This window comes from candidate division WOR-3 bacterium (assembly GCA_016934535.1).
Taxonomy (GTDB): Bacteria; SDB-A; SDB-A; order SDB-A; family SDB-A; genus JAFGIG01.
In genome coordinates, this window is record JAFGSQ010000015.1 from 1 (window position 1) to 57,671 (window position 57,671).

Consider the following 57,671-nt stretch of genomic DNA (forward strand, 5'->3'; position numbering starts at 1 on the left):
AAAATTATGAAAGCCGGTGTAGCTCAGCTGGTAGAGCAGCGCATTCGTAATGCGCGGGTAGGCGGTTCGAATCCGCCCATCGGCTTTGTATTTATGTTTCTCCTTTTGGTTTTGTCGGCACTGAACCCTGTTAGAGGCTCCGTACCCGGGGTCGAATTCGGAATACTCGATGAGTCTGTCATGGCAAATTCCGACGGATCCGCGTCTCCCGGTGAAAAAGTATTGCTGCTGTTCTCAATTCACGACCCGAACTTTCCCTGTGACAGTGTCCTTCCTCTTCCCGGGCAAGGGTATACGACGCACAATTTCAGATTTGACAGGTTAAGACAAAGAGGAAATTTGGAATTTTCGGTGCTGTCTGAATTGGTTCCGGACACTTCTGTCAGGATAAGAATAATAGCTTTCGGGAACAGGAAACAAGACACTTTGATTTTCAAAGTTCCGGTAGTATTTCCGGTTGACAGCATAAAAACAGAAACCGCGCCGAAAACAGTTTTGATAAAGCTTTATCATCAATCTTTCATTGAGCATAAATTTCAAAGGATAGTGCGAATCAGGAGGTTTCCGGACCTCTGGGACACTTCCGTTCTTGCATCATATTTTGACACTAACGCGCTTTTTGCAAGGTTTGAGAACATTGAACCCGGTCTTTATTCCGTCGAAATTATTTTAAATGCTTACTCATCCACAACGAATCTAAAAAATCCGGTCTCCTTCTTTTTTGTGTCAAACGGACACAAATACGATTATGTCCTGCTGACCGACATAGGCGATCAGCAGTCCGGGATGGGGAATTCTATGGAGCTTTCTCTGCTGATAAATGAATCCTCCGAACTCGGTTGCCGGCAGAGTGAAAACACCTTGGGAAACGCCGTCATTCTTCCTTTTTCCTTTGCCACAGAAGATGTATGGAAGAAACTTTGCGAACCCGCAGCGATTCTTTTCGTGAAAGCCGGTGAAAATGCCGTCATGACGAACGAATTGTCTTCCAGAATAAGCGATTTTGCCGAAATGCGCCCGGTTATCCTTCTTGGATCTACGACTTTGAAAGCGTTCGTATCGGAAGATCTCAATTCGTTCAGGGAATTCCCTTTTTTATCGTCTGATTTGACCGAAAACCTCGGCGTCAGCGGCAATTTGTGCGGTGTGTTAGATTTGAAAGAATACTTTTCCGCCAGTTTGGTGCTTACATGCGAAGCTAATGAAACTTTGCTGTGCGCAACTGATGTTCCAATAGTCGTAAAATCCGGTAATTATTACATCGTTTTTCCTCAATATCATACTTGTACCGACTTGTATCCTTCGATAGTCGACAATATCCTGGCGTATCTTTCATCCGGGAATCATCAGTTAGTTACGATTTTGGATTCAATGCCGGTTGAGATAAAAAACGTTTATCCGAATCCTGTCGGGGCATCGGGAGCATCTTTTCTACTGGAGGCTCGCAGTTCCGGAACCATCAAACTTTTCATAGCAGATGTCACGGGAAGAGAAGTTACTACTGTCTTTGAAGGACGAATAGAACCGGGACAACACATCTATTTCTGGAACGCCAGGGACAGGTCCGGTTCTCCTCTTCCAAAAGGTCTTTATTTCGCCACCGGAGTTTTTACGTCAGGCGGCGAAATATTCCAGACAACTCATAAAATCACATTGTTCTAAATGAGCGAAAGACTGCCACTTTGGCTCAGGAAAAAAGGCCTTCTTTCTGAACCAGCCATGATGACATCACGGATAATCGGGGAAAAAAAATTGAACACAGTTTGCAGGGAAGCGAAATGTCCAAACAGGCACGAATGCTATTCACAAAAAACAGCAACTTTTATGATATTGGGAAGAACATGCACGAGAAAATGTGCTTTCTGTGGGGTGGACAAAGGCGCAGGGGAAGAACCGGATAATTCTGAACCGTATCGAGTGGCTCAGGCGGCAAATGCTCTCGCTATCGATTATTCGGTCGTGACTTCGGTTACGAGAGACGATTTGCCAGACGGAGGGTCGTGTTTGTTCGCACAAACAGTCTCAGAACTGAGAAAGACGGTAGAAAACTGCAAAGTTGAAGTATTGATACCGGATTTCATGGGATCCGGTGAATGTTTAGACAATATTTATTCGGTTTCTCCGGACGTAATAAACCATAATATAGAGACGGTCCCTTCCCTCTACGAAAAGATTAGACCGCTTGCAGACTATAAACGTTCCCTTAAAATTCTCAGGGATGCAAAAAATTCCGGTTTTATAACAAAAACCGGTCTCATAGTCGGTCTTGGCGAGACATTGGAAGAGATAAAAGCAGTTTTTGAAGAACTTGCTTCTTCGAAAATAGATATTTTAACAGTAGGTCAATACATGAGACCTTCCTATAAAAATATTCCCGTCAGCCGTTATCTTGACCCTGATGAATTCGTTTTAATGGAACAATTGGCCGTAAAAATGGGGATAAATGTAGTTGTGTCAGGCCCTTTGGTAAGAAGTTCATACAGAGCGAAAGAGTGTTTTGAGAAAACCCGAAATATCTGACATCGCCTTGTCTAGCATGATTTCAATGCCGGGAGATCTGTTCGCTTTTCTCGAAGCAGTTTCCATGACTGGTTTCCGAAAAATTGAAATAAGAGTTGAATTGACTCATTGGGACTACGACGACATCGGGATTATTAATAAAGTTGAAAATTTCTGCCGTAAAAAAAGCATAGATGTTGTTTCGCTTCACTCACCCATGTCCGCTTTGATAAGTTCTCCCGACGAATACGAAAGAGTCAAATCGCTGAGAGAAATTGAAAAAACAGTTTTAATCGCGAACAGGCTCGGTGCATCTTTTGTTGTCGTCCACGCAGACACTTTAAACTCTTTTGACAGAAATTCAAAAACCGAAGCGCTGAATAAATCGCTTGAAGAGCTTTCGGAATTTTCGTCGAGATGGGGAGCGTGCCCTCTCATTGAGAATCTGATGCCTCCCAGACTGGCCAGTGAACCTGGAGAGATTCTATCCTATCTGGATATAATGAAACAGGGAAGCGGAATATGTCTCGATTTAGGTCATCTCAGGATTTCAGGGGTGGACTTTAATTCTCTGTCAAAGAATTTTCTTTCCTGCGTCAAATCAGTTCATTTGAACGACAACGACGGACTAAGAGACCGGCATTACCTTCCGGGAAGTGGAGACGCACCCGGACACTCGAAAGAGGACATCGTGAATTTTCTGGACGCAGAAATCGAATGTGTCGTCGAGGCGTCAAAAAGCGTAAATTCGGAGCTGAGTTTGGAAGATTTGCTGTTATTTGTCGAAAAGAGAATTGGCGGACTGATCGCCTGAAAAAATTTTGTCTTTCATCCTTTCCTGCTCAACAATTATTAGTTCGTTTTCCGTTATACCGCCGGGGTATGATTTTGAAAAGCACGCGTCGCAAAAATTTTCAGACGAGATGATTTCAGGATTGATCTCGGAAATCCCTCTTCTCAGGCCGTCTACTGAAAGGTAAAATAATTTATCAGCGCCAATGAATTTACAGACTTCTTCCACCGATTTTTCGTTTGCAATCAGTTCTCCTTTTGTCTGCATGTCTATTCCGTAAATGCACGGATATCTTATGGGCGGGGAAGTTGAAGCGAAGATTATTTCGGCGGCCTGAGCCTCCCTGACGAGGGATATAATTTTTCTTGAAGTCACGCCGCGGACAATGCTGTCATCTACCAGAATTATCCTTTTGCCTTTGATCTCGGATTTTATCGGATTGAGCTTGTGCCTGAGCGAATAATCTCTCTTGACTGAATCGGGCATTATGAAAGTGCGCCAGATGTATCTGTTTTTTATCAATCCTTCCTTGAAAGGTATTTGCATATTTTCAGCAATGGCGAGTGCTGCAGTCCTGGCGGTGTCGGGAACCGGTATTACCGCGTCTGCTGTGACATTTTCGGTCAGCATCTGTGATGCCAGTTCTGCACCGATTCTGTACCTCGCTTCGTAAACCGAAACGCCTTCAATTACAGAATCAGGACGAGCGAAATAAACCCATTCGAAAATGCATGGCCTGTATTCTTTATGTAAAAGCGTTTTTCTGGCTATTTCCCTTGTCATCTCTGCCACCCATATTATTTCTCCCGGTTTTACCTCGTCTATGAAGTCGAACTCCAGAACGTCTGAGACGACTGTTTCCGAAGAAAACAGAACGTCTCCGCCTTTTTTTGCAAAAAACAGAGGTTTAATGCCATGCGGATCTTTGAATGCGAACATGCCCATGTTGGCTATATAACCTACAACGGAATATCCGCCCTTTACTTTTTCCATGACCTCTTTCGCAGAATCAAAAACAGCCTGACTGCTGAATTTCGGGTGCTTTTTCAGCGATTCGGCAAACACGTTGAGTATTATCTCAACGTCGGACGATGTGTTTACGTGTATCCTGGAAGATTTCAGGTTTTCCTTCAAATCTTTATAGTTGGCTACGTTGCCGTTGTGAACCATGACAATACCGTAAGGGGAATTGATATAAAGAGGCTGGGCATCTTCATTCGATCCGGATCCTATTGTAGGATAACGGACGTGACCCAATCCGATATTACCTGTCAGTCTCTTTATGTTTTTTTCCTTGAAAACGTCTCTGACAAGAGCGTTGCCTTTTTTGATGTGGAATATTTTCCCGTCATATGTTACCGCTCCGGCCGCATCCTGGCCTCTGTGCTGAATTGCTAACAAAGCGTCAATGATCCGCGTTATGCAGTCGTCTTTTGCCATCAGTCCTACTACGCCGCACATATTATTTTAAAATTTCCCCTTTCCTGATTCTTGAGCCGTTGACAAAATCCGTTCCCGTCATTTCTTTTTTAGACGGAGGTTTCACTCTCTTTATAACCAGTGATCCGGCTATTGTTTTGATTACGAGAGGTTTTACGCTGATAACAGACGAAACAGGCGCGTTTTCGGAGAGACAGTCTCTTTCGTTCGCCAGATCGGTTTCGAGGAGCTGTATGCATTTGTCCCTGAAAAAAAAACAGGCAGTGGGCTTGGGGTGAAGAGCCCTGCATTTGTCTACTATGCTTTTAGCTGTCATTTCCCAATGCACTTTACGGTCGTCTTCCGTCACTGCTTTTGCCCATGAGGCTTGATCTTCATCCTGTGGTTTCGCATTTTCAAGATAGAATTCAAGGTTACCGAAAACTTCTTTAACCATAAAGGAGGCTAAAACAGCGAGACGTAACTTAAGCGTGAGATCATCGTCTGTGTCTTCTAACGGCGTTTTTCGCTGAAGAATTATGTCTCCGGAATCAATCTTGCCGCTGAGCTTGTGCAGAGTAACACCTGTCTCGGTTTCTCCGTTCATAATCGCTCTCGCAACTGGCGCCATTCCTCTGTATTTGGGCAGAAGTGACGGGTGAACATTGATGCCGCCGAATTTCGGTATTTCAGCTATCGCAGCAGGTATCTTTTTACCGAAAGAAGCGACGAGAAATACATCGGGGTATTCATTTCCGGCGAATTCCAAGGCTTCCTGACTTTCGAGATTGTCGCATTCCAAACAGGGGAGGCCTTCCTTCCGCGCCCATTCGGCGAGTTGAGATGAGTTTGTGGATAGCCCTCGTCCGGCTTTTCGTCTTCCAATTGTAAAAACCGAATCAACTACATTTTTCGATTTTCGCGCGAATGCGCAGCTGAATTCGTCCGATCCGAAAAGCATCGTTTTCAAGAGGTCTTCTCTTCCTCCGTTTGATTTAATATTTTCACTATGGAGCCTCTTTCAACGTCGACGTCGGTTTTTTCGGCGATTTTAAGCACGACGATGTTCCCCTTGATGGTCTTGACTATCCCGTAAAATCCTCCGGTTGTGAGGACTTTGTCGTCCTTTTGAAGATTTTCGAGCAATTTCTGATGCTGTTTTCTTTTTTTGCTTTCCGGATAAATGAGGAGGAAATAGAAAATGACGAAAATAAGAATGAAAGGAAGGAAAGAAATCAAAGTGCCGAGAGGATTTGAGCTTTGATTCTGACCTGATGAAGCGGTTTCCTGAGAACAGCTCTGCGCTAAATGCAACAATCTCAAAATAATCAATCCGACCTCCTGAAGTTTACATGATGTTCGAAAAATATACCGGTCATTAATGAAGAATTTTCATTTATCAACCGCAGAAAGCAATGTTATCATGTATGCGTTATTCAATCAACACGGCATTATATAAATTAATTCACTCATGAACTGAGGAGAAGAAATGAAGGTTTCGCAGGCTGTATTATTATTTTGTCTTTGCGTTTCGTTCTCATGCACTTTCCGCGGATCGGACGAGGATCTAAGAGAGCCGGGAAATTTGGCCGGTTCTTACATGGCTTATGGCGAGGATTACGAGATCGAGACATTTTTAGCAGAGATGGAAAAGGATGTTTTCAAGGTCAGCCAGGGAGAAGGCATCGCCGGGATGGGATTGAAAGAAGGGGAACTCTTGTTTCTGGCTGTCAGGGGCGACAGCAGTTTCGCGGCTGGAATTTATCTGATCGGCAGAAAATCAGTCGACGGAATCTGGACGTCCGGAAATTCGATCATTTATTCGGAAAGGCTTTCGAAATCGGGATTTCCCGATGAAGATCAGAAATATTTTGAAAGCGACAACGAAATCGAAAGCGCGGTTTATAAACTGACAATACCTTCGAACGAAGATTCTGTAGAAACTCTGATGCTAATCGAACCGACTGGGAAAAACACGTTCGACGTCCTGCTGGAAAGCGAAAATTCTGTCGTTACAGGCGTCGGTATTTCTGCAGAGAAATATTTATGCATCTGTTATTTTGACTCCATTCTTGATACCTGGGGAATTGTGTTTTTTGAAATTACAACAGGAGATACTATGAGGGGGAAAATCTCTTTGTACGGAGAATGGAAACCCTCGTCAGTATACGGAGAAAAACTGACTGTAGAATGAAAGACCTGTTGTGATCGGTCAGTATTTGCGGTGCCGATGTTGCCAGGGGCGGCAATTTCCTTTCACATCAGATGATACGCAATAATAAAACCTGCGACGACTACACTGACCATGCTCATCAGTTTTATGAGAATGTTCAGGCTCGGTCCCGCTGTGTCTTTGAAAGGGTCTCCGACCGTGTCACCGACGACAGCGGCTTTGTGAGCGTCAGAACCCTTGCCGCCTAGATTTCCTTCTTCGATATATTTTTTGGCGTTGTCCCAGGCGCCTCCGGAATTCGCCATAAAGATAGCGAGTGTGAATCCGGTAATAAGACTGCCGACCAGAAGACCTATGACTCCGGCGACACCGAGAACGAGGCCTGTCGCGATGGGAGTTATTATGGCGAGAAGCGAAGGAAAAATCATTTCCCTCTGGGCGCCTTTTGTGGAGATTTGGACACAGGAAGCGTAGTCCGGGTTTTCAGTGCCTTCGAGTATGCCTTTTTTCTCGCTGAACTGCTTTCTGACCTCCTTGACCATGGACTGCGCGGCTCTTCCTACAGCCTTCATAGTCAGGGCTGAGAAAACGAATGGAAGCATAGCGCCAAGAAAGGCTCCGACCAGCACTATCGGGTTCATGAGATTGACACCGAAGTAATTCATGAAATCACAAAACGTTGCCGAGACCGTCTGAACTGATCCCTGCCCCATCTCCAGGATGGTGTGACCGGCTCTGAGCAGTGAAACCCTGATTTCTTCGACGTATGCGGCTATGAGCGCCAATGCAGTCAAAGCCGCAGAGCCTATGGCAAAGCCTTTTCCGGTCGCGGCTGTCGTGTTTCCGAGGGCGTCGAGAATGTTTGTCCTGTTTCTTACCTCCGGCGGGAGACCGCTCATTTGAGCGTTTCCTCCTGCGTTGTCGGCTATCGGTCCGTAAGCATCCGTGGCGAGGGTTATTCCGAGGGTTGAAAGCATTCCAACAGCTGCAAATCCAATACCGTAGAGACCGAAAGCTGCTGATTGGAAACCTCCCGAAAGCCAGTACGAAAAAAGCGTCGCAGCGGAAACGGAGATTACCGGGACGAAAGTGGAAAGCATCCCGGTCCCTATCCCTTCGATTATAAGTGTTGCGGATCCGGTGGTCGCTTGTCTTGCTATGTTCTGAGTCGGTTTGTAATCCGAAGAGGTGAAATATTCTGTAGATTTGCCGATTATTATTCCTGTGAGAAGGCCTGAAATCATGGAGCCCCATACGCCCGGCCATTTGCCTATTATATTTCCGAGGAATCCTGAGGTGAAATCAGTCGTCAGGACAGGTTTGAGGACAAAGTAACAGACAATTAGGGAAAACAACGCAATCAAAACCGAACTTGTGTTTACTCCGAGGCCAAGCGAATTGAGCAGCTGTTTCTGGGTGGCGCCTTCTTTTGTTTTGACGGCGTAGATACCTATGACTGAAAGAAAAGCTCCTATCCCGGCAATTATCATCGGAGCGATGACGAGAAGGAACTGTCCGTGACCGAGGCTCGCTCCAGCCGCCGCTCCCAATGCTGCGGTCGCCAGAATGCTTCCGCAGTAACTTTCGTACAGGTCGGCTCCCATCCCCGCTACGTCTCCGACGTTGTCTCCGACATTGTCTGCGATGACCGCAGGATTCCTCGGATCGTCTTCCGGTATGTTCTGTTCGATTTTCCCGACGAGATCTGCTCCGACGTCTGCGGCTTTTGTGAATATTCCACCGCCTACTCTCGCGAAAAGCGCTTGAGAAGAGGCTCCTATTCCGAAGCTGAGCATTGTTACTGTTATCTCATTGAGGTCAGTTATACCGACTAACAGCCTGAGAACTATAAACCATAATGATATATCGAGCAGTCCAAGTCCGACAACAGTAAGACCCATTACCGCGCCTGAGCGGAAAGCCACTTTTAGGGCGCCGTCCAGGTTTTCTCTGGCTTTGTTTGCGGTTCTCGAACTCGCGAGAGTGGCTGTGTTCATTCCGATAAAACCCGCCAATCCCGAAAAAAATCCTCCCGAAAGAAAAGCGAAGGGAACCCAGAGTGACTGGACTTTCAGTACGAACGCCAGAAACATGAAAAAAATGAACGCAAAGAAGAAAAAAACGGCCACTATTTTATATTGCTGTCTCATATACGCTAGGGCTCCGACTCTGACATGATTGGCGATGTCGCGCATAGTTTGATTGCCGGGATCTGTCTTCATTATCCTTTTGTAGAAAACGAAAGCGAAAATAAGAGCCGTCACGGCTCCTACGGGAGCTATCCAGAACAGGTTATCAACAGGTTTTTCAAAAGCTATCAGCGCATAAGTAACGAGCAATGCACTCATCGAATTCACCTCCGTTCAGATTCAAACGCAGTTAGATGTTCCTTTGCCCCTTCAGCGAGGATGACTATGTCCGAACAGGAATCACCGTGTCCGCCGGAGGCAATTATTTCACAATGAAGGTTGTACAAAATTTTAATGGCATCCGTTTCTGTTATTATTTTTGCGCCCCTTACAGGAAAAAGACGCGCTTTTATTCCTTCGCACATGTCTATTTCTCCGCCGTTCAGGGCTTCGCAAGCCCGGTCGACAGACGGGATGAGTTTTCTAGAACTGACAGGCATTATCAGATTGACTGATCTTGCTATTACCTGCCCGTAAATTCTTCCTATTGTGCCTCCGAGATCTCCCCCGACGAGAATTCCGGCATTCCCTTTGCTGTCTATCGCGTTGGCGCCTTTCAGAAAAACGTCTCTCGATGTCATCTCGGGAAGCACGTCGAGGTAATTTCTGTCTGATTTTTCACCTTTGAATAAAATCAGTGGTTTCAATCTTTTTTCCACGGGAGTTACAGAGAGCGTGTGGTTCTCTATGATGCCGGCCGAATAATTCACCGGGTCGTAGGATTCCCCGGTGATTCTTGAGGCAATAAAGGAATTGGTTGTTCCGTTTCCGATAACCAGGAAGCCCTCTTCAAGAGCTCTTTTGGTTTCAGTCAAAGCGAGAACGGCTTTTGAAATCAGTCTCGTAGACCTTTCGGGGGATAAAACAAAAACACCTTTCACACTACCTGCCTTTTGATGAGCGGGTTGATTCTCGTTAAAATTTCGTAGTTTATCGTTCCGCATAAAGACGCGATGGTTTCTGCGGATATGATTTCAGAACCCTGTCTGCCGAGGAGAACTGCTTCGTCCTCAAGTTTCACCCCTTCTATGCCGGTGACGTCGATAATGACGACGTTCATGCAGACTCTGCCCCTAACAGGGGCTCTTTTTCCCCTGACGAGAACCCAGCCGATGTTGGAAAGTGATCTGTCATATCCATCGTAGTATCCAACAGGCAGATAAGCGAGTTTTGTTCTCGAGGCGGTCTTGTATGTGCATCCGTATCCGACAAAACTGCCCGCAGGAACCGTCTTTATCTGCGAAATAAGGGTTTTCCAGCGCATTACCGGCTTGAGATCGAGTGATTTTCCCGACATTTTCGCCGACAGCAAGGTTTCTTTTGAAGGCCATATACCGTATAGAGAAATGCCGATTCTGGCAAGATCGTTGTATGTTTTCGGGAAAAGAATAGCGGCGGCAGAACAAGCCGTGTGAAGCTGAACCCGGCCCCTGATTATTTTCCTGATTTTTCTCGTCAATTCCCCGAAAACTTTGATCTGGCTTATGGCAAACTCGTGTTCTGTCGTGTCTTCGATGTTGGCAAAATGCGTCGAAAGACCTTTCACTTCCATTCCGCCGAGGGAAACTGATAGACTTGCGGCTTTGAGGGCTTTTTCATCCGTAAAGCCCTGCCTGTTCGTTCCGGTTTCAAGTTTAAGATGAATTTTCGATTGCTTGCCCAGCCTCACGGCCGCGCGTGAAACGGCTCTAATGGTCTCTGAATTGAAGACGGTCATTTCGATATCATTTTCGACGGCTTCAGGAATATCTTTTAGCGCTACGTAACCTAGACAGATTATTCGGGATTCCGGGGAAATTTTTCGGGCGAGAATCGCTTCCTCTAAAAAAGACACGCAGAAAGTTTTGACATTTCGCCTTACGCAGATTTCCATCACTTCTTTGAAGCCGTGGCCGTAAGCGTTCGATTTAATGACGGGGGCAAACTCGGTTTTTTCACCGAGCAGATTCCTGAATATCGATACGTTGTTGGACAGATTCTTTTCGCTTATTTCAACCTTACTTAGGGAGCTTGCTTTCATTGAATCCTTCCGGTTCGGTGTGAATTAGTACTTCTCTTACGGACGGAACCGAGTCTTTAATTAAATCCTTCAGTTTGTGGCTTATCCTGTGAGACAGATAAAGCGAAATGTTCGGGTCCATTCTCACGTGCATGTCGATCCAGAATTCCTGCCCAAGAGTCCTCACTTTCGGAGTCTCGACGGATTTGATTTCGGGTATCCGGGAAGCAATTTCCTTTATCGATTTCAGAAGGCTGTCCGGAGGCGATTTGTCCATCAGGTCGTCGAAGCCTTTTACAGTTATGTCGATCCCGATTTTTCCTATTATAAGAAGTATGACTATGGATCCCAGCATGTCAGCGTAGCCTTTGGTTTGAGGCAAAATGAAACTTAGCGAGATTGAAACAAAAGCGACCATTGAAGAATAAGCGTCTGATCTATGGTGCCAAGCGTTAGCCTTGAGAGTCAGGCTTTTTTCCTGAACGGCGCATTTTAGGGATTTCCTGTATAGAAATTCTTTAACGGGTATAGTCGCGAGCGCCCAAAAAATCAGCAATATTTTTATGAGAGGAGAAAGCACAACGGGATTTCCTGAAAAAAAATCGCGAAAAGTTTCAAAAACCATCAAGACGACAGCTATTATGAGTATCACGCCTACGACGAATGATGAAAAATTCTCTATCCTTCTGTGTCCGTAAGGATGAGAAGAGTCTTCGGGTTTTTTTGAGAATTTCAGCGTGAAAATAGTTATGAAATCGGTTATAAGGTCGGAAAGCGAATGAAAACCGTCGCTCGTCAGTGTCATGTTGGATGCGTATATCCCGAAGAATATCTTGCCCGTGGCCAACACGAGATTTGAAATTACAGATGTAACCATTATTGAGGAACTGTTCATCACGGAATTATAGAATCTAACATTTTTCATAGCAAGTTGACTTTCACCGAATAATAAATAAAATAGACCTTATGAAAAACATAAAAAACATTACTATAACGATTCTGGCCGTCCTGGTCGTTCTCGAAGCATCCATGATCTTTTTTCAGTACAGGAAAACGACGCACTCGGTCGAAAGAGCAGCCTATTTTGAAGGCAAAAGAGACAGTTTGAATTATGTGATATCGGGTTTTGTCGGTTCATTTTCAAATCTTGAATATCTTGTTGAGAATCTCGAACTTGAAAATCAATCTCTAAAGACTGACGAATATTACATGATTATAAATTTAAGCCGACAGCATTTCTGGATAAAAAAACGGGACAAGATCATCTGGGAAGGTTCGTGTGCTACGGGAGTCGGAGAAGTCACCAGAGCAGGGGAAAAATTCAGTTTTCACACTCCCGTCGGCGAAAGGAGAATACTCGCCAAAAAAACGGAACCCTACTGGATTAGACCTAATTGGTTCTGGAAAGAGCAGGGACTTGCCGTGCCTCACGACAGCGAGTGGATAGTGATACCCGACACTTTGAATTTTCAGCAGTCAATAGTGTTTTACGACAGCCTGCCGGAAGAGGAAAAACTCATGGTAAGAGCCGTTCCCGGGGCTCTTGGAAATTACGCTCTCAATCTCGGCGACGGAATTTTAATTCACAAAGGACAAATAGGCAGGGGAGTCTATTCTCACGGGTGTATTAGACTTAAGGAAGATGACCTCGAAGTCGCAGACAGCCTTCTGCCGATAGGCGCATCGGTTTTCATTTTTTAATCTTTGCTTGATTCAAAAGATTTATTCGACAGGAGCATGAAATACAGGCCCTTTTAAGGACGAGTAGGCAGTTTTTTCTCCCGGCGCTGTCCGGAGTCTTATTGTTTCTCAGTTTTCCGCCCGCTGGTTTGGGTTTATTGATGCTTGTAGCCATGGTTCCTCTGTTGATATCAGTTTACGGGAAAAAAAATCATTCGTTCCTGAAAGGATTTTTGACAGGACTGATATTTTATTCTCTTCTTCTTTCCTGGATAACCGAACTTTCAATAACCGGCCACGTTAAAATATTTCTTTACGTTGGTTACATTGTATTATGTTTTTATCTTTCAATTTATACAGGTCTTTATGCATATTTTTTGTCGAGAGCAAAAAATCCCTTTCATTTCGTTCTTTTGTCGTCTTTTCTTTGGACTGCTTTCGAATTCATCCGGTCGCAGACTTCTCAGGTCGGATTCCCGTGGGGGATGACGGCTTATTCTCTCGCGAGAAATCCTCTGCTGATACAGATCACTTCTGTAGGCGGAATTTATCTTCTGGTGATGTGGCTGGCCTCTGTAAATTCTCTCACCGCAATGATTTTTTTGAAAAAAAAATATGCTTCCCTGTTTTTCACTCTGATTTTGCTTGTCAATCTTGTATTCGGAACTCTTTCAATGAAAAATCATGACGGCGAAGAAGACTGGATACTGGTCTCCGTCATTCAACCCAACGTGTCTCAGGATCTGAAAGGGAGTGAAGACGAAAAGGCCAGGATGCGTAGGACGGAAATCATCATGGATTTTGTTTCCCGTTCTTTTAACCTGTTCGACGGAGACATCGTCATAATGCCAGAGACGAGTTGGCCCTGGCCTGTTAAGTCTATATGTCCGGCTATGTTTCCGAATTCAATGCCCCTCTCAGATTCAGCGAAAACCTACGGAAAAGCCGTTTTGGTAGGGGCTCAGGACTTGGTCGGATTCAGAGACTATTACAGACCGACGAATTCTGTTTTTTTGATCGACGGTCGGGGTAGTGTCATAGCAAGACACGATAAAATATATCTGGTCCCGTTCGGCGAGCATCTGCCTTTTGACGACGTCTTTCCTTTCATCACCTCTCTCAATTTAGGTCAGAGTGATTATCTGCCGGGAAAAAATGAACTTCTTCCCTGCATTGACGGAGTCTGTTTTGGAGCAGGCATTTGCTACGAGTCGGCTTTTGAGGATTACTACAGAGGTCTCGTTGAAAAAGGCGCGAACTTCATAGTAAATGTCACTGACGACCAATGGTTCGGCCACTCGGCTGGTCCCAGACAGCACGCCGACATGTTCATATTGAGAGCAGTCGAAAACAGAATGTGGGGAGTTAGATGCGCCAACAAAGGAGTATCTTATATTGTCGATCCTCAAGGAAGAATAATCGCTTCAACCGAACCGGACACTCCTGACATCCTTTTCGGCAGAGTCGGAGTCAGAACAGTGAAGAGTCCTTATACAGCAGTTGTAGGCGGCAAAGTAGGAATTATTTCAGTATTATGTTCTTTTGTCTACGCCATTGTTTTTTTAATAAAAAAAAGGAGATATAAATGTATGAAGTCGTAATAATCGGAGGAGGGCCGGGAGGGTATGTTGCGGCACTCGAAAGCGCTCGAAAGGGTCTCAAGACTGCTCTCGTTGAAGAAAAAAAGGTCGGCGGAGTCTGTCTGAACGTCGGATGCATACCGACAAAAGCGATGCTTTACTGCTCTTCAGTTCTAACATCGGCCTCGGGCGGAAAAAGATACGGCCTCGCGGCGGAAAACATCTCCTTTGACGAGAACGCCGCAGACAGACACAGATCGCTCACTGTTTCAAAACTCGTTAAAGGAATAGAAAATCTCCTGGCCAATAGAGGCGTAGACATCATCAGGGACACCGCTGTTTCTGTATCAAAAGGAAAAACTGTGTGCAAAAACAATGTTCTGGAATCGGAAAATATAATCATCGCGACCGGTTCCAGATCCGCCGATATCCCTCCTGCGAGATTTGACGGAGAAAAAATAATTAGTTCAGACCAGGCAGTCACGGAACAGAGATCGCCAGAGAGCATTCTGGTAGTTGGCGCTGGTGTTATAGGAGTCGAGATGGCGACTTACTGGTCATCTATAGGCAAGCGCGTAGTGCTCGTTGAAATGCTCGGTTCGATTCTGCCTCTGCTGAAAGATGACAGAGTCAGCGCTGTCATAGCCGAATCCTTGAAAAAGAAAAAAGCCGTCGTTTTGACCGGAAAATCGCTGGAGAAATGCGAAATTCAAGGGAACATGGTGAAAAGTTTTTTGAGCGGCGGAGATGTAGTTGAGACTGAAAAAGTTTTGATTGCGACAGGGAGAAAACCTGATTCGGTGATAGCTGACCCGCTGGTTTTTAAAAGGGACTCACGCGGACATATACTGACTGATGATTTGTGCAGAACGAACATCGATGGAATATGGGCAATAGGAGATGTCGCCGGTGAACCGTATTTGGCGCACAAGGCTTCGCACGAAGCCGAAGTCGCCGTTTCAGCCATGCTCGGAGAAAAAACTGAAAAGAAGAATTTAGCCGCCGTGCCGTCCTGTGTTTTTTCAGATCCCGAAGTCGCCTCGGTCGGACTCAATCCCCGTGAAGCAGAAGAAAGGGGCATAACTTGTATATGGGGAGAATTTCCTTTTTCAGCCAACGGAAAGGCCGTATCATCAGGTATGATAGAGGGTTTTGCCCGAATTGTCGCCAGAAAGGAGGATCACGCTGTTATGGGAGGACAAATTGCAGGAGCCTCTGCGGACCTGCTCATTGGAGAAATATCGCTCGCCGTCAGACTTGGCCTCAGGTTGGAGGACTTGGCTCGTACGGTTCACGTCCATCCTTCTCTGTGCGAAGTGATCCCGGAAGCTGCAAGGGTCGCGCTCGGTGAACCCCTTCACAGGTGAATTTTTCCTGCCGATTCAGCTCGCGTGGGAAACGGATCTTTTTTCGACAAGGCTTCTTAGAAAGGGGGAAAGATATACTTCTTCGAGGGAATAATGAGCGCCGAGGTTTTTTATGAATATTGCGACGAGAGACTGCGGACTGTATATTCGGTTTAAAACAATGACAGGTTTGTCATGAACTCTGCAAAAACCGCCTTCACCGCTTATCCTGTCGTATATGACTTCGACACCGAGCTTGACGGCGATTTCATGGAGGTCTTCAAGGGCCTTGGACCACTTTCTCGTGTTCACTTCGGTTTTTACACTCATAATTCTGTAATTTTACTATTGATATGCTTTTTTGTCAATATGTTGTGTAGTGAAACTCTTGTTGCAGAACAGATTGTTATCAACGAAGTAATGGCTAACCCGAGGGGAAGCGAATCCGTTCAGGGTTCTCCGGGCGACAGGAACGAGTTCATAGAGCTTTTCAACGACTCATCTGATCCTTATGACATCTCAAAACTTCTGATCAGCGACGGTGACGCGACCGATGTCATAATTGCCTGGAACGACACCTCTTTAATGGCACAGAATGTGATTTGGGGCTCTACAATTCTTCAACCCGGAAATTTTGCAGTGATTCTCGATCCCGAATACACGGATTCCGGAGATCAGACGTTTTATCAGCCGTACAGATTTGGCGACGGAACTCTTATTGTGACAGTTGGCAACACGACACTTGGCAACGGGTTGGCTACTTCAGACCCTGTTTTGCTTCTCGATAGCTCGTTGATTGTCATATCAACATACGGAACGCCCTGGGACAGTCTCGACTCGGTTCCTTTCGACCCAGGAGACGGAGTTTCTTCGGAAAGAATTAATCCTTCGGTGGAAGATTCGGATAGGGCATGGCGCCCTTCCGCCGATTCCTGTACTCCTGGAAAAATCAACAGTGTTTACTGCGGTAATTTAGTTATAGATCCTGAGTTTATGAGATTTTCTGGAACGACTCCGGGTGAACCGTGCACTTTGACTGTTCGTCTTGAAAATCTCGGCTCTGACACTGTTGGCGGGTTTTCCGTTGTTGCATTCCGGACTAAATACATTTTTTATTCAGACAGTTTGATCTTTTCAGGAGAAACGGCTTACAGTAGAGACCTTTTTCCCGGGTACGCGGATTCAGTAGCATTGGTATGGCTTGATCCTCCAGCCGGATTGTTTACTTTGTTTGTCAGGGCATTGGATGCAGAAGCTTCAAAACTTGTCAGATTTGGCCATGTTCCCGGCCAGTTGATAATATCTGAAGTCATGTTCGCCCCTGATTGTTCGGGTGAATGGATCGAACTCCGTAACAGGTACGACAGGTCTTGCTCTGTTCAGTGCCTTCTCCTGAGCGGAAAAGATACGGCTTTTGCGGAAATTATTGTGGATCAGTACGGATATTTAGTCCTTTGTGAAGATTCGGCGTCCTTCAGGACGCAATACACGGCTTTTCAGGGTTTGCTGTTCCAGCCGAAGATATGGCCGGTTTTAGGCAATTTTGACGATTCAATCCTGGTTTTAGAGCCCTTGGGAACAAAAATTGACGCTTTAAAGTACTCTTTTACGTCTTGGGAAAGAGGTTTCAGCCTTGAAAGAGTTTGCGACGAAATTTCTTCTGACGATCCAGGCAATTGGGCGAGATGCGTTTCACCGGCCAAAGCGACCCCGGGCGCGAAAAATTCCGTTCAGTCAGTTTTACCTGATCTTGAAGGTGCGATATCGGTCACGCCCAATCCGTTCTCTCCTGACGGTGACATGGTGGACGAAAACTGCATAATCGCAGTCTCACTAGGGACTTATCCGGAAAATATGAAACTGAAAATTTTTGACATATCCGGTAGTGTTTTGAGAACTTTCGAAAGTTTTATACCTGAAATGACCCAGTATTTTATCTGGGACGGCAGGGACGACTCGGGAAATAATTTGCCGCCCGGTATTTATGTTCTGCTTTTGAACGCTAAACTTGCTGACGGCAGATCGTTTTCATCCAAATGCACAGTGGTTATCGCCGAAAAACTATGACGAAAGCTTGAGCTCGACGGCGAAGACCGTGCCGTAATCAGGTTTTGAGCTTTCCACGTATATTCTTCCTTCGTGCATGGTTTCTATGATTCTTTTAGAAAGCGTCAATCCCATTCCCCAGCCGTATTTTTTTGACGTGTAGCCCAGGTCGAATACTTTTGCAGATTGTTTTTTAGTCATACCCTTTCCGTTGTCCGATATTCTGAGAACGGCTTTGCGTTTCTTGTCGTCCGTGCCCAGAGATATCGAAATTTCTCCGGTGTCTTTGTTCATTGCGTCGAGGGAATTTTTTATTATGTTCTCGATTACCCAGGAAAGAAGCTCTGCATCGCCTGTCACCGGGCAGTTCCCGACAGGATCGTAGGTGAGATTTACATTGTGTCCGAGGGTAGGCAGTCTTTTGGAAAAATATTCCACCGAATTCCTTACTATCTCGTCGAGGTTTATTGACATCATTGTGGGAGACGTCCCTATGCGGCTGAATCTCTTGATTATGTTGTTCATCCTCAAAAGGTCGCGCTGAATGCTGTCCAAACCTTCCTCCAGTGTGGAAGGATCTGCCCTGAAAAATTCTATCCATCCCATGATTGAAGAAAAGGGCGTCGCGAGTTGATGGGCGGTCTCTTTGGCCATTATCATCCAGACATTGTCCCTTTCCCAGTTTCTGGCGATTCTCAGGGATATCAAAAGTGTAAAAAGCAAAGCTATCAGCAGTCCCGTCTGTATCAGCGGCAGAAGGTTTATTGTTTTTAAAAAAGGCGGATTGCCGTAATGGAGGTAAGCCGCAGTCAGTCGGATTTCGCCGACTTCGACGTAAATCGGTATCGGTTCGTTTATTTTGTCCATTTTTTCGTAGATTTCAACTATCTCGAGTATGACGGGATTGTCCGTCGCGAAAATGTCTGTGGTGTCAAGTTCTTCGCTCGACACTGCGTCCGGATATATACCTATGTTCCTCCACGCTCTAGGTTTACCATCCGGTTCCGTTATGACTACAGGGATGGGTATCGAAGCTATGATCCTTTTTCCTTCGAGGAATATCTTTTCGTTGGAAGGATCCTGAGCGACCTGAGTCGTAAAAAATGTCATGAGTGAAGCGTATCCCTGAGCGACTACTTCTTCTGATTTTTTTATGTCGTTTATGACTTTCTGGGTCATCACGTAAGAGAGTATTCCGACGCCTGATATGGTTAAAAGGGTTACAAAAAGAACAAATTTGAGCCAGGGGTGTCTGAGATCGAATAAGTTGAAATTGCCGAGTGATCTCATCGAAGACTGAATTATTTTTTTTATTCTGTGCATGTGTTGTTCATTTGTTAAAAAATTTATTATACAACGAATCCGTGTTCTTTATAAGAGCGCGAATCAGTCATGGACCGAGAATTCTTTTCAGTTCCAGAAATCTTTGGTCTTCGGGCCATTTAACCGAAGCTTTCATGAGTTCTCGCTTCGCCTCCTGAACGTCACCGATCGCCAGAAGCAGGTTGATTGACGCTTCGTATTTATCAGGTGAGTCACTCATCAGTCTCACCGCTTGGGCGGCTTCTTCGAATTCTCCCGTCAGAATGCAAAGGTGTGCTCTGAGGTAATAAATGTCGTCTTTGTCAGATCCCAGAGCGAGTGCTTTTTCCAGGTCAACAGAAATTTCTTTCGCTTCTTCCCTTGTTATGTCGGCGCCCAGGCAGATCATGCGGATTTTTGCCCTGTTGAGCCGGTATTGCCAGAAAGAATAATTGGCGTTGAGCGAATCGAGAACCGGTAAAAGACGGGGAATATCTTGAGTGGAAAAAAAGAAATTCATCTGGTTTTCCCAGATGACTCTTTGGTGATTCTGAGACGCCGGTTCCGGGTCATAAATTATTCTGTAAGCTGTTTCGGGAGATTTATCGTCACCGTTAAAAAGGAAATAACAACTTTTAGGAGTGAAAACCGAAGAAAGGGATTTTGTTTTTGAAGAAGGGAAATATACAAGAGGAAGCGATTTTTCCAGACAGTAATTCATCAGCGCCCCTGCGTCGCAAAGATGACCGGAAATTTCACCAAGAGATTCAATGTACCATTTCTCATCGAGGAGATCAGAAAAAATTAATGTCAGGTCTGTCCTTTCTCCTTGAGTAATTTTCGCGTTGAGAAGGAGAAAATACTCGTTGGTGTTTTCGCAGTACACGACAGAATTTTCCGGGATTTTTTCAAGCATAAAATTCATGTAAGAATGCGCTCCGGATGAGTTTCTTCTCTCGAGCGGAGGGTGATGGATTAAAAAATTAAAAATTGCTGTTATTATCAGGAAAAAGCCGGCGAACCGTCTGAATTTAACAAGATCGTCTGAATGTGACGCAGTGTATGAAGCGAAAAAGTACAGAGGGATCAGATAAGCTTCAAAATCCGGACCTCTCCCTGCGTTTAGTGCGAAAACAAGAAACGCGAGAAAGAGAACCGGAATCGTCAGGGCACAGGCGCCGTTCTTTTTTAAAATTGAAATAAAACCTGCCGCCCAGAGAATGATTCCGGCGAAAGCTGAATTGAAGAGAAGATTTTTCGAAACAGTGACGACGGTTGTGAACAGGTTCTTTTGCGCCAGAAAACCTGAAAAGAAATCACCTCTGAATTCTTTCATAGTAAGCATGCCGTAAAAATTTTTGAAGTTCTCAGGATTTCCCCAGTCAAGAGGGGGGCCGGCCTGGCTTCTGAAAAAAATAAATAAGTAAATTGAGAAACCCATAGAGAACAGAAAAATGTTTAGAAATAAAAAACGGACGTTTTTATCCTTGAAAAAGCAAAATGCCGCCGTTACGGGAAATATAATTGCGATAAGTATGCTGGCTCCCGAAAAAAGACCCAGAATGTAGCTGTAAAGAGCGAATTGCTTTCTGCTGCCGAAAACCAGAGGGAAAAAGCAAAGCCCGGCCGCGAAAAGACAGTACGTTTCTGCAACTGTGGAATAATGGAAAACGGGCATTGAAAAGCCGAAAATCAACGGAGCGCCAATGCTTGAAAGAAAAGATCTGCCGGAACGGGCCAAAAGAAACGAATAAACAAAAAGAGACAGAGATGAATATAAAACGCTTGCAAGCACCACGGATCTTGAAGGGGAAGTGAACGATCCGAAGATAATGACCGAAATCCTTCCCATGATTGAATAAAGAGGATGTCCGGGGGAGTGAGTTATGGAAAGGGTTCTGGCGACAATGTCCATCTGGGGGGAGTCTTCCCAGAACAAACCCGGACACGAGAAGAAAAAATACGCGGAAACAGAAATAGCAAAAACAGCAAGAGGAGGAATTAACTCCAGAAAAAATCTTTTTTTACCCATTCAGCCTTTCATCATGTGAAACACGAATTTAACGTCAGATAAAAAAGAACCGGAGCTGAAAGCGTGACCGCGTCTAATTATGTTGAAAATTTTTTTCGGGTTGAGATAAAATTTTAGGTAAGCTTTTTTGAGCAGTTTTTCAAGTTCCCCTCCGGAAAAACCAGGCAGTTGAAGATTGGTGTTCTCGTAAAGGCCTTTCTCAGGTTCTCCGCTTAAAAAACCCATTTTCGAATACAATTCGTTTATTCTTGTTCCTTTATACGGCTGGAGTATGAAAAATTTGGCAAAATGAGCCTTCGACGAAATGGAATGTAATACGTTTTTTTCGACGGTTTCTTTGGTTTCTCCTGGTAGACCGAAAACGTAAAAAACCCACGTGGTCAGACCATTCTTCGAGGAAAGATATATCGCCTCTTCGTATTTTTGCATGCTGACCGTCTTTCCTATTGTCCTGTATATGCTCTCCGATGCAGTTTCGATGCCGAAACCGGCGTTGATGAAATTGGCGCTTTTCATGCAAAGAAGCAGGTCTTTGTCTATGTTTGAAGGTCTGATGCCGTTCATGAAGTAGAATTTTACAGGCAGATTTTTTTTTCTCGTCAGGTAGAGAAAATCCTCGGTCCATTCTCTGTCTCCCGTGAAATCGTCGTCAGTTATGTGTATCTCCCTGGCTTTAAATTCCGAAACAAGATATTCGACGAGACATATAGCCCTTTCAGGAGACATTCTTCGGACTTTTCTGCCCCAGATATTCGGTGTCGAACAAAAAATACAGTTGCCTCCGCATCCTCTGCTGAAAGATACAGGTATGGCGGGAGCGTCACGGGATTCGGGCGGTTTGAATCTTTTCCAGTCGCTGACAAGACGGTAATTAGGGAAAGGAAGAGAGTCGAGATCTTCTACCAGAGAAGCGGCCGGTGTTTCTCCGTCTTCAGTCAGCACGCCTTCGATTCCGGACAAGTCTGAATTATCTGAAAGCCGGAGGGCTATCTCAACGGCGGCTTTTTCCCCCTCGCCCCTGACTGCGGCTCTTATTCCTTCAGTTACAGATGACATTCCGTAAGCCGAGGCGTGCGGCCCTCCGAGAATTACGGGCGGACCGTTTAATTTTTTTAAAGTCCTGGAAATGCTGCGTATTCTGGTGAAAAGAGGAGTTGTGCAGGTTGCAAAAACAGCGAGAGTGTCGTTCCGGGTGAGTTTATGAATTAATTGTTTTTTTTCCGCGAAATCCTCCTGCACGAGCTCTGTTGTGAATCCCGCATTTTCAAGAGCCGACGACAGAAAAAGGAGCCCGAGATGAGGATAAGGAATCTTTCCGGCGTAGAGCTGTTTTTGAGAAGGCGACAGAAGAAGAATTTTATTTTTCATGCAACCGATAATGGATTGTTTCTGCCTGGAACAGAAGATGTCCGGATTTTTCTGTATTCACCTTTGCCCCTTTCTTTCAGCGAGCTCAGAGGCAGAAAAGAGATTCCCGCATTTTTGTTTTTACGGAGTATTTTTTCGAAAAAGTATTTGTATTTTATGCCTTCGAGTTCGGCGTGAGCGCAATATACATCTCCGTCTTTGAATGCAGGATTTATAGATATTTTTGAGACCAGGCATTCGTCGAGAGTGGGAAGAGTCACAGGTATCTGCAGTGTTTTGAGGCGTGTTCCGTTTTCTGTCAAGGGATAAAAAGGCGCATTTGCCCTGACATCGCTGGCGAATTCGAAGCCGAGGGAATCTTGCATGCGAAGAAGTTCTACGGACGCTTTCCAGCCGGGAGCTCCGGAAAAAGAGGGTGAAAAACCTGTGGAGGAGATGAATTCATCAATTCCCTGTAACATGCGCTTGAAAAAAAATTTGGATTTTTCGGTGTTGAAAAATGCTATCCATCTGAAATGCGAATACCCGTGAAGGCCTATTTCGTGTCCATCCGACAGAATGCTCTCGGCTGTTTTCCTCAAACCGGACGATTGATTTCCAGAAGCCAGGTTGATGTATGAACTTTTGAGCGTAATTATTTTTTCAAGGAAATCTTTTTCTCTGAAAACTCTCAGGGCCGATACTGCGAAATCGTCAGGTCCGGTCGTAAGAAAGAAAGAAGCCTTCGCACTTTGCCGGGCGAGAGTTTTAAGGATCTCGGGGACACCGGCTTTCAGGCCGGCTTTGGTGTCGACATCAATCCGAAGGCAGCATATCTTATCATGCATATTTCTCCGTGCCCGAAAGGACTTGAACCTTCAACCTGCGGATCCGGAATCCGCCGCTCTATCCTGTTGAGCCACGGGCACGAGTTTATTTCAGGGAAAGATTTATTTACCTGATTTTCTTTTTGTGTCTGTTGAGTCTGCGTTTTTTCTTGAGTTTATGAGTGCGTATTTTTTGCAGCTTTCTTTTTCTTCCGCAGGGCAAAGTTCCTCCAATCAATCATTTTTTTACTGATTCTTTAATAAATCTTGCCGGTTTGAATGTAGGCGCCGGATGATCCGGAATGTTCATCATCTGTTTTGTTCTGGGATTTATGGCGCTTCTTCCTTTTCTGCTTTTTACCTTGAACACGCCGAAGCCCCTTATCTCGACTCTTTCGTGTCTTGCTATCGTGCCGACGAGGGCGTCTATGAAGGCATTAACAATAATGCTCGTATCTTTCTTAGGAAAACCCGTGGATTCTGCCACTTCATTTATAAGATCCATTTTTGTTTTGGTTGTGTCTCTCATTTTTGACTCCTTTTCAAAACGTTCCGCGAAGTTTACCAGTTTTCTGTCATCAAAGAAATGAGGATTTTTGAAAAATCTTCATAAGCCAACTTTTTTCCGTCATCTTCAGTTTCATTATATGCAGAATATATGCCGTTTGCAATAATTACTTTGTCTTTCCAGATAGTGTCATTATCCGTATTGTTTATATAAGTCACGTTTACCGCAATGGATACTTTGTATTGTTCGATTTTCTCGTCTGATGTATATGAGAAAACCTCGTTAGTGTAAGCTGAGACTTTGAGGTGAAGAACAAGGTCGGAATCTCTTGAATCTGTGAGATGAAGTCGAGAATCTTTTATGAAGGCGTTCCTGACAGTTTCGGTGAAGTCCTGTTCTATTCCGTACATTCCGGAAGTGTTGTCGGCCACGGGTATGGATATACTCCCGGATTTCGGAGGGAAAGTGCCTCCATGGAAAGAGTAAGAAACACAACCGGAAATTAGAAGCGTAAGCAAGAAGTAGTATTTTGACATTTTTATCATCATCCGTTATTATCATATCTTGTATGAAAAAAGTAAAGAATCCATTTCTTCTTCTAGATAACTACTGCTGTTTTGCTTGTTCTCCTCACAATCCTCACGGACTTCAACTCCAATTTTACGAAGAAGAAGGCGAAGTATTCGCTCTGTTCGACGCGAAACAGAGGTTCGAAGGATTTCCCGGAATGCTCCATGGAGGAATTGCGGGAACAATCCTGGACGAAGTGATGTTCTGGGCTTCTTTCGTAAAAATGCAAATTATGACAGTCACAATGTCCATGGAATTAAAATACAAATTACCGGTATCGCTCGACAGGGAGTATAAGGCCAGAGGAAAAGTCGTCGGAATAAAACGCCGGTCGGTAATTTGTGAATCTTCAATAGAAGACGGCGACAAAACGGTTTACTGCCTGGCCAAAGGTGTTTATTTTATTCCCGAAAAAAGAAAATTTTCCGATGCCGCCAGAATTGACGTGGATAAAGGGCCTCTTGCCGGATTTTTCAGATAGCCGTTTCATAATTATTCCACATATATTTCTCTTTTTCCCTTCTTCAGCGCTTGAGGGATCATATTTTTCGCTGAGGCGAAAGCTTTCGCGAAAGTTTTTTCGTCTGATTCGATCAGAGAAAAACGAGACCGTACTTTTTCAGTATAAGAGTCATCCTGGCAGTATATCCTGAATGGTCCGATTAGTTTTTTAAATTCCTCAAACTCTCTGTAATCGCAAACGATCTCGTAATCGATTACGCTGACGAGCTCTTTGAGGTGTGCGCGGGATACTGCCAGAGAGGCCGCTTTTACATAAGCTCTCGTCAAACCTGCCGCGCCGAGTTTTATGCCTCCGAAAATCCTGCTCACGACTATGAGAGTTTCAAAAAGCGATGCCCTCTCTATGCAAGAGAGAATAGGTTTGCCGGAAGTTCCGGATGGTTCGCCGTCGTCGGAATATTTTTTTTTAGCTCCTGCGATGAATGCGAAAGGATGATGATTGGCGTTTTTAATCGCCGATTTTCGGGCGGAGAGGATTTTTTTGATGTCTTCGTCACTTTCGACGGGTGTTAGAAAAGCGATGAATCTGCTTTTCTTATCCAGCGTCTCAACCGTCGCCGAAGAAGAAGGAACGAATTTAGCCATGGGTGGAAAATTCAGTCACAGGTTTATTTTTTTCAGCGATCTCAACGCCGAGAGAGGAAAAACAGAAGCGAAGATGACAGTCAACAAAGCAACTATGGACTGGCAAATTATCAAGAGTCTGATATTGATTGTTCCGCCGAATAAGTAAGTGGTCCTGAAATAATTGTATGCCCACTGGTTCATTACAAGTAGTGAAAAAACAAGATAAAACAAACTGATTACGGCTGAAATTATCCCTCCGGCGCCGGCTGAAAGGCGAGAGGGATTTTTTTCCCTGAAGTTAGGGACCAGTCCGCCGATACCGATATTGATGCCCGTTATACCCCACGCGAACAGAAACACGTTCAAAATACCAATGATTGTAATGAGAGGACCGGTTTTCAGAAAATAATTGCCAACGGACACGAGCACAAGGCCGATGATCAGAACAGGGACAAGGTTTATGAAATATTTCGTCGTCAAAAAAGTTTTGAGATCTGTGTATGTCCGCATTAACCAGAATGAATTGCCTTCAAGGCTTATGGAGGGATACGTAAATCTGACCGATATGGTTACCATGAGATAAGAAACAAAGGCGATGTTTGCGAAAGCGATGAAGGTCATGAAGACCGGATGACTGACGTTGAAGGATGAGTTTATTATTCCCAGCAGATAAATCACAAGCAGAAGCAGAAGAATCAGACTTTGCCCCCACTGTGTTGGTTCCCTGAAAAAAAACAGAAGGTCTTTGTATGCAAGAATTCTTGCTGATCTCAGCATTTTCCCCTTGACAGTCGGAAATCCCTTGGTCTTCTTTGCGGAGCTGTTCGAAACCGCCGGAATGCTCAAAAAAAGCTTGTTATATCTCAAAGAAGACAATCCGAGCAGGAAAAAACTTCCGGCACAATATGCCATCATGGCGCTGAAAGGCTTTACCCATGAGAATCCCGGCATCGCCGATGTTTTCATTGTTTCTGTAAAAAACTCGGATGGAAGCAGCCTGAAAGCTGGCAGCTCAACGGATTTGATATAATTAAGCACACCCTGCATCGTCGTTATGTCCGGAACTCTGAACAGAACGTTGAATTTGAGAGAAAGATACAGGATTATCAGAAACGAAAAAGCGGCAAACGCCGAAAAAGTTATTTTCAATCTTGAAAAACTGAGAAAAGCAGGAAAAAGCATGAATATGATGAATATCCCCAGCGAAGCCGTGATAAGAAGAAAAATGAAAAGGGAGGCTGTCGAAACGGCGTAGTATTTGAAAGATCCGTGATACACCGCTCCATAAGCCGTTATGACGGGAATATCGACTATGACACTCGCCCATGAAGCGTAAATGATATTCTCGATGAGGCGGGAGAAAAATATCTTTTTCGAATCAAGCGGGAGAGTGAAAAGATACTCAACCTCCGGATTCCTGAAGAACGTGGGAATAGATGTAATAATATTGCTTATGATGAGAAAGAAAAAAAAGGACGAGAAAGTCATCGCTATCAGGCGCGTGATTATGACAGGGCCTATATATTCTTCTACGTAGAGAAATCCGAAAATTCTAGTGAGTAAAACGTAAATCCCGGTATAAAAAACAGTTATGACGATGAGGAAAGAAACAATTTTCACTATGTTTTGAATCGAGAATCCGAAGACGTCTCTTTTTAACGTTCTCATTTTCAGAAGCAAAAGAGATCTCATGTCTGTTCGGCAATCATTTTGAGGAATATTTCCTCGAGGTTGGATTCTTTCTTTGAAGTAAGTTCTTTGGGAGGTCCCTGATATATGAGTTTCCCTTTGTTTATAACGCCGACCAGATCTGCAATGTCTTCAGCGAGCGGAAGAGTGTGTGTGGAAAGAAACACAATTTTTCCCCTGGAAGCGAAATCCCTGAACAGATCCTTGACCCTTTTCGCCGAAAGCGGATCAAGTCCGACCATCGGCTCGTCTATTAGAAGAAGATAGGGGTCGTGTATCAAAGAAGAGGCTATGGCAACTCTTTGCTTCATGCCGTGCGAATAACTTTCGACAAGATTGTCTATCCAATCCCCGAATGCCAAATATTCATCGAGTTCCGCGAATCTTCTGTTGAATTCTTTTCTTTCTATTGAAAACAGTTCCGAGACGAATTGGAGGAATTCCCTTCCGGTAAGTTTGTCATACAGAAACGGAGTGTCAGGTATGTAACCTATTATTTTCTTTATGCTCATGGGTTCTTTCAACAAGTCTGTACCGTTGACTGATATTTCGCCTTCCGTCGGCAGAAGGAGCGTCGCGAGGATTTTTATCGTGGTGGTTTTCCCGGCACCGTTTGGGCCTATAAAGGCGAAAATCCGTCCTTCGGGGATCACGATGTTCACGCCGTCGACTGCGAGTGTTTTATCGTAGTATTTTTTCAGATTTTTAATTGCCAGCATTAAAAAATGATATCATAATGGATTAAATTTTCAATCAGGGTTTTCAAAATCAGTTTTTTGCAAGGATAAACATGGAAGACGTTCTTTTTAAGAATCCATTGTCTGATCTCCCATACGATCTTTTGAAATCGACTTCTCTCAGCATCATTGCAAAGATGGTAGTCGAAGGGCTGTTCAGTGGCCTGCACAGAAGCTGTTACAAAGGATTTTCGGTCGAGTTTTCCCAGCACAGAAAATACTATCCGGGTGACGAGACCAAGAGGATTGACTGGAGGGCTACCTGCCGAAGAGATAAAACTGTGGTCAAGGAGTTTGAAGACAGGACTAATCTCCAGGCTTACGTAATTTTGGACGCGTCGGCATCCATGGAATACGGAAGCGGCCAAGTGAAAAAGTCGACTTACGCGAAAATACTGTGCGCTTCTCTGGTCTATCTTCTGACAAAGCAGAGGGACATGGTCGGTTTTGCTTCATTTTCCGAGAAAATTGACTGGATAGTCGCTCCGGGAGGCACTTCACATCACGTGAGAAGAGTTTTCGGAATGATAGAACGGACAAAGTTCGAAGGAAAAACCGACGTCGAAAAAATCCTGTACGAATTGGGCGAGAGGATAAAAAAAAGGAGTCTGATAATAATAATATCGGATCTTCTCGGAGAGAATCCTGATTTCATAAAGCCCTTGAAGGGTTTGAGGTATAAGAAAAACGAAATCGTACTCTTTTGGGTAAGAGATCCGAAGGAAGTGAGATACGGTTTCAAAAACGATTTCACTCTTTACGATCCTGAACTGGACAGGAGAATTTTCGCCGAATACTCGCATACAAAAAAGAAATTTGACGAGAAGATGTCTTCTCTTGAAAAAACGATCTACGAAGAAACGAGCTCGAGCAGTATATATTTCATGGACGCAAGAACCGACAGGGACATAAGAAACCTTCTTTTGGAATTCGTTTCCGACAGAAAAAAAATTGTTTGAGCTGAACCTTTGACGCAGCCGGCTCACGGCATAAAACGGGATCGGCCGACAACAAACTAAATTGATTATTTTGTGTTTATATGTTAGATAATGATTATGGACGGCAAGATAAGGATAATGCTTGCCGAAGACGATCCTCATATGATGAAAGTAATGGGGGACGCTTTCGACGGCAGGAAATATGATGTTGTCAGGGAAGAAAACGGTTCGGAAGCTTTGAACAGACTTCTCGAAGAGGACTTCCATGTCGCTGTTCTCGACGATCAAATGCCCGGAACGGGCGGCATCAATATATGCAAAAGACTCAGAGAAGAAAACAGAAAAAAAAGCCTTCCGATCATACTTCTGACCGCGACAACAGATCCCGCCGAAAGAATCGACGGATACCGTTCAGGCGCGGATGCCTGCCTTTCCAAACCTGTTAATAACCAGGAAATGGTTGGGATAATCGAAAATCTTTGCCGTCAGAGATATGACAGCGAATTTATTCTCAGCAACATGAAAGGGTTTGGCGGGACAGTCAGCAGTTTTCCGGTTGTTGACCTCCTTCAATTCATGGAGATGGGCGCTAAAACAGGTTCTCTCGAGATAAAAAGTTTTGAAAAAAGCGCCGTTGTTTATTTTGACAAAGGCGTAATTGTGCATTCCGAATCAGGAAGACTCAGGGGCAGCAACGCAATATATCACATAATAAGCTGGCAGGACGGAACTTTCGTCTATTCTCCCGACAAAATGCCGGCGGAGGTGACTGTCAGGGAAAACCTGTCACACTTGCTTCTGGAAGGCATCAGGCTTATGGACGAAGAGGCGAGGGATAACACGGCCGTAAAAGAACTGACACAGGCTCTTTTACAAGTGGAAACTTCTACCGAATCAAAAGTATTGAAGAAAATGGAAGATCTCTCGAAGAAAATCGCTCTTGGCGAAAAAAGGATTTTCGAGATACTCGTAATTGACATCTGGAAAGACAGCCGAAAGGAAATGCTCGATTTTTTCATAAGCAGTATTTTGAAATATATTGGCAGAGACGTTCAGGTCTCGAAAAAAGACAGCGCCATATCGAGCTTCGCGAAACTCGACGTGATGAAAGATTTTTCAATAGACATCGTAGTAAGCAGCGGGAAAAGAAAATTCAATCTTCTCTGGCAGGTTTTCCTGGAACAGGCAAACGCTCTCGTTGTTTTTGTCGATCCGACTAATGAAGAAGCAAGAAATGACGGAATAGAAATAGCGAGGAGATTCAACAGCTACCGCTCTCAGATACCTTGCGTGATAATTTCTCCGGTCGGGCAAAAAGCGGCAGGTCTTCCTTTTGAAAATCCAAAATGGTTTGCGGTCCCGGAATACAATCTCATAAACCTCGAAGAGATTTTCCAGTTTATGTTCGATTTCACACAGGAACATTTTCTTGACGAAATCGAAATGAGAAGATGAAAAAGATCTATATAATTGCCACCGGCGGTACAATACAGATGAGAAAAGAAACCGGAAAAGGCGTTATACCGGCTTATATAGGGGAGGACATTCTGAAAAATCTGATTCTGCCGGATGAGAATTTCAAATTGGAATTCGACGAATTTTCAAATGTTCCCAGCCCATGGATAAAACCCGAAGACATGATGAGAATATCGGAAAAAATCAATTCTCTAGCCCTTGAGTGCGACGGTATAGTGATAACGCATGGCACCGACACACTGGAAGAGACGGCTTATTTTTTATCTTTGACATACGACAAAGATACTCCGGTCGTAATGACTGCGGCTATGCGTGCCCCGCCTGATCTCGGGATTGACGGACCGAGAAATATTCACGATTCTGTCATGGTCGCACTGGAGAGTTCATCCATCGGCAGGGGGGTCATGGTGGTAATCAACAACAGTGTGTTTTCCCCGAGAGACGTGACAAAAGTCTCCACATCAAATCTCGCCGCTTTTACATCGCCTGAATACGGTCTTCTCGGAACCATAGACGAAAAAGTCATATTCTTTTCGAAGAATGTACAAAGAGAAAACATACATGCAAACCGCCCGGTCGGTCCTGTTGATATCATTCCGGCTTATTCAGGAGCGGACACGAGGCTTATCTCGGCATCTGTTGACTCGGGTGCCAAAGGATTGGTCCTGGAAGCTCTCGGAAGAGGAAACGTGCCTCCAGGCATGCTCGAAGGTATTTTTTACTCCATAAACAAAGGTCTGCCAGTAATTGTCTCCACGAAAGTTCAAAACGGAAGAGTGGCGGCAACATACGGATATGAAGGCGGCGGCAAACACCTCGCCGGAATGGGGTGTTATTTCGCTGGAAATCTCCGGGCGAACAAAACGAGGATAAGGCTCATGCTCGCTCTCGGAACTGAGGATAAAGAAATGGGGAGGTATTTTGAAAAATTTGCTTAAAACACTGATTTTATTTTCAGCGCTGACTGTGGTTTTGTCCGGTCATCTCGCGGCTCTGACTCACACTGTCAAACTTGGTGAAACGCTGACATCTATATCGAGGATGTACGGGATTCCTGTTTCCCAGATCAAATCAGCCAACAATCTCGCTTCGGACATGATAGTTGAAGGCCAGAGGCTGACTATACCATCCGGTTCTTCGGGAAGCGGAGACCTGTATGTCGTTAAAAGCGGAGAAACGCTTTCCGGACTCGCTTCGAGATTTCAGACCACAGTTCAGGCGATAAAAAACGCCAACAATCTTTCTTCGGATTTCATAAGAGAAGGCCAGCGGCTCGTCATCCCGGGAAGATTTCCGCCTCCCAGGCAGGATACTGAACAGCAAAGACCTCCGGTAAACACTAACATAGTCATACCGAACGAAGAAAAGACCGCCCGTCCGGCCGTGATTGAATTTTCGGCGGTTTCGCCGGAACCTTTGGCACGCATTGCCCAAGAAACCGAAACCGCTGATGTTTACGAGGAAATTCCGCTATTGTCTGCCGAAAAAACCGAACTCGTTAAATCAATTTTAAACAGTGCGATTTCATATTTGGGCTCACCTTACGTTTACGGAGCCACAGGAAACGGAGGTTTCGATTGCAGCGGACTCGTTTTCAGGGTTTTTGCCGACAACGGCATCGATTTGCCGAGGACGGTTACTGATATGGAAAGCTCCGGAATTGAAGCTCCGAAAGAGGCTCTGATGCCGGGCGATCTTCTTATATTCGACGACCCGAAACATGTGGGTATTTATCTCGGTTCTGGAAGGTTTATTCACTCGTCATCTTACAGGAACAGGGGAGTTATTATAAGCTCTCTCGAAAGAGAGAGCTATTCTTCCCGCTTTATAAAAGCGCGAAGGGTTGTTTACTGATAAGCACTTCGTATGAAATTCTGCTGAAATCAATGAGTTGATTTTTGGCAGCAGTAATAATATCATTTGATGGGGGATAAACAACCGATATCTAATCGCATATAGGATTCGGAGGACTCTATGAAAAAAATACAGTATTTAATATTGTTTTTTATTGCGGGTACTGCGCTAAACGCGTCGCCTTTTCTTCAGGGCAACTACATCGATGTACCGAACGCTTATATAATGCCTCATTCGAGCGTTCAGCTGACATCTATTTTCACAGTTTACGATCAGGATTTCACCACAGCAGGCGCAAATTACGAAACTTTTTCGCAGTACATATTCGGGGCTAATCTTTCGGTCGGTTTGTACGACTGGTTTGAAGCGGGAGGAGGTTATCTCGGAACGGATGTTTGGTCGGGTTTTGTCAAGGCGAGAGTGTTAAGAGAAAGCGAAAAATATCCCGCTTTTGCTGTTGGAATCCAGAACATTTCGTCTCACAAAAAAATGTCCGAATTCGGCAGGCATTCTCTCGATTATTACGAATCAAGCCAGAATTTCTCGTTTTACGGAGTGGTGACCAAAGACATATCGTATTATTTCCCGAGGATTCCTGTAATTCTGTCTTTCGGCATCGGAAGCGGCAGATTTCAGGGGGAGAGACCCAGGTCAGAACCTTTGAAGGGCGTTTTCGCCGGCATTGAATTCAGACCGGTGAAAAACCTGAGATTCATAGGCGACATGGACGGAAAAGACTGGAACCTCGGAACTGTATTCAGGGCCAACGACAACATAGAGCTTCTCATGGCGTGGGTAGAGATCGAACAGACATTCGGCGTCAAGTACAGCGTCAGACCTGTTCCCACCGAACAGCAGAAACTAATAATCGGCGTGCAATTCTCATTCGGGCCTTTCTTCGGCAGTAAAGCTCTTTCCGTCAGACGTCAGAGAGAACTCGAGATAATGAGCAATTACCAGAGAGAGCTCGAAGAGATAAGACGTAAAAGAGAAGAGGCTGAGAGAGAGCTCGAAAGACTTCGCAGAATCCTGGAAGAAAGCCAGTAAAGGAATTATAATATGCTTTTTTGTTTGTTCGCTTTCTTTTTTACGGCTCAGGAACAGACTGTTCCTCTTTCGACGGACGAGATATATGAGGTCACCGATTCTGTTAAGACAGAATTAACTTACGAAAGACAGATTCTCGAAGACCTTTACGCCGAAATCGAACAACTGAGGATGGCGGTCGAGATTCCGCCTCCAATCAGCTCAGCCGACTCTCTTTATCTTAGAGGAGCTCTCGGTTGGGCAAAAGTCACTTACCAGAATATCTACAATCACTTCATGTCACCGGACAGCCTTAAACAAAGAGCCATGTACATGTACTGTGTTATTTCCTATCAGCAGTCGGACTACAAAGAAAGTACGGAAAAAGCCGAAGAGTTTCTCCAAACTTATCCGGGAAGCTTATTTTCAGACAACGTATATCTGATTTTGTCTCTGTGTCACTTCTCGGTAGCGGATTTCCAAAAAACGAGGGACTACTGTTCGAGGATTTCGTCTTCTTCTTCCCAGTTTCCTTTCGCCCTCTACATAACGGCGATATCCTATTTCCAGGAAAATAAAAACTCCGAAGGCATAAGTATGGCGAAAGAAAAACTCAACGAAATGGCTTTCGGCATATACTCCGGATACATGTCGGACGAATGGAAATCAAGGGCTCTGATGAGCCTGGCTCAACTGCATTACGAGCTCGGCGAACTCCAGACCTCCTATGAATATTATGAGCTCGCCAAAGACAAAGGTGCGGATCCAAACGCGGCCGATTTCGGGATTGCATGGATTTACATCAAAGTGGGTCTTCTCGACGAAGCCCTCGAAATAATTGAGAACCTCGAAAGGCGCGAAGACATAGACAAAATGTACACGGATGTACAGCTCGCCAAAGCTGCCATTTTAATCCAGCAGGAATCGTACGAAAAAACATTCGATATATATTCAGACATACTTAAAAAGTATTCGAGCAATTACAGTTATGAAGACGTCATAAATGCGGCTTACGAAAACGCCTTGTCCTCGATTGTCATGGAAGATGTGGACGCTACAAGGAATCTTGAGACCAGCCTCGAAAATCTGATCGCCCTTTCGAGAGTTAGAGGCAGGCAAGATGTTGTTGACAGTCTCGAAAAGATAAAATCAAGCCTGAGATTTCAGCAGGAAGTTCTGCACTCGATAGGTTTTCAGATAAATCCTGCCGACCAGGCAGACCTGGATGTCCTCAAGCACAACATCACTTTGATGATCCAGGAGGAGAGATCCAAAACCGAACTGCTGTTGATGGACATAAATTATCTGGAAACAAAACTGCCGTCCCAGCATCTCGGCGCACTCGACAGTATCAAATACAAGCTGACCGGAATATCACTGATGCTGGCCGATATTGAAAACCAAATCGGAGCCCGAGGAGTCACGGAGACTACAAACTGGCTCATTCAGGCGCAATACGGGGCGGGAGTCACTTTTTTCATGATGTACAAGGACGTCGAATCGCAGATATCTGAGATCAAATCGAGAATGCAGACGATAAGATACGAAATCGAAGGATCTCAGGGGACGGACAGATAAAGTGAGAAAGTATTCGGACTCTGTTTTTCTTCTTTTTATGTCCACTGTTGCGTTTTTCCTGTCATCATGCGGACCCGGACGACTGGATCCCGAACAGGAACTTCTTCGCCTCGAGAGCGAAAAAAAACAGCTCGAACTTCTTCAGGAAGAATACATGGACGCCACGGCTCTTTATCTTGAGAACCTGCTTTCTTTTTACCCGAACAATCCCTTCGGAGCAGATGCCGCCCTGAGGCTTTCCGAAATTTACAGAATAAAATCCAAGAGTGAATACGAGCGAAGGATTGATGAGTGGATGACAGGCGGATTTTCCGGACTGGAACCATTCCCTGAGTACGGACGCGCCAAAAATATGTACATGCAGGTTATAACTAAATATGAAGGCATAGACACTGTATCGGCCATTGAAGCGTATTACGCTCTCGCTTCGATACTTGAAGAAGAGGGCAGTGTTGATTCGGCAAGTATAATGTACAGGAAGCTCGTGGAAAGGTATCCCGGAAGCGCGAGGGCACCCGCAGCGTGTTTCCGGCTCGGTCTCTATTATTTCAATTTCAGGCACGAAGGGCTCGGAAAAGTGGATCTCGCCATAGATTATTTCGACAAAGTCCTCGAATATCCTGACGATCCCAATTACGACAAAGCTGTTTATATGATTGGATGGCTCAACAGGGTTGCCGGACCCGATTCTATCCCCGCTTCAATAACCCATTTCCTTTTCCTCCTCGAGATGTCGGCCGAGGAGGGAAGAACGGAACTTGCCGACGAAGCAGTCATGTATCTTGGCTTCGATTTTTCCGAGCTTCCAAACGGCACTATGAGGCTCCGCAGGGTGCTGACCGTTCTTTCGGAGATGCCAAAAGGCGACGAGATCGTCCTCAAACTCGCCGAGACTTTCAAAGAAAAGGTGGATTACCAAAAGGCAATTGAAGCGTACAATACTTACCTCGACATGTATCCGAAAAGTCCTGGTGCACCTTTTGTCCTGCGTGATCTGGCATCGCTTTACGCCGAAGTCGGAGACATGACTCTGGCCGACGCGACAATGGACAGGCTGGTCGAAGATTACGGAAAAGACTGGCAGGTCACTCTTGACAGCACCGGCGACACCGCGAGAGTGTCTTCCACCGACTCACTCATACGTGAAGCGATGCTTTACACAGCCGGAATACATCACAGAAAAGCCATTCAGGAGGGCACGTATGAAGAGTGGTCCACGGCGGCTGAAAGATACGGAAATTTTATAGACCAGTATCCGGATGATCCTGAAGTTTACGGACTTAGATTCGCCCTCGCGGAAGCTTATTACGAAATGGGAAAATATATTGACGCCGCGAACAATTACACTCGTGTGGCTTTCGACGGGACATACGACACTTTGACCTTGCCGGCCGCCTACGAAGCGGTGACGTCCTTCAATCAATGGTATTCGCAGGACAGCTCTTCGGACGAGAGACAGGACAGTATGCTCGTCGCGGCTCAAAGGTACATGGGCGTGTGGGACGAAAGACCCGGCACTGATATTTCAGATCCTGTCAACATTTCGATGTCAATGGGTAAAATGCTTTACGAGGCCGAAAGATACGAAGAAGCAAAGAACTGGTACATGAAAGTCATCGATGATTTTCCTTCTTCGGAAGCTTCCGCCTCGGCGTCGGCGATGATCGCCCAGAGCTACTACAATCTTGGAGACCTGTCTTCTTCTGAAAGCTGGTTCCTCAGAGCCGCCTCACAGTCAAGCGACACGACTTTGTCGAGGCAGGCTGCCCTGATAGCCTTTCAGTCAGCTTCGAATCTTACTGAGACGGACACTATGAAAGCCGCAACTTTCCTCGAAGTCCACGGCAAGTATTCAGACCGCGAAGAAGGGAAAAAAGCGCTTTTCAACGCCGGAGTCATTTTTTTCAACGCCGGTTACGAGACCAGAGCCGTTGAAGTTTTCAGATCTTACATTCGGAATTATGACTACCAGGAAGACAGCCTCCTTTATTCGGCGTACATGAATCTGGCCAACATCGCCATTTCAAAGGCCGAAAGAGCTGACAGCGCGGGTCTTCAAAGCGGAAACCTCTGGAATGAGGCGGCGAGCGCCCTCGAATCATTCACCGCGAGATACCCTTCCTCCCAGGGAACCAAAGACGCCGTGTATTGGACTGGCAAATCGTTTTTCGGGGCGAGGAACTTCCAGGGGGCAGAGAATTCGTTCATGAGAGTTGCCAATGGTACGTCTTTTTCCGAAGAACTCCATTACCAATCTCTTCACAGGCAGGCTTTATCACTGGACAGTCTAGGTTTGAATTCAGACGCTGACAATGTCAGAAGAAGGATATTGATGGATTATTTCGAAGGAGGCAGAGCCGCCGGTGTGTCGCCTTCAGAAATTGAAATGGACATGATAGATGTCGTAGAAATAGATTTTGAGACAATCAAGGGAACTGAACTTTACTGGCCGATTGACAATTCATATCCCCCATACGACGCCGACATGAAGGCTATCGCGGAGAATCTGACGAGAATAGCCGGCCTCAGAGCAGGGCTTTCGACAATAGCGGCTTTGTTCCTTCTCGGCCAGTGCAATGAAGATTACGCGAGAGCTTTCAGGGAAGCAGAGTATGACCCTTCGTGGACGGAAGATGAACAAATATATTTTCAGGAACAGCTGGAACAGCAAGCGCTTCCTTATGAAGATGCCGCGGTCCAATTCTATCTTGCGTCGATGCAGACTGCGGAAAGCAACGGGCTCACTGACAACAGATGGTACCGGGACGCTCAAGAGGCTGTGGAAAATCTTAAAAAATTCAGACCGGATTTGTTCCCTGATGAACAAAACTATGATAGCATCGAAGAAGAAACAACTTCGCCTTAGTTATTCAGCCGGCGAAGAGTTTTCGACAGGCGGAATGTGATGAAAAAAATAATATTTATTTTATTAATGCTCGCCGGAGCCCTCTGCTTTTCGCAGGAGATACCGAGCAGCATCCTTGAGATCGAAGAAATCGAGATAAGGGGGACGGCAAGAGAACCTCTGGTCATAAACATCGCGGCAACGGCTAAAATTGATTTCTCGAATTTCATAATTTCGCAGAGTTTTTCGCGCGAGATCCTGAATCAGGTTTTCCAGGCGAGATCCGAACTCGGAATGATAGGCCGAAGACAGATAACGAGGCCTTATTCCAGGACTTTTCTTTTTTTGGGCGGAGCAGGAACAGCTGCCGGAGTCTATCTATTGTCGAGGGGTGAAAAATCCAGCGCTTATTTTCTGGCAGCGGGCGGAACATTTCTTCTCACATCCGGAATTTTTTATCTGTCTGGCAAGTAATAATATTAAAGGAGGTTGATTCTAATGGCTTTCATCCAGTTTTACAAGAATGGCGGATGGGCTATGCACTTTATCGCTCTTGTAGCTTTGGTATCACTCGGTTTGATAATCGAAAGGCTTGTTTTCCTGATGAGATCAGGCATAAATGCCGATAATTTCCTGCGCATAGTCACTAAAAAACTCAGAGACGGTGATTACAATGGGGCGATAAGGCACTGCGACGGAACCGGAAAACCTCTTTCAAAAATTATCGGTGCCGGCCTGAGAAACTACAAAGGCGACGTGAGGGAGATGCAGAACGCCGTTGATGAAGTTGGTCTCGCTGAAATCCCGAGATTGAACAAGCGCCTGAATTATCTTCCGGTTCTCGCTCAGGTTGCAACGCTTCTGGGACTTCTGGGAACCATAGCTGGTCTGTTGAAATCTTTCGGCGCTCTTTTGACGGCGAGTGCTTCAACCAGAACTTTAGAGCTTATTCAGGGCATATCGGTTGCTCTCAATACAACCTTTTTCGGTTTGCTGGTCGCCATACCCGTTATGCTCTTGCATTCTTTTCTGCAATCCAGGGCAGACGGCATAGTTGACGACATTGACGAATACTCGGTCAGGATTATGAATATGCTTCAGGACATAAAGAAGGATTGACGGATGTCTTACGCCGTATCCAAGGCCGGCCGGAAATACAGACATCAGGAGGGGGTCAATGTCACTACGGTGCTCAATCTTTTTATGATACTGATTCCGGCGCTTTTGACGAGTTTTCAAATAGTTCAGACTTCCATCATGAATCTGGAACTAGCCGGACTCGGAGCCGTCGAAGGAGAAAGCTATTTGCCTCCTCCCACATATTTCATGACGACTATTCTCGCGAGAACTAAAGACGGCAGGATAGTTTGTGAATTGTCCAGATACAGATACGTCGGTGGAGAATCCATAGCCGTTGACACTTTGATCGAAAAAACGCGGTTTTTTGAAGGTTGGGATCAGGCTGACACTTTTATTGGGCAAAAACTCGACTCGCTTTTTATAGAGGCTAAAAAGGAAGTTACGGTTTTTCTGGACTCGACTCCGGAAGTACTTCTTGCCCCTAACTGGAGAGAGATAAAAACCGTTCTCAGGGAAAATCCTCAAGAAGGCGCGGTTATAGACAGCGTTGTCAGCAGACTAAACCTTTTCATACTTATCTCGGTAGACAGCATAGGAGATGCCGTCAGCGGGGAAAGAGTAAATTTGAATGATCTCGTAAACTTCATGAAGATTTCTCAGAAAAACGGTTTTCAAAACAATTACCTTCAGCCTCCTCCCTGGTGGCCTTCAGGATCCTGAAACGGAGAGAACTATGCCAATAGAAACCGACCGGACTTCTGATAAATCGTGGAAATGGTTTCCCAAACCTCCCACCAAAAGAAAGATGATGTTCAGGAAGTCCATTTCGTCTCTCAAATCATCAAACTCATCCAGGGGACCGGGTTCGGAGAGGCAAACTCCAGTCCTTCAACTGACTTCACTCATAGACATGTTCACGATAATTCTAATATTTCTTCTTCTTAATTTTTCGACAGATCCTAATCAGAGCCCTCCTCCAATGGACGTAAACCTTCCGACCGTCATTTCGGAAGAAGAAATTGAAGAGAAAACTCGTGTGGGTGTAAACGTTGTAACGGCGAACAGTTATTCCATCACGCTCGATCAGACTTCGATAATCGAATCGGCTGAAAAAATGCCGGCGAAAACAGACACTTTCATAGCTCCGCTTCTCGACAAACTAAGAGAGACTTACGAGATCGCTATTCAGACTGCGGAAATAAACCAGATTGACCCTGACTCAGTAAAAGTAATAATCCAGGCCGACAGCCTGGCCAGTTATAATCTGATTACTCAGATTGTCAACACCTGCACGATGGCAGGATACAAAAAAGTTTCGGTTATGGTTATAACACCGAAATACTGACGGTTTAAAGGGGGAAAAATGGAAGAGATCAAACTTGCCGTAGTTGTTCAGCAGCAGGGCAAGCGGAGACATTTCGTCGTCGAGAAAGATCTCATCGCCATAGGAAAGAGCGAGGATTGCGAGATTGTGATACAGGAGGACGTTCCCGGGATTTCCGACAAACAAGCTCTTTTCTCATACAACGGCGTGAACAATTCATACGAACTGAGGATCAAGCCGGATGTATTCAGAGGATGGATAAAAATCGGCGAAGACGAGGTGTCTGTAAAGGACATAGCACTGCGTGCGAAGGTGAGAAAAGAAGGTGATCAGATAATTCTTCCTCTTGATCCCGCGAGCAGGGGAAGAATTCAGGTTGGCGGAACAGTAATCGGATACGGTTTTCAGTCTTTTGCCAAACCGCAGGAAAGAAAGACCGAGGGAACCGGTTCCGCAATTTTAACGGGGTGGGTTGAAATTATTCAGGGTGGCAGGTTGAAAAAGTACCTCGTCAAGAATAACCAGGTTTTTCTTGCGGGCAACACGCCCCGTTCAGCTGTCCGCGAACCTTCCATAGAAAAAGAACTCAAGCTGTTCTGTTCTTCTGACAAGCGTTACGTTTTGACCCTTGTCCCCGGTTTCAACGGAGTCATTAACAAGGATGGAGAAAGAATCAGAATTGACGAAGAGTATTTTGTTTCAAACAATATTCTGGAAAAGAAATTCGAACTCGGACCGGGAGACAGAGCCGACCTCAAATACCTGAACAGCTTCATAGTCAGGCTCGGAGTCAGGGAAGAAGCCGTTCCCAGGGAAGCGGTCAAGTCTCCTCTAAAACCTCCCGAACCGGAAGTAAAACCCCAGCCAATAGAAAAAGAACGGGGAAAACCGAAATGGGAGAGATTTAACAACAGGCCTCACGACAGGCTCACCATAGGAGAGCACACCAAGGACAGAAAGCAATTCGCAATATTCGATTTTACGACCGTGGTTTTCTGGGTCTTCTGGATAATATACTCTTTCACCGTAAGAGTTGAAGCGCTCAATATTAACATTGCCACCGCAGAAGAAACATTGAAAAGACTCGAAGAGAGCGATCTTCTCGACGTTTCTATGAGCGAAGACATAGAAAGCCTCAGGCGCGGAACCCTTGGAATGACTACGACCGGAGAGGGCACTGGAGAAGGAACATCCTCGGGTTCGGGTTCAGGATCCGGAAGCGGAGCGGGATCCGGAAGCGGGGCGGGAGGAGGCATCGGCCAGGGCGGGCAGACATCGAGAGTGGCCAGGGGACTGAGAGTTCTCGGCGTCGGATCGGGTCCGATGACCGGACCGATGGGACTCGGCGGCGGAGATGCGAGCATTCAGGATCTGTTGGCCGGAGGTGCTTCGTTGTCAGGCGTCTCCGGAGGAGCGGCTTCTGCGGCGGGGGGAGCAGGAGGACTCGGAGGAGGGGTCACCGGGACAGTTGGAGTCACAGGAGGCACGGAGATATCAACGGGCACTGCGACTGGAGGCGATCTTCAGCATCAGAGAACAGCGGGAGTCAGGGGAGGGACAATTGCCGACCTGACTGGTTCGGCGGCCACCTCGGGCGCGCGAGACGCCGCGGACGTTCGAAGAGCAATAGTCAGGTACCAGGGAAGGCTCAAATACTTTTACGAGAAGGAACTGGAAGTCAATCCTTCGCTTCAAGGAAAGATCGTCGTCAGAATAACGATTTCGGAAGAAGGCTTCGTGTCGAACGCATCGCTTGTCAGCAGCACTCTGGGTTTGCCCTCCTTGGAACAGCAGATATTGTCGGCGATAAGCGGATGGTCTTTCGGTCCGATAGATCCGGGAGGCGGATCATTCACCTTCACTGTTCCTTTTAATTTTTACAGCCAGTGAAATCACTGACAATTATACTTTTTTCGGCGATTCTTGTTTTCTTTTCTGTAAAACAGTCGCTGTGCGCCGTTTTTGTACTCGTCGAACAGGAAGAGCTGGCGATGGAACAAGTGCAGAAATTCATTGATTCTGTTGCCGATCTCGGCGTAGACGGAATAGTCGTGGATGTTTACAAAGACGGCCGGACTTTGTTCCCTTCCGAATATTTTGAGTTTACGTACACGTACGACGTACTCGATGAGATCATTTACTGCGCCAAAATGAAAAATCTTCTTGTTTTTTTCAATCTAGATATTTTCAGGATTTGGACTCAATCGCTTTCGCCTTCCGTCCTTTCTCACATCTTTCACAGGCACAAGGATTGGCTTTTAGCCGACGAAACAGGCAGAAGCATGAGTTCGTATTCTCTCGAAGACCTGAGAGAAAGATTCGGCGTCGAAGGCTATTACGTTTCCCCTTCAAACAGGGAGTACGGGTTTCTGATCTATGGACTGATTCAGGAGCTGTCTGAAAAATACTTCTATTCCGGAATTGTTTTATCAGGTGTATCGGTCCCCGGTTCCAGGTGGTCGTACGATGTTTATACATTAACTGAATTCATGAGAACTAATTATGCAGATCCCAGAGAAGAAGGGCTGTCTGGACTACTCGAGGAAGAATGGAACTGCTTCAACGACGGAGCCTCAGAAAATTTCCTGAAAAGGCTTTTGGCTACAGCCGATTTGAAGGGATATGTCGCTTTGAGACTGGAAAAGGGTTTTATGCCCGCATCACTGATTCAGTCGGATCTCGCGGATATTCTGGTAGCGGATTCAAATTGGGTAACCGCGAAAAATTTTCCGCCTAAAACTCTTTCCGACATGATAAAAGAGAGAGGATCTTCTGAATTCATTGTTCTGGACAACGCCAGAGACATTCTGAGAATAATCGGCTACAAGGAAATGATACGAATCGCAATGGATCAGATCAGGGAAGAGGAGGCCAGAAAATGAATCTCGCGCAGTTCTCGCATCTTTCAACAGAAGTGTGATTTTTTACTCTTTGAAAAACTTCGGCCGGTATTCTGTTTGAACATCCCACGCAGTATCCTTCTCCCCTGTCTTCTCTCACCGGGACAATTGCTCTCGGGATCAGGTCCTGATTGTATTTCTTCATCAGCCGCTGATATTCTTTCATAAGAACAGAAGGGAGTTTTTTAAGCAGTTTTTCTTTCGTGTTTTGAAAATTATTGACTGTGCCTTCGTCGAAACTCATCCCGATTTCCTTCAGTTTTGAGAGATATCTGTCGTTTGAGAGTTCGCTTATGTAAGTCTCCGCGTTGTCTACGGCGAGAAGGATCTCGAGCTGTTCATTCATTGGCATTTTTATACTCCTCGACGAATTCGACGAATTGGGCTGCGGTTTTTATTTTTTTCATTATTTTTTTTGTTTTTACTGTTTTAAAAAATCTAGCGAGTTCGCCGACGATGTCGGAATATTTTACATATTTTCCCGAAGAGTGAAGGTAATACTCCTGAGTAGGCAATACGAGAAGGTAAACAAAGTTAACGGGTGAAATTGAATTTTCCATCTGCCAGGGGAAAGGTATGTCTTTTCCCACGGAAATACCCACCGAGACAATAGGAGAAGAAATGAGATTGATTCTGGCGTGCGGAAAGGCGATGTTTCCTTCCAAAACGAAAGAGTTCATTTTTTCTCTGTCCAAAAGCGCTTTGAGAATAACGCCGTATGGTTCGGCCTTAACGCCTTTGAGCATTTCCGAATACACGCCTTTAGAATTCGCAGACTTTAGCAAAAATACGTTATTTTCATTAATCAGGTGGATGATAAAAAAACCCTTTCTTCATAAACCTTTAATTAAATTATATTTTCTTTTTTTTAATGTCAATGATTTTCTTTACTTTTATTAAACAAGAGAAGATACAGGAAAAAAGGGGCGCCCAAAAGAGCCGTTACTATTCCGACCGGCAGTTCTGCAGGCTGAACGGCTTTTCTGCAGATTACGTCTGCGACTGATAAAAACACGGCACCTGAAAAAAAAGAAGCCGGCAGCATAGTTCTGTAGTCGTGTCCGGAAATATTCCTTTCTATGTGCGGGATTATTAATCCGACGAATCCAATGGGACCGAAAAAAGCGACGGACCCTGCTACGAACAGGCTCACGAAAAGAAAAGAATACTTCTGCAGGGACTGGACGTTCACTCCTCTTGAAAAGCTTATTTCGTCTGCGAAATAAAGGCAGTTGTATGAGTTCATTTTTGACGCGGTGTAAAAAATCAGGGGAACAGAGAAAAGCGCTGTTCCGGCGAGAGTTTTCCAGCTTGAAAAAGCGAGAGATCCGGTCAGCCAGCGGTCCAGAGTTCCTGCCGAAAAAGGATTCGAAACGAAACGCAAAAACGTTATTGTAGATCCGGCGAAAATGCTTAAAGTTATGCCGGCCAAAACGAGGTCGTGTATCGCAAAGGTTTTCTTTCTCGTGGACGCAGTATAAATAAAAACAGTAGTGACGGCTGAAAATACAAGAGAAAAGAATATCCCGGAAAAGGCGAGGGAAGATAAATATGTCGCCGCCAGATAAGCCCCGAGAGCCGACACACTGCTGATTCCGAGAGTGTAGGGCTCTACCAGAGGATTTTTTAAGGTGCTTTGGAGGACGGCTCCTGACAGCGAAAGAGCGCCGCCGAGGAAGAATGCAGTCAGGGCTCTCGGGATCCTGTAATTTAGAAATATTTCCCTTAATACTCCCTCCTTTAAAATGTCGCTCAGTCCTATGTCGACTGAACCTATAAAAGGTGCGGCGGCGAGAACGCCAAATGCAAGTGCGGCGTGCAGAAAAAAGCTGAAAAAAAATTTTTTGCGCGTCAGTATGGTTTTCAACTCGGCCTCGGGAATATTAGAGGGACTCCGTCTTCGTAAACAAGCGCCAATTCTTCGCCGAAAACCGAGCGTACTGTTTTTTCGTCAATGATCTCGCGGGGTTTTCCTTTTGCAGCCAATCTTCCCTCTTTGAGGACTACTATTTCGTCGGAATAGACTCCGGCTAAAGTAATGTTGTGACTTGCCATGAGGATGGTTGTTCCGCAGTCGGAAAGTCGTCTGAGTTTTCTATATATTTCTATCTGATGGGAAATGTCGAGAGAGGCGGTCGGTTCGTCGAGTGCGAGGAACACCGCGCTCTGAGCGAGGCTTGCGGCTATCATCGTCCTCTGGCGCTCTCCTCCGCTCAAGGTCTGAAATTTTCTTCCCGCGATATCTGTAAGGCTGAATTCCTGCATAATCTCCTTTAAAGGCAAGAAGTCTCCTTTACCGGCGAATCCCAAACTTCCGAGCCATGGAAAACGTCCCATGAAAACGGTTTGCTCTACGGTGAAAGGAAGTTCATACGCGGTGAACTGAGGCAGGTACGAGATCAGTTTGGATTTTTCACGGGTGGGTATCTTTCCTATGTCGGACCCGAGGAAAATCACGTTTCCCTCGTCGGGCCTGGAATAACCGACGGCTATTTTGAGAAGAGTGCTTTTCCCGCTGCCGTTAGGACCTATTAAGGCGGTCAACGAGCCTTTTTTTACATGAAGATCGATTTCCCGAAGCGAGAAATTCCTGCCGTAGGAAAAACAGGCTCTTTCAATCTTCAGCATGAACGGCTCTTTCGATTATTCGTCTTATTAGTTTCGCGGATTCAGGGAAGTCGGGACCCGGAACAAGAATTTTTTCGCTGAAACAAACATGAACGTTTCCGTTTACGATTGCGCTGACGCCGGGATAGGAATTTGCCCATCTGCCGGTTATTTCAAGGGAGTCAAAAATTCCAGAACGGCTTGCAGGTCTGAGTTCGATAATGACGTCGGGATCGAGAAGTATAACGGCCTCCCTGGAGATTTCGGGATAGAGAACCGGATTGTCTTTCAGGACGTTGTCACCTCCCGCGATAGAGATGATCTCACCGAGAAAAGTTTTTCCGTTAGCTGACATGAATTTCTCGGGAGATGAGATTTCAGAAGTTATGGCGACGATTACTTTGGGCCGAAACGCGGCGGGACGATACGCTATTTCTTTCACTTCAGCTCTGATAGAAGAGATGAGGCGTTCGCCTTCTTCACTGCAACCGAGAATTTCCGCTATTTTTTGGACGGCTTCGATTATTCCGGAGGTGTCCTCCACGTTAAAACCGAAAACCTGGATGGAGTACTGAGAAAGAAAAGTTCTGAATTGTTCGGGATTTCCGGCGACAAAAACTGCGTCAGGTTCGAGGTATGCTATAAGTTCAAGATTCGGATCAAGTATGCCCCCGACTCTGACGGCTCCGGAACCGGCGAGTTTTTCATCCGACCAGTCGTCTATGCCGATTATATATTTCGAACAGCCGAGGGAAGCGGTAATTTCGGTCAGATTTGGGCCGAGAATTACGATTTTATCGAATTCCATATCCTCCCGGTATCCGGCGGAATCTTCTTTACATCCGGCGGCGAACAACAGCGCCAAAACCGAACATAAGCAGGCGTTAAAAAAAGCAAATCTCTTTAGGTTCACATCTCTATACCGGTTCTGGCTTCAACGCCGTCCCGGAAATAATGTTTGACTTCCTCCATGACAGTGACGAGGTGCGCTTTTTCTATGAATTCCCCTGGCGCATATCTTCCGGTGAAAAGCAGTTCTGTGTTTTCCGGTTTATTTTCTATCAGACCTACAGCTCTTTTCATTTCGATTAGGCCGAAATGAGCGGCGATGTTGATTTCGTCCAGAATGACGAGATCGAATCCGCCTCTGAAAAGATTTTCTTCGGCCATGTACAAACCGTTTTCCGCTCTTTCGAAATCAGCTTCGGAAGGGGACGTGAGGTCTATAAAATCCTTTCCACCGTAAAGGTCAAAAAAAATCTGACCCGAAAATTTTTCGAGAGAAGAATGCTCTGAATAACGAAGGCCTTTCAGGAAGTGTCCGATGTAAACTTTAAATCCCGCCCCCGCAGCTCGAACGGCCAGGCCTATTGCGGCTGTAGTTTTACCTTTGCCGTTTCCCGTGTATATTTGAAAAAGTCCTTTATTTTGTCTGCTCATATTATTTTCATCTTCATCATGACGCAGGAACTGCTTCTCGCGTTATACTTCGGTAGAGATTGTGATATTGAAGCACTCTGTGGTCCCAGGAATGATTTTCCCGCATGCCGTTTTGAAGTATCTTTTTCCACAACTTTTTGTCCCTGTCGAAAAGGGTTATCGCTTTTACGAGCGCGGAAGTGAATTCAATGTCCGAAAAAGGCATGAATTTTACTCCGTTGCCTGTTCCGGTAACGGGATCGAAGTTTTTAACCGTATCGTCGAGACCGCCTGTCGCGTGAACGACAGGTAAAGTGCCGTATTGCAGTGCGAACATCTGGGTCAGGCCGCAAGGTTCGTAACGGCTTGGCACGATAAAAATGTCGGATCCCGCGATTATCTGATGTGAAAGGGGTTCGTCGAAAGCGTTTATGAATTTGAAATTGTTGTAATGACGGGAAATGGCTTCGAAACTGCTTTCGATTTCAGGGTCCCCGGTTCCGAGTACGATCATCTGAATGTCATTGGATAGAATTCCGGGTAAGACCCTGGCGAGCATGTCGTGTCCCTTTTGATGGGCTATTCTCGAAATGGCTCCGATGAGCGGTACTTCGGGATCGGCAATAAAATTCATTTTGTTCTGGAGGCTTTTTTTGCAGTTGGTTTTATCATCAATCGCCTCTTCACTGTAATGACAACATAGAAACGGGTCGGACATAGGATTCCAGAGATTTTCGTCTATGCCGTTCAATATGCCTATCAGTTTATTTCGCTTTTCCTTTAGCAATCCGTCCAAACCGAAGCCGTATTGGGGAGTTTGTATTTCGGCGGCATATCTCGGGCTGACAGTTGTAAGGACATCCGAATAAATTATGCCGGATTTGATCAAAGACATGTTCGAATAGAACTCGAGACCTTCGGTTGAAGCAAATTCAGGCGGAAGTCCGGTCAGGTGAAAATTAGACATGGGATAGTTTCCCTGATATCCCAGATTGTGAATAGTGAATACTGTTTTTGCGTCAGCGAGCTGAGATGGCTTGTAGGCGCCGGATTTTATGAGAGCCGGCACCAGACCTGACTGCCAGTCGTGGCAGTGTATTACATCCACGTTGAAATCAAAGTATTTGGCCATCTGGACGGAAGCGTTGCAGAAAAATATGAATCTTTCGGCGTTGTCGGGATAATCTACGTTGATTTCATTGTAAAGCTCAGGTCTGTCGAAATACTTGTCCTGTTCGATGAAGTAAAATCTGACTGAAGAAGAAGTCTCCAGGTGTTTCAGTATTCTGCAGATGACAGTTATACCTCCGCATACGACTTTGAAATCATCAGCAAGTATCTCGATGTCGAGTTTTTTTTCTTTTGTGCATCTGTAATAGGGCAGAACCACCCTGACGTCGTGGCCGAGTTTGGAAAGGTGTCTCGACAAATCGCCGACCATGTCGGCAAGTCCGCCGGTTTTCGAGTAGGGATAGGCTTCCGATGCGATTTTTAGAATGTGCATCAAGCCTCTGCCTTGCTCTTGGGGCATGTCTTGCAGGTTGAGTCCTTGGATTTCTCGCACGTGGAGGTTTTTTTGTCCTTGTAATCCGTCTTGTAGAATCCTGACCCTTTGAAAACAAGCCCGACTCCGGAGGAGATTATTTTTTTCGCCGTGGATCCGCAAGAAGGGCAAACGGCGTCAGGGGGCGAATTGAAATCTCTGAGAAGCTCGAAGCATTCTCCGCATTTTTCGCATTTATATTCGTATATAGGCATAAATACTCCCTTGGAAGGTTTTGTTTATTTCAAGTTCCATCGCCGAAAAGCGGCTAAGGAAACGTATTTTCTATGATAAGTCAAAAACAGATTTAATAAAAGAAAAAAATGTTTCATAAAACAAAAAAAGGGGGCGAAGCCCCCTTTTTATCAGTACATGTCGCCCATACCTCCCGGAGGCATCTGGGGGGCTTTTTCCTTTTCGGGCTTCTCAGTTATCATCGCTTCGGTTGTAATCAGCAGTGAAGCGACTGAAGAAGCGTTCTGAATCGCGCTTCTGACGACTTTAGTCGGGTCTATGATTCCAGCCTTGAGAAGGTCTACGTATTCGCATTTTTCAGCGTCGAATCCGAAAGAGTTCTCTTTGGAATCTTTCACCTTTTCAACTACTATCGCGCCTTCCCAACCGGCGTTTATCGCTATCTGTTTGAGAGGGGCTTCGACGGATTTTCTTATTATCTCTATTCCGGTGCGTTCGTCGATCTCTATGTCTTTCGAAGCTATCAGCTTATCGAGAGCGGGTAAACACCTTATGAGGGCAACTCCGCCGCCCGGGACAATGCCTTCTTCAGACGCGGCTTTTGTCGCGTGAAGGGCGTCTTCTACTCTCGCTTTTTTCTCCTTCATCTCTATCTCAGTCGCGGCGCCGACGTTAATTACGGCCACTCCGCCGGCGAGTTTGGCGAGTCTTTCCTGAAGTTTTTCCTTGTCGTAGTCGGATTTGGTCTCTTCTATCTGTTTTCTTATCTGCGATATTCTGTCTTTTATCGCCTTTTCCGAACCGTAGCCTTTGATTATCGTCGTGTTGTCTTTGTCTACCTTGGCGGTGTCGCAGGACCCGAGATCCGACAAAAGCGTGTTTTCGAGCTTCATTCCGGCGTCTTCTGAAATGACTTTTCCGCCAGTGAGAATGGCTATGTCTTCGAGCATCGCTTTTCTTCTGTCGCCGTATCCGGGAGCTTTAACAGTGACTACTTTTAGTATGCCGCGGATCTTGTTGACTACCAGAGTGGCGAGAGCTTCACCTTCGACGTCTTCGGCTATTATGAGCAATGGTTTTCCCTGCTGAGCAGTCTTTTCGAGAAGGGGAAGAAGGTCTTTCATTCCCGAAACTTTTTTGTCGTATATAAGGATTGCCGGTTTGTCGAGTACGGCTTCCATTTTTTCAGAGTCCGTAATGAAATAAGGGGAAATGTAACCTCTGTCGAACTGCATTCCTTCGACGATTTCGAGTTCCATTTCGAGGCCTTTTCCCTCTTCGACCGTTATGACGCCGTCTTTTCCGGCTTTGTCCATGGCATCGGCTATTATGTTGCCTATCTCGGCGTCATTGTTGGCCGAAATCCTGCCGACCTGCGCTATCTCTTCTTTGCCTTTTATAGGATTGGACATAGTTTTAAGATTTTCCACCACGGAGCCGACCGCTTTTTCTATACCTCTCTTGAGAGCCATCGGGTTTGCGCCGGCCGTTACGTTCTTTCTGCCTTCTTTGTATATGGCTTCTGCCAAAACCGTAGCCGTAGTAGTTCCGTCGCCTGCGACGTCAGAAGTCTTTGAAGCGACTTCCCTGACCATCTGAGCGCCCATGTTTTCGAAAGAGTTTTCGAGTTCAATTTCTTTCGCAACAGTCACGCCGTCTTTGGTGACGAGAGGGGAACCGAATTTCCTGTCTATCAGGACATTTCTTCCCTTTGGACCCAGAGTCGCCTTGACCGCTTTGGATAGCTTTTCGACGCCTCTGGCAATCGAGTCTCTTCCCTCTTCGCCGAAGAAAATGTCTTTTGCTGCCATTTATACCTCCATTTATCCTTGTATTACTGCGAGAATTTCGTCTTCGTTGAGAATTAGAAAATCTTTGTCTTCGACCGAGATTTCTGTTCCGGCGTATTTGCCGAAAAGAATGACGTCTCCTTCTTTTACCGGCATGGGATCTTCATCTTTTTTAGTGACCTGGGCGACAGACACTACTTTGCCTTTCTGGGGCTTTTCTTTTGCCGTGTCGGGAATAATTATCCCACCCTTTTTGACTTCCTGTTCGTCGGTTCTTTCGACGATGACTTTCCTGTTGACAGGAACCAACTTAACTGCCATAGACATGACCTCCTTTAAGTATATTGTTAAGTTGAACTTCGAACTAAAATTGTTCTATATGCTAAAAGATATTCGAAAAAATAGATATGTCAAGTTTTGCAATTGCAAAAATAAATTATGCAGTTTTTGCAATAACTCACGAAAAGAGCATGGATTTGCAATTTGCGAAAAATAAACTGTTATTTATGTTATGACTTTACATATTATTTACTGTAAATAGCGTTAAGGCGATCACAATCGATGATGACAGATTATTGGCGCATTAATTGCTTTATTTTAGTTGAAAATTCAATCAGGAGGCTCAAATGAAAAAGAAAATTTTGAAATTTTTTTTAATTGTATTTTTTTTGGCATTATTGGCAGTTGTGACAATATCAGCAGATATAGTCTTCAACGACGGATTGTTCTTTAAAAATGCCGTCGCTTCGAGTATTTTCAGTGTCAAAAACGCCGAGGACGAGTACATGTCCATAAACCTCGACAGAACGAGATATCTTGAGTCAATTGTCATTACTAATGCCTACATGGTCCAGAAAGCCGCAGAAGAGTATGCAAGTTATAACGGTGGATATTATCCGGATGGATATGCACATTTAAACCTACCATATAGTAGTATAATCAATCCTTTTGATTCGCTAGGCAATTGGATTATTGATGATGTTCAATATGGTGTTGAGGGAAAAGTAAGTTTTTGCTCTACTTTTGGAACACTGCCGTACACGATTATTGCTGGAGGAAAATACGGAAGAAAAATAATAACTCTCCACAGCTCATACGGCTCAAATTAGGAGGAAACATGTCAAAGAAAACATTATTCATATTCATGTTGATTTTCTCTGCTTTGAACTTGTTTTCTCACAGTGCTCTGTTTGAAGCGAGATATGATGTTTATGGAGATTCGGATTTTTATCAGGTAAAATATAGAGACATTTGTTTTTTGGTCGAAGATATAGACAATGACCAATTGGCCGATGTGATAATGATAAATCCATTATCCGGGAAATTTTTGTTCCTGATAAACCAGGGAAATTACGATTTTTCAAGGCATGAGTTCATTGCTCCAGGAGGAGTGAGGTTCGCCGATATAGGCGATATAGACGAAGACAATGATCTGGATATTTTATACGTTCCACTTACAAAAAATTATTGGGATACCCCAGACACAATTTTCATATACAAAAACGACGGAAACTACAATTTCAGTTTTGAATCTTGTATTACTGAATCCTTGACTTTTTTTTGTGGTTTTAAACTTGGCGACCTGGACAATGACGGGGACAATGATATTTTTACAATGGTTTACCCAGCTAGATCCTTTATATATAAGAACGATGGGGCAGGTCATTACAATTTTTATGATTCTTTAGTTATAGGAGATTTTTGGTTATCTCTAATAGATATCGAAATTGCCGATTTAACAAATGATTCTTATGATGATGTTATGTTTTATAATTTCGGTTTGTCTCCAGACGGATTGTTTGTTTTAAGGAACAACGGGGCTGGATCATTTATTGTTGATTCGTTTTATGAGTTTCCTTTTCCACACATAGATAATGTCATAAAAGTGACCGATGCCGACGGTGACGGAGATAACGACGTATTTCTCTATGGATGGGTCACAGACAAGTTGATATACATGATAAACAACGGAAACGGGAAATTCACATCATTGGATTATTTCGGTTTCGATTTTTTTACACAAAATTTTTATATAACTCCTCTGATGAATGATTTCACGAGGTTTTATTTTACAATGAGATCTGAGCAGGATTATTACAGCTATAAAAGGAAAGTTTATCTTTTCAAGAATTATCTATTGGATCCGATGACTCTTTTCGATGAATTCGTTTCCTGCGAATTCCCCATGAAGTTAGGAGGAGGAGATTTCGACGGTGACGGAGACATAGATTACTGCGTCGTAAACTTCAAATCCGGGTTGCTGTCTATAATACAGAACAGAGGAGACGGCAAATTCGTAAAACCTCCTCAGTATCAGACCGGACTATACCCTCAGAACATCGTAGCCCGTGATTTTAACGGAGACGGGGTAAACGATGTGGCTACAGCCAACGGCGGATCAGATGACTTCACTGTTCTTTTCAACGACGGACAGGGCGGGTTTTTCAACAGACTTTCATATCAGAGCGATTCTTCCCCCAACGGTATTTGCTCTGGTGATTTCGACGGTGACGGGGATCAGGATGTAGCGGTTGCTAATTATTCTTCTGATAATGTAAATATTTTTTCCAACAGCGGATATGGAACATTTTCCTCGGCCGGTCAATATTCGTTCGGAACAGATCACACAAATCCTTTCGACATAAACTGCGGAGACCTTGACGGTGACGGATATCTGGACCTCGTCGTCTCTCTCCAAGGAAGTTCTGAGATCTCTCTCCTGACCAACGATGGAAACGGCAATTTTACAGTGGACACATTTTACGGGACCGGACAATCGCCATGTGAGCTGGTGATTGAAGACTTGAGCGGCGACGGCTTTTTCGACATACTCGTAGTAAACGAGTTTTCAAACACAGTCAGCATATTCACCGGCGACGGGCAGGCAAGGTTTACTTTGGGGGATTCTCTGACAGGACTCTGTAATCCCACTGGTCTTGTTGTCTGTGATTTTGACGGGGATTCTCTCAAGGACATAGTTGTCTCAAGTGCATATTCCAATTCAATACAGGTTTTCAAGAACCTCGGTTCGGGAAATTTCTCAGAATATTTTGAGATTAGAACAGGTTTTGAGCCATGGGGTATAGAATGCGCCGATGTGGACGCCGACGGGACAAAAGATATTGTCACAGTCAACTTCAAGACTAACAATTTGGCCGTGCATTATGGAAACGGCGACCTGACATTTTCCGAGGCCGAATTCTATGGAGTTGACAGTGCCCCCTCCTGTATGGTCTTAGGGGATTTCAACGGAAACGGCGGTGTGGACGTAATAACAGGACATTACACGAGTGACAAGATTTCAGTTCTTCTCAGCGAAATAACTACAGGCGTAGGTGAGTCGCCCGGTTACGACAATGGAGACGGCGGCATAAAATTTGAACTGCTCACTCCAAATCTTTCGCCGGGTAATTTTGATTTAAGGCTGGTTATATCGGGCAATTCCCATGTCACAGTAGAGATATACAATATTCTCGGACAGAAAGTGAAAACGATAGTCGAAGGAAATCTAACCGCGGGAACACATTTGTTCAGGTGGGAAAGAGACGACGATAAAAATGTGAGGGTTTCTGACGGAGTTTATTTTATCCTGATGAGATCGGAAAATATAACAGATATAAAGAAGATATCGCTGATCTAAAGTGTTTAAAAAACCGCATACCATGATTTTAAACGCCTTTAAAAAAATATTGCAATTTTTTTACCAAAAGAGTAATATCTACGCTATGAGGAAGGAAAGCGTGTTGAGTTATCACTATGATTATGGTCTTATAAATGAACACCATGAAAACATGTCGCATAATTATGAATATTGGAGCAGGCAAAATGCAATAATATGTCCGGTAAATTGCAATATGCGAGAAGAAATTTTTAGTTGTGTATTTCCAAGTGTCGGTAATAAGCATTTTGTGTATTTAACCAATTATGGCACAAGCATTGCTTGAAAAGCGGTATGAATATAGAATTTAGCAAAGGAGGTTTAGAATGAAGAAAGGATTTTCACTGATCGAACTGATGGTCGTTGTGGTCATCATCGGCATTCTCGCCGCGATAGCCATACCGAACTTCATCAGACTGAGAGACAGGGCGAAAGAGTCTGAAGTAAAAGCCAATGCCCACACATGCCAGCTTGCAGCAGAAGAGTATTCAACAACAGCAGATGGAAATTATTGTGATGGTTTTGCTACTTTGACTCTTCCTTCGAATATCAAGAATCCGTTTGCTGCTGGCGCCGCTGTTGTCGATGATGCTGCTCCGGGAGAGGGAGAAGTTTCATATCAACATGGTGCCTTTGGTGCTTCAGCATACACAATTGTGGGTGGTGGAAAGGGCGCAGTGCCAATTATTACCCTTTCTCCCGGACAGTAATCGATCAGTTCAATGAAAAAAGGGGAGATAAAATCTCCCCTTTTTTTGTTTCTTAAGTACAACCCTTGAATTTTACATTTTATATAATAATCGGTAAAAACGTAATTTACAATTAAAATTGCTTGACAAAAGTTTAGTTTTATATATAATCACGATATGTTAGATTTCATGAACTCTCTCTCTCTCTCTCTCTCTCTGCCGTTGCGTAGTTTACGGCAATGTTCTATTAAAAGATATTTAAGGAATTTTTCCATAAAAATATATCCGGTTAAACCAAGAGCTTCCAACCACAAAGTTTATCTACTTCCGTTCAATAATTTATAATTCTAAATTTGGAGGTTAAAGTGGTTTGGTTTATTTTAATATTAAATCTTTTTAATATTTCTACAAAAGATGCTTGTGTGGGGCTTGATTATTCGTGGTCAATATCAGGTCAGTATAATTATTTTGGAGGATATAGATGGAACAATGGTTACGCAAGAACTTTTCCAGATCTTGCATACGATATTGATAAATATTTGAATAGTTATATTATAACAGGATATACAAGTAGGCCAAGACCAATTAGTCCTGCCTTTCCAAGGAATGGTCTTTACTTAATAGTGAATGCAAGACCTGGTCTTCAAATGAATCCTCCAACTATATATCCATATATAGGATTTGATCATGAAAAGTATTATTCTTCTGTTGTATTAGAAAGCGGCCATTTTTTATCAGCAGGTATATATGATTTTGGAGATGGACAAGGTAGAATTTGTGAAGTAAATGAGAACAACGAACCAACTAGTTTTAATAAGTATCTCATTGATGAGATTAATGAGATAAGTAAAATTGAATTTGGTCACGATGATTACTATGTTATTGTTGGTAAAAATTACTATAATGGTCAAATTTGCCTTCTGAAGGATGATTTTCAAGTTAAATACGAGCAAGATCTGGCTTATAGTACAAATTATTGCACATATGCGTATGATATCGCCGTTTTAAATGACAGTGGGTATATTGTTGTCGGCTCTGGCTCAAGGGCAATAATCAAACTGAATTCTGTTTTGGATACAATCTGGACAATATCCGGCGGTGGAAATGCGATCTGCCTTACAAACGACGGTGGATTTGCTGTTACTAGTAATTCTTCACCACAACCTATTGGTTATATATCAAGATATGATTCATTAGGTCAGATAATTTGGTCAAAAACAGACACTGGAAAGTATTATTTTGATTTGGCTTACGATAGTATTATGGCTAAATTCGTCGCAGTCGGGAATGTTGGTTTTGATAGAGACAGCGTATATATTGTATCTTTAGATTCAACAGGTCAAGAAATCGCTTCTTATACTTTTACAGGAACGAGTAATTCTGGTGAAGAAGTTAGAGCTACATCAGTTTTGAATAATAGCGGCAGTTTTATCATTGTTGGATTTTTATATCAAATTTCTCCAATAAAACCTTATTATCAGAATGATTCGATGTCTAATGATGTATTTATTTTATCATGGAATTCTAATGAGGATATCGTTCCATTAAATCATTTTATTGATCAAAATAAGTTGAATGATATTAAATCTGACAGTACTTTTACTTTCAATGTTTCAATTTTACATGAAAAGGAAATTTTGATTTCGTTTTCTCTTGAAAATAGCGCAAATGTAAATATTGATATATACAACGTAGTTGGTCAAAAAATTGGCAACATATTCTCAGGAAATATTATCGCCGGCCAACACAATTTTAGGTATTATCAGAATGCCAATGACTTGAACTTGAGTAAAGGTGTATATTTTGTAAGAATTAAGCTAAATGGTTTACCATATACAAGATCTTTTACTTTATTTCACTAGTATAAACATCATGTGAAAAAAGGGGAGATTTCATCTCCCCTTTTTTTATTTTCGTAGTATAATTTCTCAGTGAAAAAAAATATCGTATTTATCTTCATTCTTATAATTGTCCCGATAATTCTCTATTTTCAAACTCTAAAGTTCGGATATGTCAACTGGGACGACTCTTATCTACTTGTGGACAATGCGTCCTTCTTTGAAAAACCTTCAAACATTTTCGCTTCTTTTACAAAAGATTTGTCTCTTTCGACCAATGACCAAAATAAAATATTCTACAGGCCGTTAATGCTCGTGTCTTACGTCATTGAATACCAGTGGGCAAAAGAAAATCCCCGGTCATATCATTTGACAAATGTCATTTTTCATATAGTTTCGACCCTTTTGCTGTTCTTTTTCCTCCGGCAGTTGAAAGTTTCTGAAAGGTCAAGTTTTTTTCTGTCCCTGATTTTCTCTGTCCATCCCTTGACGGTCCAGTCCGTGGCGTGGATTCAGGGCAGGAACGATTCTCTTCTTTTGATTTTTCTCCTTTTGTCGCTTATATCCCTTGAAAAATTGAGAAAAAAATTCTCTTGGCTCATCCTGACTTCACATTTTTTGGCATTTTCAGCGGCACTCCTGACAAAGGAATCAGCTCTGTTATTCCCTGCCGTATATCTGGCTTATTTGGCCTTGGTCCAAAAAGAAAAAATTTTTACGAAAAGAAACGCCCTTTTATCTGCGGGTTGGTTAGCAATTACAACCTTATGGTTTTTCTTCAGAAGTATGGTTATACATTTAGGATTCAGAGGATTTTACTCGGTTAAAGATATGGCTCTCGGAATTCTAAGTTATTCCGGAAAGCTTGTCTTTCCGTTTGATCTTTCTCCTTACCCTGTACCGGAAAATGTCTTTCCGATTTACGGTGTGCTTGTCTTGTCATTTATAGTGCTATTGGTTACTTTTAGAAAGATCAGGGATAAAAGTAAATTTTACTTCGGAGCATTATGGTTTCTGTCGTTGATAGGTGTAACTTTCGCAAGAGGTTTTACGACAGCAAGTTTTATAGAAACGAGAATTTATCCA

53 protein-coding genes and 2 tRNA genes (1 of these 55 running past the window's edge) are annotated in these 57,671 nt (G+C 44.4%); 27 read left to right on the top strand and 28 right to left on the bottom strand.

Annotated elements, in window-relative coordinates:
• The first annotated feature begins 12 nt into the window (after positions 1–12).
• The 3 genes from JXL83_02630 (at position 13) to JXL83_02640 (ending at position 3,313) form a co-directional block, all read left to right on the top strand.
• Positions 13–85: transfer RNA gene (locus JXL83_02630), tRNA-Thr, on the top strand.
• A gap of 1,577 nt (positions 86–1,662) precedes the next feature.
• A complete protein-coding gene (lipA, locus tag JXL83_02635; protein MBN2363008.1) occupies positions 1,663–2,520 on the top strand; it encodes a lipoyl synthase in 858 nt (285 codons plus the stop codon).
• Positions 2,498–3,313, top strand: a complete 816-nt coding sequence (locus tag JXL83_02640; GenBank protein ID MBN2363009.1) for a sugar phosphate isomerase/epimerase — start codon at positions 2,498–2,500, stop codon at positions 3,311–3,313. The genes lipA and JXL83_02640 overlap by 23 nt, the downstream gene beginning before the upstream one ends.
• Here the strand turns inward: JXL83_02640 and purF are convergent.
• Genes purF through yajC form a run of 3 tightly spaced genes read right to left on the bottom strand, consistent with a single transcriptional unit; the run spans position 3,275 to position 6,043 of the window.
• On the bottom strand, positions 3,275–4,753 hold the full coding sequence (purF, locus tag JXL83_02645) for an amidophosphoribosyltransferase (protein ID MBN2363010.1): 1,479 nt from the start codon (positions 4,751–4,753) through the stop codon (positions 3,275–3,277). The genes JXL83_02640 and purF overlap by 39 nt on opposite strands.
• A 1-nt stretch (position 4,754) precedes the next feature.
• Positions 4,755–5,681, bottom strand: a complete 927-nt coding sequence (locus JXL83_02650; GenBank protein MBN2363011.1) for a methionyl-tRNA formyltransferase — start codon at positions 5,679–5,681, stop codon at positions 4,755–4,757.
• Positions 5,678–6,043, bottom strand: coding sequence for a preprotein translocase subunit YajC (gene yajC / locus JXL83_02655; GenBank protein ID MBN2363012.1), 366 nt, complete (start codon positions 6,041–6,043; stop codon positions 5,678–5,680). Before yajC ends, JXL83_02650 begins: the two co-directional genes overlap by 4 nt.
• Before the next feature lie 157 nt (positions 6,044–6,200).
• Here yajC and JXL83_02660 point away from each other — a divergent pair, with 157 nt between their 5' ends.
• Positions 6,201–6,905: a hypothetical protein gene (locus tag JXL83_02660; protein ID MBN2363013.1), complete on the top strand. Its 705-nt coding sequence runs from the start codon at positions 6,201–6,203 to the stop codon at positions 6,903–6,905.
• A 62-nt stretch (positions 6,906–6,967) separates the two neighbouring features.
• Here JXL83_02660 and JXL83_02665 read toward each other — a convergent pair whose 3' ends face one another.
• From JXL83_02665 to JXL83_02680, 4 genes are read right to left on the bottom strand one after another with little or no spacing between them, the layout of a single operon-like run.
• Positions 6,968–9,232, bottom strand: coding sequence for a sodium-translocating pyrophosphatase (locus tag JXL83_02665; protein MBN2363014.1), 2,265 nt, complete (start codon positions 9,230–9,232; stop codon positions 6,968–6,970).
• 5 nt (positions 9,233–9,237) lie between these two features.
• Complete coding sequence (locus JXL83_02670) at positions 9,238–9,954, bottom strand: hypothetical protein (protein MBN2363015.1); 717 nt, start codon at positions 9,952–9,954, stop codon at positions 9,238–9,240.
• Positions 9,951–11,093 carry an alanine racemase gene (gene alr / locus JXL83_02675; GenBank protein ID MBN2363016.1) on the bottom strand — a complete coding sequence of 381 codons (1,143 nt, stop codon included), beginning with the start codon at positions 11,091–11,093 and terminating at the stop codon, positions 9,951–9,953. Before alr ends, JXL83_02670 begins: the two co-directional genes overlap by 4 nt.
• Complete coding sequence (locus JXL83_02680; GenBank protein MBN2363017.1) at positions 11,071–11,997, bottom strand: cation transporter; 927 nt, start codon at positions 11,995–11,997, stop codon at positions 11,071–11,073. Before JXL83_02680 ends, alr begins: the two co-directional genes overlap by 23 nt.
• A gap of 41 nt (positions 11,998–12,038) precedes the next feature.
• On the opposite strand from JXL83_02680, the gene JXL83_02685 reads away from it, so the two are divergent.
• The 3 genes from JXL83_02685 (at position 12,039) to lpdA (ending at position 15,699) form a co-directional block, all read left to right on the top strand.
• Positions 12,039–12,773, top strand: a complete 735-nt coding sequence (locus JXL83_02685) for a L,D-transpeptidase (GenBank protein MBN2363018.1) — start codon at positions 12,039–12,041, stop codon at positions 12,771–12,773.
• A gap of 101 nt (positions 12,774–12,874) precedes the next feature.
• Positions 12,875–14,353, top strand: coding sequence for an apolipoprotein N-acyltransferase (gene lnt / locus JXL83_02690; protein ID MBN2363019.1), 1,479 nt, complete (start codon positions 12,875–12,877; stop codon positions 14,351–14,353).
• A complete protein-coding gene (gene lpdA / locus JXL83_02695) occupies positions 14,338–15,699 on the top strand; it encodes a dihydrolipoyl dehydrogenase (protein MBN2363020.1) in 1,362 nt (453 codons plus the stop codon). The genes lnt and lpdA overlap by 16 nt, the downstream gene beginning before the upstream one ends.
• Before the next feature lie 15 nt (positions 15,700–15,714).
• Here the strand turns inward: lpdA and JXL83_02700 are convergent, their stop codons facing one another.
• Positions 15,715–16,008, bottom strand: a complete 294-nt coding sequence (locus JXL83_02700; protein MBN2363021.1) for a hypothetical protein — start codon at positions 16,006–16,008, stop codon at positions 15,715–15,717.
• Positions 16,009–16,047: 39 nt separating this feature from the next.
• On the opposite strand from JXL83_02700, the gene JXL83_02705 reads away from it, so the two are divergent.
• Positions 16,048–17,745 (top strand): lamin tail domain-containing protein, encoded by a 1,698-nt coding sequence (locus JXL83_02705; GenBank protein MBN2363022.1) that lies wholly within the window; start codon positions 16,048–16,050, stop codon positions 17,743–17,745.
• Here the strand turns inward: JXL83_02705 and JXL83_02710 are convergent.
• From JXL83_02710 to JXL83_02740, 7 genes are all read right to left on the bottom strand, one after another.
• Positions 17,740–19,047: a HAMP domain-containing histidine kinase gene (locus tag JXL83_02710; protein ID MBN2363023.1), complete on the bottom strand. Its 1,308-nt coding sequence runs from the start codon at positions 19,045–19,047 to the stop codon at positions 17,740–17,742. The two genes, JXL83_02705 and JXL83_02710, sit on opposite strands and share 6 nt — an antisense overlap.
• A gap of 67 nt (positions 19,048–19,114) precedes the next feature.
• Complete coding sequence (locus JXL83_02715) at positions 19,115–21,058, bottom strand: DUF2723 domain-containing protein (protein MBN2363024.1); 1,944 nt, start codon at positions 21,056–21,058, stop codon at positions 19,115–19,117.
• Positions 21,059–22,426, bottom strand: coding sequence for a B12-binding domain-containing radical SAM protein (locus tag JXL83_02720; protein MBN2363025.1), 1,368 nt, complete (start codon positions 22,424–22,426; stop codon positions 21,059–21,061). It lies immediately after the preceding gene.
• Positions 22,423–23,253 carry a polysaccharide deacetylase family protein gene (locus JXL83_02725; protein MBN2363026.1) on the bottom strand — a complete coding sequence of 277 codons (831 nt, stop codon included), beginning with the start codon at positions 23,251–23,253 and terminating at the stop codon, positions 22,423–22,425. Before JXL83_02725 ends, JXL83_02720 begins: the two co-directional genes overlap by 4 nt.
• A gap of 7 nt (positions 23,254–23,260) precedes the next feature.
• Positions 23,261–23,334, bottom strand: a tRNA-Arg gene (locus JXL83_02730).
• 136 nt (positions 23,335–23,470) lie between these two features.
• Positions 23,471–23,761 (bottom strand): HU family DNA-binding protein, encoded by a 291-nt coding sequence (locus JXL83_02735; protein MBN2363027.1) that lies wholly within the window; start codon positions 23,759–23,761, stop codon positions 23,471–23,473.
• A 32-nt stretch (positions 23,762–23,793) separates the two neighbouring features.
• Positions 23,794–24,276 carry an LptE family protein gene (locus JXL83_02740; GenBank protein ID MBN2363028.1) on the bottom strand — a complete coding sequence of 161 codons (483 nt, stop codon included), beginning with the start codon at positions 24,274–24,276 and terminating at the stop codon, positions 23,794–23,796.
• A 32-nt stretch (positions 24,277–24,308) separates the two neighbouring features.
• Here JXL83_02740 and JXL83_02745 point away from each other — a divergent pair, with 32 nt between their 5' ends.
• On the top strand, positions 24,309–24,791 hold the full coding sequence (locus JXL83_02745) for a PaaI family thioesterase (protein MBN2363029.1): 483 nt from the start codon (positions 24,309–24,311) through the stop codon (positions 24,789–24,791).
• A gap of 11 nt (positions 24,792–24,802) precedes the next feature.
• Here the strand turns inward: JXL83_02745 and JXL83_02750 are convergent, their stop codons facing one another.
• The 3 genes from JXL83_02750 to JXL83_02760 are packed head-to-tail and all read right to left on the bottom strand — an operon-like array spanning position 24,803 to position 27,807.
• On the bottom strand, positions 24,803–25,417 hold the full coding sequence (locus JXL83_02750; GenBank protein MBN2363030.1) for a YigZ family protein: 615 nt from the start codon (positions 25,415–25,417) through the stop codon (positions 24,803–24,805).
• A 15-nt stretch (positions 25,418–25,432) separates the two neighbouring features.
• On the bottom strand, positions 25,433–27,091 hold the full coding sequence (locus JXL83_02755; GenBank protein ID MBN2363031.1) for a hypothetical protein: 1,659 nt from the start codon (positions 27,089–27,091) through the stop codon (positions 25,433–25,435).
• Positions 27,088–27,807, bottom strand: coding sequence for an ABC transporter ATP-binding protein (locus JXL83_02760; GenBank protein ID MBN2363032.1), 720 nt, complete (start codon positions 27,805–27,807; stop codon positions 27,088–27,090). Before JXL83_02760 ends, JXL83_02755 begins: the two co-directional genes overlap by 4 nt.
• A gap of 71 nt (positions 27,808–27,878) precedes the next feature.
• Here JXL83_02760 and JXL83_02765 point away from each other — a divergent pair, with 71 nt between their 5' ends.
• The 13 genes from JXL83_02765 to JXL83_02825 all read left to right on the top strand — a co-directional run bounded on the left by JXL83_02765 (position 27,879) and on the right by JXL83_02825 (position 42,828).
• Positions 27,879–28,784, top strand: coding sequence for a DUF58 domain-containing protein (locus JXL83_02765; GenBank protein MBN2363033.1), 906 nt, complete (start codon positions 27,879–27,881; stop codon positions 28,782–28,784).
• Between the two features lie 96 nt (positions 28,785–28,880).
• The gene (locus JXL83_02770) at positions 28,881–30,218 is read left to right on the top strand and encodes a response regulator (GenBank protein MBN2363034.1); all 1,338 of its coding nucleotides are present in this window, start codon (positions 28,881–28,883) and stop codon (positions 30,216–30,218) included.
• On the top strand, positions 30,215–31,177 hold the full coding sequence (locus JXL83_02775) for an asparaginase (protein ID MBN2363035.1): 963 nt from the start codon (positions 30,215–30,217) through the stop codon (positions 31,175–31,177). The genes JXL83_02770 and JXL83_02775 overlap by 4 nt, the downstream gene beginning before the upstream one ends.
• Positions 31,161–32,093 (top strand): LysM peptidoglycan-binding domain-containing protein, encoded by a 933-nt coding sequence (locus JXL83_02780; GenBank protein ID MBN2363036.1) that lies wholly within the window; start codon positions 31,161–31,163, stop codon positions 32,091–32,093. The genes JXL83_02775 and JXL83_02780 overlap by 17 nt, the downstream gene beginning before the upstream one ends.
• 120 nt (positions 32,094–32,213) lie before the next feature.
• Positions 32,214–33,140 (top strand): hypothetical protein, encoded by a 927-nt coding sequence (locus JXL83_02785; GenBank protein MBN2363037.1) that lies wholly within the window; start codon positions 32,214–32,216, stop codon positions 33,138–33,140.
• A gap of 12 nt (positions 33,141–33,152) precedes the next feature.
• On the top strand, positions 33,153–34,697 hold the full coding sequence (locus JXL83_02790; protein ID MBN2363038.1) for a hypothetical protein: 1,545 nt from the start codon (positions 33,153–33,155) through the stop codon (positions 34,695–34,697).
• Position 34,698: 1 nt separating this feature from the next.
• Complete coding sequence (locus tag JXL83_02795) at positions 34,699–37,563, top strand: tetratricopeptide repeat protein (protein ID MBN2363039.1); 2,865 nt, start codon at positions 34,699–34,701, stop codon at positions 37,561–37,563.
• A gap of 39 nt (positions 37,564–37,602) precedes the next feature.
• Positions 37,603–38,016 (top strand): hypothetical protein, encoded by a 414-nt coding sequence (locus JXL83_02800; protein ID MBN2363040.1) that lies wholly within the window; start codon positions 37,603–37,605, stop codon positions 38,014–38,016.
• Positions 38,017–38,040: 24 nt separating this feature from the next.
• Positions 38,041–38,661 carry a MotA/TolQ/ExbB proton channel family protein gene (locus JXL83_02805; protein MBN2363041.1) on the top strand — a complete coding sequence of 207 codons (621 nt, stop codon included), beginning with the start codon at positions 38,041–38,043 and terminating at the stop codon, positions 38,659–38,661.
• A gap of 3 nt (positions 38,662–38,664) precedes the next feature.
• Positions 38,665–39,342, top strand: a complete 678-nt coding sequence (locus JXL83_02810; protein ID MBN2363042.1) for a hypothetical protein — start codon at positions 38,665–38,667, stop codon at positions 39,340–39,342.
• A gap of 13 nt (positions 39,343–39,355) precedes the next feature.
• Positions 39,356–39,967, top strand: coding sequence for a biopolymer transporter ExbD (locus JXL83_02815; protein MBN2363043.1), 612 nt, complete (start codon positions 39,356–39,358; stop codon positions 39,965–39,967).
• Positions 39,968–39,985: 18 nt separating this feature from the next.
• A complete protein-coding gene (locus JXL83_02820; protein MBN2363044.1) occupies positions 39,986–41,836 on the top strand; it encodes an energy transducer TonB in 1,851 nt (616 codons plus the stop codon).
• Positions 41,833–42,828 (top strand): hypothetical protein, encoded by a 996-nt coding sequence (locus tag JXL83_02825; GenBank protein MBN2363045.1) that lies wholly within the window; start codon positions 41,833–41,835, stop codon positions 42,826–42,828. The genes JXL83_02820 and JXL83_02825 overlap by 4 nt, the downstream gene beginning before the upstream one ends.
• Here JXL83_02825 and JXL83_02830 read toward each other — a convergent pair.
• From JXL83_02830 to JXL83_02875, 10 genes are all read right to left on the bottom strand, one after another.
• Entirely contained in the window at positions 42,803–43,198 is a 396-nt protein-coding gene (locus JXL83_02830) for a hypothetical protein (protein MBN2363046.1), read from the bottom strand. The two genes, JXL83_02825 and JXL83_02830, sit on opposite strands and share 26 nt — an antisense overlap.
• The gene (locus tag JXL83_02835; GenBank protein ID MBN2363047.1) at positions 43,185–43,631 is read right to left on the bottom strand and encodes a PTS sugar transporter subunit IIA; all 447 of its coding nucleotides are present in this window, start codon (positions 43,629–43,631) and stop codon (positions 43,185–43,187) included. Before JXL83_02835 ends, JXL83_02830 begins: the two co-directional genes overlap by 14 nt.
• A gap of 89 nt (positions 43,632–43,720) precedes the next feature.
• Positions 43,721–44,713, bottom strand: a complete 993-nt coding sequence (locus JXL83_02840; protein ID MBN2363048.1) for an iron ABC transporter permease — start codon at positions 44,711–44,713, stop codon at positions 43,721–43,723.
• Positions 44,710–45,474 (bottom strand): ABC transporter ATP-binding protein, encoded by a 765-nt coding sequence (locus JXL83_02845; protein ID MBN2363049.1) that lies wholly within the window; start codon positions 45,472–45,474, stop codon positions 44,710–44,712. The genes JXL83_02840 and JXL83_02845 overlap by 4 nt, the downstream gene beginning before the upstream one ends.
• Positions 45,461–46,261, bottom strand: coding sequence for an ABC transporter substrate-binding protein (locus tag JXL83_02850; GenBank protein MBN2363050.1), 801 nt, complete (start codon positions 46,259–46,261; stop codon positions 45,461–45,463). The genes JXL83_02845 and JXL83_02850 overlap by 14 nt, the downstream gene beginning before the upstream one ends.
• A gap of 101 nt (positions 46,262–46,362) precedes the next feature.
• Positions 46,363–46,893, bottom strand: coding sequence for a cob(I)yrinic acid a,c-diamide adenosyltransferase (locus tag JXL83_02855; GenBank protein ID MBN2363051.1), 531 nt, complete (start codon positions 46,891–46,893; stop codon positions 46,363–46,365).
• A gap of 16 nt (positions 46,894–46,909) precedes the next feature.
• Positions 46,910–48,376, bottom strand: coding sequence for a glycogen synthase GlgA (gene glgA / locus JXL83_02860; GenBank protein ID MBN2363052.1), 1,467 nt, complete (start codon positions 48,374–48,376; stop codon positions 46,910–46,912).
• On the bottom strand, positions 48,376–48,630 hold the full coding sequence (locus JXL83_02865) for a zinc ribbon domain-containing protein (protein ID MBN2363053.1): 255 nt from the start codon (positions 48,628–48,630) through the stop codon (positions 48,376–48,378). Before JXL83_02865 ends, glgA begins: the two co-directional genes overlap by 1 nt.
• A 150-nt stretch (positions 48,631–48,780) precedes the next feature.
• On the bottom strand, positions 48,781–50,421 hold the full coding sequence (groL, locus tag JXL83_02870; protein MBN2363054.1) for a chaperonin GroEL: 1,641 nt from the start codon (positions 50,419–50,421) through the stop codon (positions 48,781–48,783).
• 12 nt (positions 50,422–50,433) lie between these two features.
• Positions 50,434–50,721, bottom strand: a complete 288-nt coding sequence (locus tag JXL83_02875) for a co-chaperone GroES (GenBank protein MBN2363055.1) — start codon at positions 50,719–50,721, stop codon at positions 50,434–50,436.
• A 305-nt stretch (positions 50,722–51,026) separates the two neighbouring features.
• Between JXL83_02875 and JXL83_02880 the strand changes: the two genes are divergently transcribed.
• From JXL83_02880 to JXL83_02900, 5 genes are all read left to right on the top strand, one after another.
• On the top strand, positions 51,027–51,509 hold the full coding sequence (locus tag JXL83_02880; protein MBN2363056.1) for a hypothetical protein: 483 nt from the start codon (positions 51,027–51,029) through the stop codon (positions 51,507–51,509).
• 8 nt (positions 51,510–51,517) lie between these two features.
• The gene (locus JXL83_02885; protein MBN2363057.1) at positions 51,518–54,040 is read left to right on the top strand and encodes a VCBS repeat-containing protein; all 2,523 of its coding nucleotides are present in this window, start codon (positions 51,518–51,520) and stop codon (positions 54,038–54,040) included.
• A gap of 344 nt (positions 54,041–54,384) precedes the next feature.
• Complete coding sequence (locus tag JXL83_02890) at positions 54,385–54,768, top strand: type II secretion system protein (GenBank protein ID MBN2363058.1); 384 nt, start codon at positions 54,385–54,387, stop codon at positions 54,766–54,768.
• Positions 54,769–55,112: 344 nt separating this feature from the next.
• Positions 55,113–56,609, top strand: a complete 1,497-nt coding sequence (locus tag JXL83_02895) for a T9SS type A sorting domain-containing protein (GenBank protein ID MBN2363059.1) — start codon at positions 55,113–55,115, stop codon at positions 56,607–56,609.
• A 69-nt stretch (positions 56,610–56,678) separates the two neighbouring features.
• Positions 56,679–57,671, top strand: partial view of a tetratricopeptide repeat protein gene (locus JXL83_02900; protein ID MBN2363060.1) — the 5' portion only. Its footprint extends 690 nt past the window's final position; 993 of the gene's 1,683 nt are visible here — the first part of the coding sequence; its start codon is at positions 56,679–56,681; the stop codon falls past the right edge of the window.

Excerpts from the sequence above, each read along its gene's own strand:
- JXL83_02710 (MBN2363023.1), bottom strand. The coding sequence starts at position 19,047 with ATGCACAGAATAAAAAAAATAATTCAGTCTTCGATGAGATCACTCGGC.
- JXL83_02705 (MBN2363022.1), top strand. The coding sequence starts at position 16,048 with ATGTTGTGTAGTGAAACTCTTGTTGCAGAACAGATTGTTATCAACGAA.
- JXL83_02680 (MBN2363017.1), bottom strand. The coding sequence starts at position 11,997 with ATGAAAAATGTTAGATTCTATAATTCCGTGATGAACAGTTCCTCAATA.
- alr (MBN2363016.1), bottom strand. The coding sequence starts at position 11,093 with ATGAAAGCAAGCTCCCTAAGTAAGGTTGAAATAAGCGAAAAGAATCTG.
- JXL83_02750 (MBN2363030.1), bottom strand. The coding sequence starts at position 25,417 with ATGGCTAAATTCGTTCCTTCTTCTTCGGCGACGGTTGAGACGCTGGAT.
- groL (MBN2363054.1), bottom strand. The coding sequence starts at position 50,421 with ATGGCAGCAAAAGACATTTTCTTCGGCGAAGAGGGAAGAGACTCGATT.
- lpdA (MBN2363020.1), top strand. The coding sequence starts at position 14,338 with ATGTATGAAGTCGTAATAATCGGAGGAGGGCCGGGAGGGTATGTTGCG.
- JXL83_02700 (MBN2363021.1), bottom strand. The coding sequence starts at position 16,008 with ATGAGTGTAAAAACCGAAGTGAACACGAGAAAGTGGTCCAAGGCCCTT.
- JXL83_02720 (MBN2363025.1), bottom strand. The coding sequence starts at position 22,426 with ATGAAAAATAAAATTCTTCTTCTGTCGCCTTCTCAAAAACAGCTCTAC.
- JXL83_02875 (MBN2363055.1), bottom strand. The coding sequence starts at position 50,721 with ATGGCAGTTAAGTTGGTTCCTGTCAACAGGAAAGTCATCGTCGAAAGA.
- JXL83_02805 (MBN2363041.1), top strand. The coding sequence starts at position 38,041 with ATGGCTTTCATCCAGTTTTACAAGAATGGCGGATGGGCTATGCACTTT.
- JXL83_02890 (MBN2363058.1), top strand. The coding sequence starts at position 54,385 with ATGAAGAAAGGATTTTCACTGATCGAACTGATGGTCGTTGTGGTCATC.
- JXL83_02745 (MBN2363029.1), top strand. The coding sequence starts at position 24,309 with ATGAAAAAAGTAAAGAATCCATTTCTTCTTCTAGATAACTACTGCTGT.
- JXL83_02865 (MBN2363053.1), bottom strand. The coding sequence starts at position 48,630 with ATGCCTATATACGAATATAAATGCGAAAAATGCGGAGAATGCTTCGAG.
- JXL83_02740 (MBN2363028.1), bottom strand. The coding sequence starts at position 24,276 with ATGTCAAAATACTACTTCTTGCTTACGCTTCTAATTTCCGGTTGTGTT.
- JXL83_02760 (MBN2363032.1), bottom strand. The coding sequence starts at position 27,807 with ATGCTGGCAATTAAAAATCTGAAAAAATACTACGATAAAACACTCGCA.
- JXL83_02830 (MBN2363046.1), bottom strand. The coding sequence starts at position 43,198 with ATGCCAATGAATGAACAGCTCGAGATCCTTCTCGCCGTAGACAACGCG.
- JXL83_02815 (MBN2363043.1), top strand. The coding sequence starts at position 39,356 with ATGCCAATAGAAACCGACCGGACTTCTGATAAATCGTGGAAATGGTTT.
- JXL83_02715 (MBN2363024.1), bottom strand. The coding sequence starts at position 21,058 with ATGGGTAAAAAAAGATTTTTTCTGGAGTTAATTCCTCCTCTTGCTGTT.
- JXL83_02765 (MBN2363033.1), top strand. The coding sequence starts at position 27,879 with ATGGAAGACGTTCTTTTTAAGAATCCATTGTCTGATCTCCCATACGAT.
- JXL83_02810 (MBN2363042.1), top strand. The coding sequence starts at position 38,665 with ATGTCTTACGCCGTATCCAAGGCCGGCCGGAAATACAGACATCAGGAG.
- JXL83_02855 (MBN2363051.1), bottom strand. The coding sequence starts at position 46,893 with ATGAGCAGACAAAATAAAGGACTTTTTCAAATATACACGGGAAACGGC.
- JXL83_02845 (MBN2363049.1), bottom strand. The coding sequence starts at position 45,474 with ATGCTGAAGATTGAAAGAGCCTGTTTTTCCTACGGCAGGAATTTCTCG.
- JXL83_02770 (MBN2363034.1), top strand. The coding sequence starts at position 28,881 with ATGGACGGCAAGATAAGGATAATGCTTGCCGAAGACGATCCTCATATG.
- JXL83_02850 (MBN2363050.1), bottom strand. The coding sequence starts at position 46,261 with ATGGAATTCGATAAAATCGTAATTCTCGGCCCAAATCTGACCGAAATT.
- JXL83_02820 (MBN2363044.1), top strand. The coding sequence starts at position 39,986 with ATGGAAGAGATCAAACTTGCCGTAGTTGTTCAGCAGCAGGGCAAGCGG.
- JXL83_02735 (MBN2363027.1), bottom strand. The coding sequence starts at position 23,761 with ATGAGAGACACAACCAAAACAAAAATGGATCTTATAAATGAAGTGGCA.
- JXL83_02880 (MBN2363056.1), top strand. The coding sequence starts at position 51,027 with ATGAAAAAGAAAATTTTGAAATTTTTTTTAATTGTATTTTTTTTGGCA.
- JXL83_02725 (MBN2363026.1), bottom strand. The coding sequence starts at position 23,253 with ATGCATGATAAGATATGCTGCCTTCGGATTGATGTCGACACCAAAGCC.
- JXL83_02885 (MBN2363057.1), top strand. The coding sequence starts at position 51,518 with ATGTCAAAGAAAACATTATTCATATTCATGTTGATTTTCTCTGCTTTG.
- JXL83_02755 (MBN2363031.1), bottom strand. The coding sequence starts at position 27,091 with ATGAGATCTCTTTTGCTTCTGAAAATGAGAACGTTAAAAAGAGACGTC.
- JXL83_02790 (MBN2363038.1), top strand. The coding sequence starts at position 33,153 with ATGCTTTTTTGTTTGTTCGCTTTCTTTTTTACGGCTCAGGAACAGACT.
- JXL83_02665 (MBN2363014.1), bottom strand. The coding sequence starts at position 9,232 with ATGAGTGCATTGCTCGTTACTTATGCGCTGATAGCTTTTGAAAAACCT.
- lipA (MBN2363008.1), top strand. The coding sequence starts at position 1,663 with ATGAGCGAAAGACTGCCACTTTGGCTCAGGAAAAAAGGCCTTCTTTCT.
- JXL83_02800 (MBN2363040.1), top strand. The coding sequence starts at position 37,603 with ATGAAAAAAATAATATTTATTTTATTAATGCTCGCCGGAGCCCTCTGC.
- JXL83_02775 (MBN2363035.1), top strand. The coding sequence starts at position 30,215 with ATGAAAAAGATCTATATAATTGCCACCGGCGGTACAATACAGATGAGA.
- JXL83_02785 (MBN2363037.1), top strand. The coding sequence starts at position 32,214 with ATGAAAAAAATACAGTATTTAATATTGTTTTTTATTGCGGGTACTGCG.
- glgA (MBN2363052.1), bottom strand. The coding sequence starts at position 48,376 with ATGCACATTCTAAAAATCGCATCGGAAGCCTATCCCTACTCGAAAACC.
- JXL83_02660 (MBN2363013.1), top strand. The coding sequence starts at position 6,201 with ATGAAGGTTTCGCAGGCTGTATTATTATTTTGTCTTTGCGTTTCGTTC.
- JXL83_02685 (MBN2363018.1), top strand. The coding sequence starts at position 12,039 with ATGAAAAACATAAAAAACATTACTATAACGATTCTGGCCGTCCTGGTC.
- purF (MBN2363010.1), bottom strand. The coding sequence starts at position 4,753 with ATGTGCGGCGTAGTAGGACTGATGGCAAAAGACGACTGCATAACGCGG.